Source organism: Nonomuraea sp. NPDC005730, assembly GCF_040630865.1.
Lineage (GTDB): Bacteria > Actinomycetota > Actinomycetes > Streptosporangiales > Streptosporangiaceae > Nonomuraea.
Genome location: NZ_JBEXYK010000018.1, coordinates 1 through 56,142 on the forward strand (window position 1 = coordinate 1; position 56,142 = coordinate 56,142).

A 56,142-nucleotide genomic window follows, 5' to 3' on the forward strand; every position below is an offset into this window, starting at 1 on the left:
GTAAGGCTCCCGGTAGACGACCGGGTTGATAGGCCGGAGGTGGAAGCACAGTAATGTGTGGAGCTGACCGGTACTAATAGGCCGAGGACTTGACCTCAAAGCTTTTGCTCGCGTCCACTAGGCAATTCTGAGACAGCAAGCAGTTGTGTTTGTTTGTTTCATAGGGTTACGGCGGTTATGGCGGGAAGGAAACACCCGGTTACATTCCGAACCCGGAAGTTAAGCTTCTCTGCGCCGATGGTACTGCACTCGGGAGGGTGTGGGAGAGTAGGTCACCGCCGGACAATCTTTTGAAGGGGCCCCACACGGTTGTGTGGGGCTTCTTCGCGTTCACGGGAGGGTTCCGGTTGAGGGCTTCGGCTTCGGTCGGGGCCCTTTCCGCATGTCCGGGGTGTTTCATTGTCCGGGGGCTGTCTCTGGGTGCTGGGTGCTGGGTGCTGGCGGCTGGTGGGTGGCGGCGCCGGCCCTGGGTGGCCAGCCCTGGGGGCCGGTCCGTGGACCGGCACGGGGGACTGGCTGGTGGACCCCGCGCCGGCCCCACTTCGAAGGAGACTGAGAAGCCGTATCCAGCCCCGCCTCCGAGGAGAGGCCGAGCCCCGCCTGCAAGAAGACTGAGGGTTCGTATCCGGATCCTGGGCTCGCGGTCCTCTGGGCTCGTCCTTGGGCCGGCCCTATGCCTCTGCTGAATGCCGACATTCACCCCAGCATGTGCAAGGCGGCGCCGGCCCACAACCGCAGACAGCCTTCTAGGTGTCGCCGTTACGCAAGGCGAGCACAGGGGTATCGAGGAACGGTAGGACAGCATCGAAGCCCTTGGTTGGGGTACTGGATCTTCGTTAACTGCTGTCTTACCGGGAGTCTCTTCTCACGCCAATCCGCTCCTGGTGGACCTGTGGTGATCTACACGACCATGTTGGCGAGAGCTCAACGTCTACCGCTACTGAGCTGCGCCATCTAGCTGGAAGACGCAGCCATCCGCCGCAGGATCGCTCGTCACGAGCGTCTCCTTCCACCAAGCCGGAGCCGAAGAGATATGAGCCGCGACGTCGCCATCAGCTTAGTGTTCAGAAACAACATCGATTTTGTGGACATCCTTGATCGGCTCACCCATGCGGGTTGGGATTTGCTCCGCGAAGAGGATGCCATCTGGTACATGACCGACTACGACTGGAAGCACCTGCCGCAGGACGGCTTGGCCAAGGCGAAGCGTGTCATGCGCACCTGCCATGAGGCCGGGGAGGCGGTAGGCATAACCGCCAGGCTGCCCGACGGGGAGACTTGCGCGAACGTGCTGTTCCACGAGGATAGAACGTCGGTCTCTCTGATTCCTCTGCTGGATTACCGCACCATCCCCCTCATGCCGGAGTTCGTCGATCTCGGCTGGTATCTCGAGAGGTTCCTGGCGCCATGCAGAGATCTGCCCATCATACGAACGGAAGCCAGCGACCAGCGGTGAAGTTGCAGGAAGGGGAGGCCCTGGAAGAGGACTGACCCGCAGGCCTACATCGGGGGGTTCGGGTGCGTGCGGCGGCTTGATCAGTGGCCAGATGGGGCCACGGAACGATGAGGCAGCGGATCGGTAGCGTCCTTCTTATCCCGCCCGCTCCGTGACTGCGCCTACTGCTACTGACCCGCATCATCAGGTTGGCAAGGCCCGGGGCTTTCCGGGTGTTGTCGCTGGGGGCGGGGTGTAGAGGCGCGGAGACCTGCCGTGGGTAGGCTGCCGCTGCCGCTGCCACGTGTCCGAGTCCCAAGTGCGGGTGTTGGGCATGGCCTGTTAGATGGGCCTTGGGGGTGTGGTGGCGTGCCCGGGGGGCGTGCTGAAGGGCGGACGCGCTATGGGTGGGGGGCTGGAGGTACTGGCCCACCTCGTGGAGGAGGGCGAGGGGCGGAGGGCGTGGTGTGGTGGATTGGCGAGGGCGCTGCGTGAGTGGCAGGATGCGCCGTCACTATGCGGGGAGGAGGCGCTGTCACTGTTGTGCTGCGCGCCCCCGATGACCGGCTCCTGGAAGCCGCGACAGCCAGCAGCCAGCTGTGGAGCCGGGCCATAGAAGCAGACTCACCTTCGGCGATGACCGGGACTTGGCGATGATCAGAACTGCGTGCTCTCAGGGAAGTCCTGCTCGTGCCTGGGGGGTGTGTCTGTCGGCCACGACCATCAGTGCTGTGGCGGGCCTGTCGGATGTCTCCACTGGACTGTCCGGGCTGGTGGCGTAGCTGTGTACACCCAGGGGTCAGGTTTGTGTTGGTAGGGGACCCGGGCTGGGCGTCATCGAGGGTCCAGCGAGGCTTTGCAGGGTGGCTGTTCTGATGCCATGGCAGTTGGCTGGATGTCAGGGGTGGGCGAAGAGGGTGAGTGTGCAGCTGGAGGCGATGGCCAGGGTGTGGCCCGTGGGGGAGAAGCCGGCTGTGCGGAGCTCGCAGGCTTCTTCGCGGTGGATGTGCCACCAGGTTGATCCGGGTTCGTCGCGGTAGGGGTCCCCTCTGCTGGACAGCAGGACGCTTGCGATGGGCCAGTCGGGTGTGACGACATCGATGGACCATCCGTTCGTGGTGGTCGTGTGCAGTCCGCCGCCCAGGAGGCCGGAGATCTTGATGGGGGTACCTGTAAGAGGTCCTATGCCTTGGCAGGTGAGGGTGTAGTCGTCCGGCCAGGCCGGGTCTGGGTCGGGGTCGCGGGCCATGCGCCGGCCGGTGACGCAGTTGAGGATGCCGCGTCCTTGGTGAGAGGTCACGAGGATGAGGTCTTCGCCGGATTCGGGGTGTACGGCGAAGCCGACGCCGGTCAAGCCGCCGACCGCTACTGGTGGCAAGGGGCGCCAGGGCGCGGGCGGGGGTTGGAGCGGAGCGGTTCGGAACCGGGCGCGAAGGTGTTCGTGGTGGGGGTTCATGGCGGGTGAGTCCTGTCGGGGTCTGGCGGCGATGCGGCAAGGGCGCATCCTATGCCCGACAGGTCGGGGTGGTGTTTGTGCCTGGGGCGGCCGGTGGCGCGGGCTGGGGGCGATTCTTGAGCCGGTAGCCGGTAGCCGGTAGCCGGTAGCCGGTAGCCGGTAGGCGGGGATCGGGGTTCGTGATGACTTGCGGTGACGCGGCAGGCGGTCCTGGATGGCGGGGCGGGCAGCTTGGCGTCGGCGGTCTGGGCGAGCTCCGGAAGGCTGTTGCTCGTCGTCGCGATCTCCCGGGGGCCGGCTGGCCTCGTTGGGGAGAGGACAGGAAGCCCACCTCAACCAGCCCGCCGCATGTTAGGTGGGGTCGCCGAGGCGGGTGTGGGCTTCGTGGAGTTGCCGGCGGACGTCGGCGAGTTCGCGTTCGAGTTCCAGGATGCGGCGGATGGCGATCAGGGTCATGCCCTGGTCGGCGAGGTCGGTCACGTGCTGGACGATCAGGATGTCGCTGCGGGAGTAGCGGCGTTGGCCGCCGGATGAGCGGCTCGGGCTGATGACGTCGTGCTCGTCCAGGCGGCGGAGGTAGGCCTGGCGGACCTGGAGCATCTCGGCGACCTGGCCCAGGGAGTAGAGCGGGGCGTGCTCGTCGTCGAAGGGCAGGTCGGGCATCGTGGCCTCCTCGGGGTTCGGGGGCGGGGCCGGGATGCCCCGCCCCCGGTGCCGGGTCAGGCCCGGATGGCCTTCGTGTCGTTGCGCCGGATCTCCACCTTGCGCGGCTTGGCGCGTTCGAGGACGGGGATGCGGACGGTGAGCACGCCGTTGGCGTAGCCGGCGTCGATGCGGTCGCTGTCGAGGTGCTCCGACAGGTAGACGCGCCTGGTGAACGTGCCCATCGGGCGCTCGCGGACGAACAGGCGTTCGTTCTCGGCGAGCTCGTCCTCGCGGCGGGCGCCGACGGTGAGGACGCCCCGGTCGACGGTCACCTCGATGGAGTCCGGGTCGATGCCGGGCAGGTCGAAGCGCAGGACGACGTCGTCGTCGCGACGCAGGCCGTCCATCGGCATCGTGGCGGCGCCGCCGTTGTCGAAGGTCTGGCGGGCCAGCCGGTTGAACTGGCGCTCGAACTCCTGGAAGAACGGGTCGATCGTAGTCAGCAGCATGGTTCCGAACCTCCTGCTTCTGTCGTGATAGCTAACCTCCAACTCGATTTGTAGGTTAGACAGCCGAGTGGAGGGAAGCAAGGAGGGTAAGGAAGTTTTTACCTGGGCGTGAGGAGTGTGCCGGTGAGTATCGTCACGGCATGGCCGGCGAGGTGGACTCGGTCGCCGTCGAGGCGGGTGTGGACCAGGCCGCCTCTGGCGGAGAGCTGCGCACCGGTCAGAGTCGTGCGGCCGAGCCGCGCGGACCAGTACGGCGACAGGGCGCAGTGGGCCGAGCCCGTCACCGGATCCTCGGCGACGCCCACTTTGGGAGCGAAGAATCGTGAGACGAAATCCGTGCCGGTGCCGCGGGCGGTGACGATGACACCGCGGGCGTCCACTGCCGACAGGGCCGGGATGTCGGGGCGCAGGGCGCGTACCGTCTCCTCTGAATCGACCTCGACCAGCAGGTCCAGGTCGCTTTTCCCGACCCGCACCGGGGTGGCTCCGAGCGCTTTCTCCAGGCCGTCGGGAACCGTGGCGGGCGTCACCTCCTTGGCCGGAAAATCCATCGTGATGAGGTCTCCGGCGGCGCGATTCACGGTTAGCGTTCCGCCGGCCGTGCGGAATTCGACGGGGCCGGTCGCGGCTCCGGTCGAATACAGAACGTGAGCGGTCGCCAGCGTGGCATGACCGCAGAGAGTGACCTCGACCACAGGGGTGAACCACCGTAGGGAATCGCCGAGCAGGAAGGCGGTCTCGGAGAGGTTCATCTCGGCGGCTACGCTCTGCATCCACCCATCAGTAACCGGAGAGTCCAGCAGGCAGACACCTGCGGGATTACCCTTGAAAGCTGTGTCGGTGAAGGCGTCTACAGTGAACAGGCGCATGTGGCCGATGCTATACGGGGGGGACGGATATCCAGATGCAAGCGGGTTGCAAGCCGTACAAAATGGAATTAGGGCTGGGCGTGTCGCGTGGCGAATGCGGAATCGTCGGTTACCGTCCAATGTGTAGGGACGTGCCGATTACGGTGAGTTCCTGAGGAAAGGACAAGCCGATGGGGGCAGTGCGCAAGGTGGTGAACTACCTTGGCCTGAGCGGGGTCGATCACTACGACGACGGCTATGAAGACGACGAGCACTACGAGGACGAGTACGTTCCGGCGACGGAGCGGGCCGCCCGGCGGTGGCGCGCGAACGTCGACGCGTCGCGCATCGTGATGGTCCAGCCGCTCAAGTACAACGACGCACCGTTGATCGGTCAGCACTTCCGTGACGGGCAGACGGTGATCATGGACGTCACGGGCATGGCGATGCCCGAGGCGACGAGGATGGTCGACTTCGCCGCCGGGCTCGCGTTCGGTTGCGAGGGTCGGATCGAGCGCATCGCCGATCGCGTGTTCCTGCTCGCGCCGGCGCACGTGGAGATCGAGACGACCTGATCGGGTCTAAGCAGCGCGCGGGCCGCGACGAATCAGCCGGGTGAGCTCGGCTGCATCGTCAGCGGCCTGTTTCGCGCGTGCGTCCGCTTCTCTGGCGTAGGCGTGCAGGGCCCAGACGGCGCCCTCGGCCAGCTCCTTCAGCTCGTTGACCTGGGCGGCCACGTAACGGGCGTCGGCGACGACCGTCTTGTGGCGCTGCCAGAGCTGCCAGCCGCCCAGCCCGAGCATGGCCACCCCGGCGGCGGCCAGCAGGAGCGAGGCGCTGAACGCCGCTCCGGCCAGGCACGCGACGCCCGCCACGATCAGCACGAACGCGGCCCACGGCCGGCCGCGCGGCACGACGCCCTCGGTGAGGATGGCGTGTTCCGCCGTGGCGATCGACGTCTCGTCGGGGCCTTCGGGGCGCAGGTGGATGCGGTGGCCGAGCAGCGGGACGGTCAGCGTGGCGGGCGGCGTCAGCCGGCTGTCGGCTTCGAGCTCCTCGGCCAGGCCGCGCAGGATGGGCGCGGCGACGTGCAGGGCGATGGCGGCCAGGTGCGGGTCGGCGCCGGGACGCAGGTCGTCGAGCAGGTGGGAGATCAGCGAGGCCATCGGGCCGGCCGGGCCGCCCTGCCCGATCTGGGCGCGCAGGACCGCCAGCGGCTCGTCCTCGGCCCAGGACGCGGCCGGGCTGGCCGAGCTGTTGCTGAGCGGGGCGGCGGAGTCGTGGTCGGCCTGCCGGGCCGAGGTGATCTCGGCGCAGCGGCCGCGCAGCCTGGACAGGCGGGCGGCCGCGACCGCCGGACGGGCCAGGTCGGAGATTTCGGCCATCTCCGGGAAGTCGGCCAGCGACGGCGGCACGACGACCGCGGGCTCGCCGGGCACCAGCGCCTGCACCCACTCCTCGACGTCGGCGTGCTCCTGCACGGCCAGCGCGTCGAGCTTGCGCAGCACGAAGATCTTGCCGGCCGGGCCGTAGGCGCCGCGGGCGGCGGCCAGCCAGAGCGAGCGCTGGCCGTGGGTGACGGGACGGTCGAGCGACAGCTCGCCGAAGGCCGTGCCGAGCCAGGAGGCGTGGATGCGGCTGCCCTGCCCGGACACCGCCAGGGCCAGGCACAGGAAGAGCGCGGTCTGCTGCTGGTCACGGCCGGCGGCCCTGCTCAGTGGTTCGAGCGGGTCGTCGCCGGCGAGGATGGCGACCAGTGCTTCGACGGCAGGGGGCAGCCAGTGGCCGGGTATGTCGCGAAAGCCCGGAGCGGCGGGAGGAGCGGTGCCATTGGCGGCGAGGTGCGCCAGCAGCGCCTCGGCGTAGCGTTGCAACTCCGTCGCTGCTTGGGGGCTCGCAGTCAGGTCCGTGCTCAAGGCAGAGAACTCCCCCATTTCGGCCTCAGTTCATGACCGCGTAAAGCCTAGCCGTTAGGGCGCGCCAACCCGGTGGAGGCGCGCCCATGACGGAACGGGAGACTTTGAGCCAACTGCCTGTTACATGCGGTCGGGGACGGGGACGCCCAGAAGGTCGAGGCCGGTTTCGAGCACGCGCAGGGTCAGCGCGCACAGGGCCAGCCGCGAGGCGCGGGTGTCGGGCTCGACGTCGGACCGCAGCACCGGGCACTGCTCGTAGAACGTGCTGAACAGGCTCGACGTCTCGAAGAGGAAGTTGCACAGCCGGTGGGGCTCGGAGCGGGCGGTGGCCTCTTCGATGAGCGTGCCGAAGCCGAGCAGGTGCAGGGCCAGGGCGCGCTCGGCGGGCTCGGCCAGGAGGATCGGGGACGTGGCGGCCGCCGGTTCCATGTCCGCCTTGCGGAAGATGGACCGGATGCGGGCGGTGGCGTACTGCATGTAGGGGCCGGTGTTGCCGGTGAAGCCCAGCATGCGGTCGTAGTCGAAGACGTATTCGCTGTCGTGGCTGACCGACAGGTCGGCGTACTTCACCGCGCCCATGCCGACGGCCAGGGCGATCTCGTTGCGGGTGGCCTCGTCGTAGCCGCGTTCGGCGATGGCCGCCGAGGCCCGGTCGACGCCCTCCTGGAGCAGGTCCATCAGCTTGATGGACTCGCCCGACCTGGTCTTGAAGCGGCGGCCGTCCTTGCCGAGCATCATGCCGATCTGGACGTGTTCGGCCGAGACGGTGTCGGGCAGCCAGCCGGCCATCTGCGCGGAGGCGAACACCATGCGGAAGTGCAGCGCCTGGTCGGCGCCCACCACGTAGAGGATGCGGTCGGCCTTCAGGTCGTGGACGCGGTAGCGGATCGCCGCCATGTCGGTGGAGGCGTAGCCGTAGCCGCCGTCGCTCTTCCTGATGATGAGCGGCAGGGGCTTGTCGTCGGAGCCGGTGAAGCCGGGCGGGAACAGGCAGAGCGCGCCCTCGCTGTGGACCGCGACGCCCGACGACTCGAGGTCGGCGCAGGTCTTCTCCAGCATGGGGTTGTACATGCTCTCGCCCGCGAGGTCGGCGTCGGTCAGCGTGACGCCGAGCAGGGAGTAGACCTTGTTGAAGTAGCGGACGGTGGCGTCCATGAAGACGTGCCACAGGCGCATGGTGGCGGGGTCGCCCGACTGGAGGGTGGTGACCCGGACCCGGGCACGCTGCTTGAAGCCCTCGTCGGCGTCGAACTTGGCCCGCGCCGCCTGGTAGAACTCGGTGCCCATGCCCGCTTCGAGCTGGTCGACCGCGGCCGGCTCGCCGATGTCGAGCAGGTGCTCGATGAGCATGCCGAACGGCGTGCCCCAGTCGCCGAGGTGGTTCTGCCTGATCACCTTGTTGCCGAGGTGTTCGTGCAGGCGGGCGAGGGAGTCGCCGACGATGGTGGTGCGCAGGTGGCCGACGTGCATCTCCTTGGCCGCGTTGGGCGCGGAGTAGTCGATCACGATGGTCTGCGCGGGTGTGCTCGTGCCGACGCCGAGGCGCTGGTCGTCGCGCATGCCCGCGGCCTGGGACTCGATCCAGGAGTCGGCGAGCGTGATGTTGAGGAAGCCGGGGCCGCTGACCTCGACCGTGCCGGGAAAGTCGGACAGCTCGGCCTTGATCGCCTCGGCGACCTCCCGCGGGGACCGTCGCAGGCGCTTGGCCAGGCTCATCGCGACGTTCGCCTGGAAGTCGGCGAACTGGGAAGGCCGGATCAGCGGGTCTGCGTCGGCGTGCTCGGCGCCGAACGCGTTTGCCAGCGCCTGCTGGACGCGCTCGGTGAGCACTAGCTGCGGGTCGGTCATGTTCTAAGGGTACCGGCGACCTTGACCGCGATGCTGATCGCCGCAGCGGCCACCACGGAGATGCCGACGGCCGTCAGGTCGTTGCTCAGGTCGCCGGGCGCGAGGGCGAAGAATCGCCTGACGGGCGGCAGCGACAGGGCGAGCGCGAAGAGCCCCGCCATGGACGCCAGCAGCGTGATCCGCCACCAGTTGAGCGGCCTGGTGATCAGCACGAGCACCCACCACGTGGTGAGGAAGAGGGTGATCACCGCGGACGTCTGGTCCTCGGTCAGGGTGGAGGTGCCGCTGTGCGCGGTCCAGAACGACAGCAGCACCGCGCCCGCGCACAACACCCCCGCCGGCACGGCGAAGCGCAGCACCCGCCGGACGAACCCCGGCCGCGCCCGTTCGAACGTGGGCGCGAGCGCCAGGAAGAACGCCGGGATGCCGATGGTCAGCGCGTTGGTGAGGGTGGAGTGGCGGGGCGCGAACGGGAACATCACCCCGGCCACGCCGACGGCCAGCGACAACACGATGGCGTAGAAGGTCTTGGTGAGGAAGAGGTTGGAGACGCGTTCGATGTTGGCCAGCACCCGGCGGCCCTCGCCGACGACGTGCGGCAGCGTGGCGAACTTGTTGTCCAGCAGCACCACCTGGGCCACCGCCTTGGTGGCCGGGCTGCCCGCGCCCATGGCGATGCCGAGGTCGGCGTCCTTGAGCGCGAGGACGTCGTTGACGCCGTCGCCGGTCATGGCCACGGTGTGCCCGCGGGCCTGGAGGGCGCCGACGAACTGCCGCTTCTGCTGCGGGCTGACCCGGCCGAACACGGTGTGGGAGTCGAGCAGCTCGCCGAGCTTGACGGGGTCGTCGTGGGGGAGCGTCCTGGCGTCGATGGAACGGTCGCCGCCGGGGATCTTCAGGCTCATGGCGATGGCGGAGACCGCCTCCGGGTTGTCGCCGGAGATCACTTTGACCGTGACGCCCTGCTTGGCGAAGTAGCCGAGGGTCTTGAGCGCGTCGGGCCTGATCCGCTGCCTGAGGGTGACCAGCGCGACGGGCTCGACGGGCCCGCCGTCCTGGGCGGCCCGCAGGTCGTCCGTGCGGCACAGGACGAGCACGCGGGTGCCGGTGGCGGCCAGCTCGGCGGCCTTGTCGTAGCCGTCGCCGTCGTGCAGCAGCACGTCGGGGGCGCCCAGCAGCCAGGCGCCGTGCCCGCCGAAGTCGGCGCCGCTCCACTTGCGGGCCGAGGAGAAGGGCACGGACGAGGCCGCCGACCAGCCGTCGGCGGGGGCGGGGTAGCGGGCCCGGATGGCCTGGGCGGTGGCGTTGGGGCGGGCGTCGAGGTGGGCCAGGGCGGCCAGCGCGGGCTCGACCGGGTGGCCGTCGCGCAGCGGGAGCACCTGGTCGAGGTCCATGCCGCCGGCGGTGAGGGTGCCGGTCTTGTCCAGGCAGAGCACGTCGACCCTGGCCAGCCCCTCGATCGCGGGCAGCTCCTGGACCAGGCACTTGCGCCGGCCGAGGCGGATGACGCCGACGGCGAACGCGATCGAGGTCATCAGCACCAGGCCCTCGGGGATCATGGTGACGATGCCGGCGACCGCGCCGGTGATGGCGGTGCGGAAGTCGGCGGAGTTGTGCAGCTGGCTGTAGATCAGCAGGGCGCCGATCGGCACGACCAGCCAGGTGATGTACTTGATGAAGTTCGCCACGCCCTCGCGCAGCTCGGAGTGGGCGAGATGGAACTTGCTGGCCTCCTCCGCCAGCCGCACGGCGTAGGCGTCGGTGCCGACGCGGGTGGCGACGTACGCGCCGGAGCCGGCGACCGCGAAGCTGCCCGACAACACCTGGTCGCCGGGCTTCTTGTGCACCGGGTCGGCCTCGCCGGTCAGCAGCGACTCGTCGACCTCCAGGCCGTCGGAGTCGACGACCTCGCCGTCGACCAGGAGGCGGTCGCCGGAGCCGAGCAGGACCAGGTCGCCGAGGACGACCCGGTGCGGCTCGACCTGCTGCTCACGGCCGTCGCGGCGGACGCGGACCGGGGCCTCGTTGATCACGGCGAGTTTGTCGAGGGTGCGCTTGGCGCGCAGCTCCTGGACGATGCCGATCAGCGCGTTGGCCACGATCACCAGGCCGAACAGGCCGTCCTGCCACTCGCCGAAGATCAGGATCAGCGCCCAGAGCACGCCGATGACCAGGTTGAACAGGGTGAACACGTTCGCCCTGATGATCGCGCTGAGCGATCTGCTCGACCGCCGCGGCACCTCGTTGGTCTTCGCCCCCGCGACCTGTGCTGAGGTGAGGCCGTCCACATACCCCCCGTTTCTGTGGATCGGTCTCACACACTACGGCGTCACCAGAGCCTGTGTGAGCGATGCGTGGCGGCGATCCGGTCGCCGATCCTGGCGACGATGCCGCCTGCGGAGAGGTCGGCGGCGACCTGGCAGGCGGCGCTGATCGCCGGCGCCCTGGAGGAGCCGTGGGCGATCACCACCGTCCCGTTCAGCCCGAGCAGGACGGCGCCGCCGTGGGCCTCGGCGTCGAGGCGCCTGCGCAGCTCGCGCAGGCGGCCGCGTTGCATGAGCGCGCCGAACTTGGCGATCCTGCTCTCGCCGATGGTCTCGGCCAGCTCGCCGAACGCGTACCGGACCGCGCCTTCCATGGTCTTGAGCGCGACGTTGCCGGTGAAGCCGTCCGTGGTGATCACGTCGACCTTGCCGGTGAGGAGGTCGTGGCCCTCGACGTTGCCGGTGAAGTGGATGCCGGGGGAGGACTGCAGCAGTTCGTGGGCGCGTTTGACGAGCTTGTTGCCCTTCTCCGCCTCGCTGCCGATGGTGAGCAGGCCGATCCTGGGCTCGGGGATGTCGTAGGCCAGCTCGGCGTAGGCCGCGCCGAGGTGCGCGAACTGCACCAGCATCTCCGGCTTGACCTCGGCGTTGGCGCCGGCGTCCACCAGGAGGGTGGGGGTGGGGAGCGTCGGGAGCGCCACGGCGATGGCCGGTCGCAGGACGCCCTGCTGGGCCTTGAGCCGGAGCCTGCCGGTGGCGACGATGCCCGCGGTCGAGCCGGCCGACACCACGGCCGAGGCGTCGCCGCGGCGGACGAGGTGGCAGGCGATGGCGATGCTGGAGCGCGGGCGGCGCAGGCTGGCCAGGGCGCCTTCGTCCATGGCCAGGGCCTCCTCCGCCCTGACGATGGGGACCTCTTTGGTGGCGTCGTGGTCGGCCAGGGCCTCGTACAGGATGCGGGGTGAGCCGACGAGCACGATGGGCAGCTTGCGCTCCCGTACGGCGTGGACCGCGCCGGCCACGATCTCGTGGGGGGCGTGGTCGCCGCCCATGGCGTCGAGCGCGACGGGCCTGCTGTCGGACATGGTCACCTCGTGGGACAGACGAGCCCGCCGTCGCCCGGCCGGGCCGGTACGCGGGCTCGTGTATGTCCGCATCGTAGGCAGGCCGGATGTCAGGTCGACCGGCGGGTGGACCTCCCTGCTTCCCCGGCGCGGCGGTTCCAGTCGCCGGGGCCCGTCAGCGGAGGTTCCAGTCGTCGAGGCCGCGGGTCACGACGACCTTGGAGAACTTCGACGAGCCGGTGAGCCGGATCAGCGGGCCGTCGCCCGCCGATCCGCCGCTCACGTTCCGCTTGCCGAAGACCGAGCTGCCCTCGTCGATCACGTGGGCGTTCTCCGGCACCCGGACGATCATCTTGCTGAACTTCGCGTCGGTCTCGATGGTGATCTCCCGGCCGGGGAGCACGGCGTCGGACAGGTCGATGACGAGGGCGCCGAAGCGGGCCGACAGCTTGGTGCGCCGGGACGCGACCCAGCGCCCCTTGCGCACGATCTTGCTGAACTTCGAGCTGATCACCTGGTGCTCGATGGCCTCGGGCAGGGCGGACGGGGCGGACACCTGGGGCAGGTCTCGGGTGAGGGGGACGAGCTCGCCGATCGTCTTCGCCGTGTAGGCGATCTCCAGACGGTCGGCATGCTCGACGCTGGTCAGTCTTCCGGTGGCGAGCGCGTCGCCCAGCAGGGCCGCGACGCGGTCGCGGTCGGCGTCGGAGGCGCGCAGGTCGAGATCCTCGGTCACGATGAATCAGTGTATGTCGAAACGCGATATGTCGCGAGTGTCAAACCTGCAAGGAAACTTGGAGCCCAGTGGAACCGGGGACGCGGCGCGTCGCGTCCGGATATTAAGAACCGTAGACGCGCGACTGGGTCGTGAGGTTTACCGGCGATCGAACAAAAAAGATGGGAAAGGCCTAGTGATCTTGAACCAGGCAGGTACCCGACGCTTCAAGGCGTACACGTCCAAGCACCTCGACGAGCTCCTGCGACGGGCGGGGCTGGACGACGAGGAGCGGCTGAGGGTCCGCGCCGTGGCCACGGTGCTGCCCTTCCGGACGAACGCCTATGTCGTGGATGAACTCATAGATTGGTCGGCGGCGCCCGACGATCCCATCTACCGCCTCGTCTTCCCGCAGGAGGACATGCTTCCCGCCGCGGACGTGGCCAGGCTGGCCGATCTGCTCAAGGCCGAGGCGCCCAACAGCGAGATCCAGGCCGAGGCCAATCGCGTACGCGCGCAGCTCAACCCGCATCCCGCCGGCCAGAAGGAGCTCAACGTCCCGAGGATGGGCGACGAGCCGGTGCCCGGCATGCAGCACAAATATCCAGAGACAGTGCTCATCTTCCCTAAACAGGGGCAGACCTGTCATGCCTACTGCACCTACTGCTTCCGGTGGGCGCAGTTCATCGGGGACGCGGACCTGAAGTTCGCCTCCGACGACGTCGACCGGATGGTGTCCTACATCCGCCAGCACCCCGAGGTCACCAGCGTCCTGATCACCGGCGGCGACGCCATGATCATGGGCGAGCCGGTCATCCGGCGCTACATCGAGCCGCTGCTCGGCCTCGACCAGCTCGAATCGATCCGTATCGGCACCAAGGCGCTGGCCTACTGGCCGCAGCGCTTCACCACCGATCCCGACGCCGACGCCACGCTCGGCCTGTTCCAGGAGGTGGTGAAGGCCGGCAAGAACCTGGCGTTCATGGCCCACTTCTCGCATCCGCGGGAGCTGGAGTCGCCACTGGTGGAGTCGGCGGTCGAACGCATCCTCAGCAGCGGGGCCACGATCAGGACCCAGGCGCCGCTGATCAGGTCCATCAACGACGATCCCGCCGTGTGGTCGTCGATGTGGCGGCGGCAGCTGCGGATGGGGCTGATTCCCTACTACATGTTCGTCGAGCGTGACACCGGGCCGCAGGACTACTTCGCGGTCCCGCTGGCCCGCGCGTACGAGATCTTCAGGGACGCCTACTCGACCGTCTCCGGGCTCTGCCGTACGGTCCGGGGTCCGTCCATGTCGGCCACGCCGGGCAAGGTGTGCGTGGACGGCGTGACCGAGATCGCCGGTGAGCGCGTCTTCGTGCTCCACCTGATCCAGGCCCGCGACCCCGAGCTGGTCGGGCGGCCGTTCTTCGCCCGGTACGACCCGTCGGCGGTCTGGCTGACGGATCTGCGGCCGGCGTTCGCCGATCGTTTTCCGTTCGAGCCGGCCGACGCCTTGCTGCCCATCTGAGTGGTCGCGTTCTCGCACCACCGTCACTGAATTGTGCGCCCCCGGCCCGCGACATTTGTTAATGCGACCACTTGTACGCGGGCCGTGCGGGCGCACGTCGGTGTCGCGGGTCCGATGACGATCGGGTCCGCGCAGAATCGAAATCAAAACCGGGGTATTTCCTGTTTTGTCTCTCCGCTCAACGCTCTCCCTTTACTCGGTAACCGGGCTGCAAACCCTGCTACATGGGCTTTCCGGCCGCCTGCGGGCGATCACCGTCAGTGATACAACTGCTTCCGTAGCTCAGCCGTGACAGCACGCTTCGTGTGGTGCCCATAGCGTGACCGCCACGGCATTCGGGGGTTATCGATTCGCATTTCCACCGCATTCGAGAGCGATCGATCACGAGCCGGGAAGGCAATCATGAATCGAGTAGTCAAGGCGGCCGTTGCCGTCACAGCATTCGGCTTGGCGGCGGCTTTGGCCGTGCCAGCTCAAGCAGAAGTTCAATTCACCCACACCGCCAAGATCGTCCCGCTGGACGGCCTGGGCGGGGGCACCAGCGGAGGCCCGCTCGACCTGCTCGGCGGGCTGCTCGGTGGCGGGCTGCTCAGCAGCCTGGGCGGCGGCCTCGGCGGCCTGACCGGGGCCGCCAAGGCCAAGTCGGCGGACGCCGCCGGCGAGGCCAGGGCGCGCGACATCGCCGACGAGAACCGGCGCGCCAGCCTGGCGATGACGCCGAACGCGGCCGAGGACGTCACCCGCCAGAGCGGCCCGCTGCCCGAGCTGTCGCCCATCCTCGGCAGCGGCGCGGTCGGCGGCGGCGGTCGGGGCCTGGCCAAGTCGCTGCCGCTGCTCGGCGGCGCCCGCATGGCGCAGCCGCTGGTCAAGGGCGCGCCCCAGAGCAACGGCGGGCTCACCGGCACGAGCGCCCCGGTGCGCGGCGCCATGGACACGATGACCGCCCTGGCCGGTGCCTCGGTCGGCGGCGCGATGGGCAAGGTGGGCGGCGGCGCGCTGCTGCCCGGCACGGGCTCCGGCACGGCCGGCACCGCCACCACGAGCATGACGGGCGCCACCAAGGGCCTGCGCGACCTGTCCATGGAGTCCGGGATGGGCGGGCTCACCCGCGCCGCCAGGATGGCCCTGCCGCAAGCGTCCGGCGGCGAGCTGGCCCCGATGGTCGGGCAGGTCGCCCCCGTCGAGGCCGCGCCGGTCGTCGAGGCGCTGCCGGGCACCACCCGGACCGCTTCCGTCGACGAGATCACCCCGCTCATGCAGGACGGCGCGGGCCTCGTCTCGGCCAACGGCTCCAAGGCCGCCGGCTCCTACAGCGACATGATCTCCGCCCTCGGCTGGAGCACCGACGCGCTGACGAGCTCGGTGCGGGGCTCCTGGGTTCGCGACTGAGGCGAGCACGACGCGTCCCGGACGTGTCGCGGACGTGACCCGCGCGGGCGCGTCCCGGACATGACGTGACGACGCGCGGACGCGGCCCCGCCGAGGGCCGTGCGACGGTTCGCCGGCGTCCCAGGTGCCGACGCTCGCGAACCGGCCGTGACGGCCGTGAGGTGGCCCGCGTCCAGGTGCCAGGTTGTTCCCGCGACGGCGGGTTCCCGCTCTCCCCGGCGTCGGTGGACGCCCGCGGAACGACGGGGGCGCCGTCGCACCGACTGGACAGGCCGATGGTGTGCGCTCACAAGGTGCCGAGCGCCCCGACGGCACTGCCGCGCGTCGGTCGCGGGTCCGCCGCTCGGGCGGACGGGCCCGCCACGGGTCTGGGCGGATGCGCTCCGGCCCGGGGGTTCACGCGCGCGAGCCGCCGCTGACTGCAGGGCAGCGGCGCCGCGCCGAGCCCGCCGCCGGCCCCGCCAAGGGGTCGGCGGCCTTCTCATCTCCCCCTATGTACGGCGCGGGCCGCTAGGGCAGCCGGACGCCGGTGCGCCGGGCTATCTGGGCCTGCAGCCGGGCCATCTGCCAGTGAAGCTCCAGCAGCTGCTCGGCGAGCTGCATCCTGGGGATCTCGGCCACGTCTTCGATGGCCAGGTGGTCGATCGCGGCCGAAAGCTCTCCCATCGCGCGCCCCCACTCCATCAGCGTTCCTTGGATCGAATTCGCGTTCGAATACTATCGGAACGGCAGTCACGCTGTCAGTGTTTCGGCGCGCGAGTCACCCACGTTTCGCGCAGGTGATCGAAAAGCTGGGTGGCTCAGCCCTTGTTGTAGGCGGAGATGACTTCCTTGGGGTCGCCGTCCATCCGGATCTTGCCCTTGTGCAGCCAGATGACCCGGTTGCAGGTCTCCTCGATGACCTTGAGGTCGTGGGCGACCAGGAAGACCGTGCCGGCGGACTCGCGGATCTGCCGGATGCGGGCCTCGCTCTTCTTGCGGAACTCGCGGTCGCCCGTGGCCAGGGCCTCGTCGATGAGCAGGACGTCGTGGGTCTTGGCCGAGGAGATGGCGAAGCGCAGCCGCGCGCCCATGCCCGACGAGTACGTGGACATGGGCAGCTGGACGAACTCGTCGATGCCGGAGAAGTCGACGATCTCCTGGTACTTCTCCTTGACCTCCGACGGCGTCATGCCCATGGCGTAACAGCCGAGGACGATGTTGCGCTCACCGGTCAGCTCGCGCATGAGCGCGGCGTTGACGCCGAGCAGCGAGGGCTGGCCGTCGGTGTAGACGGCGCCCTCGTGCGGCGGGAGGAGGCCGGCGATGGCGCGCAGCAACGTGGACTTGCCCGACCCGTTGCGGCCCACGATGCCGATGGCGTCGCCGTGGTAGGCCACGAAGGTCACGCCCTTGACGGCGTGGACCTCTTTCATCTGCGGGCGGCCCTGGCGCTTCAGCAGGCGCGTGAGGGCGTTGACCGCGTTGCCCTTCTCGTTGTCGGAGGCCGTGCCGTAGACGCGGTAGACGATGTGCAGGTCGTCGACGATGACGGTCGGGGTGCCCGTGGGAACGTCGAGCGGACTCTTGCCCCGGGGCTCCGGGTTGGGGTGCACCCTCACGTCCTTGCCGGGGACGGCGGGCTCCTCGCCCTTCACCTGTGACAGCTCCTCGGTCAGTTCAGCCACGCCCGTACCTCTCCTCGGACCGCCAGAAGTACCAGAAACCGAAGCCGAGTGAGAACACTGCCCAGAATACGCAAGACACCCACACCATAGTCGGGGGGTAGTGTCCGTTTTGCGGGTGGTAGCTCTTGATGAGGATGTCGCGCATCCACTCGATGTAGGAGGCCGTCGGGTTGAGGTACATCACGTCGGCCACCCACTGCGGCAGCTTCGCGGACCCGACCACCTTGTCCTGGATCGAGAAGAAGACGCCCGAGGCGTAGAGCCAGGTGCGGGTGATGAACGGCAGCAACTGGTTGAGGTCGCGCATCTGGGCGCCCAGCCGCGCGATCACCAGGCTGGCCCCGATGTTGAACATCGTCTGGAGCGCCAGCACCACCGGGATCATGAGCCAGAACCAGGTGGGCCACTCGCCGGTGGCCGTCACGATGACGAGGAGCACGCCCATGGAGATGGCGAGCTGCTGCAGCTCCTGGATCGTGTACGCCAGCGGGAGCGAGGCGCGCGGGAAGTGCAGGGCGCGGATCATCGACAGGTTGCCGGAGATCGACTTGGCGCCCGCCGTCACCACGCGCTGGGTGTAGGTGAAGACGAACATCCCGGTCAGCAGGAAGGCCGGGTAGTTCTCGATGCCGCCCCGGCCGCCCAGGATGACGCCGAACATCACGTAGTAGATGCCGGCGTTGAGGAGGGGGGTCAGCACCTGCCACAGCTGGCCCAGGGCCGAGCTGGAGTACTTCGAGACGTTGCGGGACGTCGCGTACGTCAGGATGAAGTGTCGCCGCTCCCAGAGCTGGCGCAGATAGACAGGGAACCTCGGCCGCGCGATGGCACGGCGAAGTCCGTATCTCTCGGCGAGCTTGGCCAGCGGCTCCTGCCCGCTTCGGCCGCCCGCCTGGGCGTCCGCGACAGCGGATTCCGGCTGGCTCATGGCTAGGACTCTATTGGATCCAGGTCGGTGGGGTGCCTGCCGCGAGGGACGCGGCAGATGCTTGGACGGAGTCTTGGGGCGCCAGGTTCCAAGGTGCCGTCAAGACTCGCTCAACCGTAGCCCAGCGAGGGGGGCCATGGCGGGAAGGGCGCGACCAGGGTCCTGTAGGGGGTAATTTTCATCCGCCGTTCACGTCGAGGCTTGACCTGTGTGAGCATCCCTGGTGGGTTTGTACTCTTATAGGAAGAATGTCTGTGACGCTGGATTGGCGCACGTGTGACCGAACTGCAACGCGCCAGAGACTCGCTGGTGGCAAGTAGTAAGGGATAGTCGCGATCGACTGGCAGGGCGTCGGCTGGTTTGACCATGTCAGCCAAATCCGGGGGATACCAGGAACCCCCCGTCAGGCTGCTTACCATCACCGCAGCTCAGCGCTGTCGCCCACCTGTAGAGGGAGGATTTTTTTCACCATGCGTGTTACTAAGGGCGCACAGATCGTCGCCGGTACCGCGCTGCTCGCCCTCGCGGTTGCCGCGTGTGGCGGCGGTGCCTCGGACGGCGGCACTGCCGCGGGCGGCGGCGAAACGCCGGTCCGCATGGAGATCGGTGAGCCTCAGGAGCTCCTCAACCCGCTGAACACCACCGAGACCGAGGGCTCCGAAGTCCTCGCCGCGGTGTTCTCGCCGCTCGTCAAGTACGACGAGAACAAGCAGCCGGTTGAAGAGGCCGCCGAGTCGATCACCACCCAGGACAGCAAGGTCTGGACGATCAAGCTCAAGGCCGGTTACACCTGGCACGACGGCAAGCCGGTCACCGCCGCCGACTACGCGCGGGCCTGGAACTATGGCGCCAACCAGGACAACGCCATGAGCTCCTCCGCCTTCTTCTCCCGCATCGACGGCTTCGCCGACGTCCACCCGGGCGAGGGCAAGACGCCGGCGGCCAAGGAGATGAAGGGCCTCAAGGCTGTCGACGACAGCACCCTTGAGGTGACGCTGTCCGCACCGTTCTCGCAGTTCAAGACGATGCTCGGGTACACCGCCTTCTACCCGCTGCCGGCCTCCGCGCTCGGCGCCGACGGCAAGGTGACCCAGGCCTACGGCGAGCAGCCGATCGGCCAGGGCCTCTTCAAGGTCGACAAGCCCTACAAGAAGGGCGGCGCGCAGACCATCGACATGACGGTCTACGACAAGTTCCCCGGCACCAAGCCGAAGAACTGGACCAAGCTGCAGTTCAAGATCTACAGCTCGGCCGAGACCGCCTTCCAGGACCTCCAGGCCGAGAACCTGGACGTGGACGACTCGCTGCCCGCCTCGGCGATCGCGACCGCCAAGTCCGTCCTCGGTGACCGGTACTTCGACGAGCCCGACGCCTCTGTCGGTTACATCGGCGTCCCGCTGAAGTACAACCCCGAGTTCAAGAACCCGGACGTGCGCAAGGCCATCTCCATGGCCATCGACCGCAAGACCATCACCGAGACGGTCTTCGCGGGCACCCGCGCCCCGGCCGACGACTTCATCAACCCGGCCATCCCCGGTTACCGTCAGGGCGCCTGCACGGCCTGCACGTACAACCCGGCCGAGGCGAAGAAGCTCTACGCCGACGCCAAGGGCCCGGCCAAGCTGGAGCTCGGCTACAACGGCGACGGCGGCCACAAGGAGTGGATCGAGGCCGTCGCCAACAACCTCCGCGCCAACCTGGGCATCGAGGTCACGCCGAAGCCGTTCGAGAACTTCAAGGCCATCCTGGACGACCTGGACGCCAAGAAGTACAAGGGCCTGTTCCGCATGGGCTGGTCGATCGACTACCCGTCGGCCGAGAACTACCTGACGCCGATCTTCGGCACCCAGGCCATCTCGACCGGCTCGAACTACGGCGGTTACGAGAACAAGGAATTCGACGACATCGTCGCCAAGGGTGACCAGGCCGCCGACGCTGCCGAGGGCCTCAAGCTCTACCAGCAGGCCGACGACATCCTGATCAAGGACATGCCGTACATCCCGGTGTACTTCTACCGGAGCAACTTCGGCCACTCCGCCAAGGTCAAGGGCGTCAAGCTGAACCTGCTCAACCAGGTTCAGTGGTCTGACGTCGAGAAGGCCTGACGTCATTCGCCGGGCGGACGGCTCTTGCCGTCCGCCCATCGGAGGACTGAGCTTGGAGGCAGTCACTTTGGGGCCGGGCAAACCGCGGCTACGAGGGTGACTGCCTCCACGCATGTACCGGAGGGCTTGAATGGGCCGTTATGTCATCAGGCGACTGCTGCAGGCGATACCCGTCCTGCTCGGCGCCACGCTACTCATCTTCGCGATCGTCTTCGCCCTGCCCGGCGACCCCATCCAGGCACTGGCGGGCGAGAAGCGCCTGGACCCGGCGGTGGCCGAGGTCCTGCGCGACCAATACCACCTGAATGATCCGCTGCTGCTGCAGTACTGGTACTACCTCAGCGGCGTGCTCCTCCACGGGGACTTCGGAACCACCTTCTCCAGGATCCCGGTCTCGCAGCTCATGGCCGGCAAGTTCCAGGTCACGCTGAACCTCGCGCTGACCGCCCTCGTCATGGAGGCCATCATCGGCGTCGGCCTCGGCCTGTGGGCGGCGCTGCGCCGCGGCAGGGCCTCCGACACCGCCATCCTCGCCTCGACGCTGCTGCTGATCTCCGTCCCCACGCTGGTGACGGGCTTCGTGCTGCAGCTGGTGCTCGGGGTCAAGCTCAAGCTGTGGACGGGGAGCGACATCTTCCCCGTGGCCGGCATCTCGGCCGGGTTCCGCAGCTACCTGCTGCCCGGTTTCGTGCTCGCCGGCACGTCGATCGCCTATCTCACCAGGCTGACTCGGACGAGCCTGGTGGAGACGCTGCGCGCGGACTACATCCGCACGGCCACGGCCAAGGGCCTGGCCAAACGCCGCGTCATCGGCAGGCACGGGCTCCGCAACGCCCTGATCCCGCTGGTCACCTACCTAGGTGCCGACCTCGGGAACCTGATGGGCGGCGCGGTCATCACGGAGACGATCTTCAACCTGCCGGGTATCGGCAACCAGCTGTTCAACTCGATCCTGCTGCGAGAACAGCCGGTCGTCGTGGGCATCGTGACCGTGCTGGTGCTGATCTACATCCTGGCCAACCTGGTCGTCGACATGTTGTACGCAGTGCTCGACCCGAGGATCCGCTATGAGTAACGAAGCAAACGTCGGGCCCATGCTGCCGGAAGCGAAGTCGCTGGTCACGGAGGCCCCGGCGCCACCGTCCCCCGACAAGCAGGGCAGGCGCGGCAAGCAGAAGCAGGACAAGCCCGCCAGCCTGTGGACCGACGCCTGGTACGACCTGCGTCGCCGGCCGATGTTCATCATCTCCGCGGTGCTGATCGCGATCCTGCTGGTCATGGCGTTCTGGCCGTCGTTGTTCACCTCGATCGACCCGACCAACGCCCAGACCTGCGACCTGTCCACCGCCCGGCAGCTCCCCAGCGTGGGGCACCCGTTCGGCAAGGACAGCCAGGGTTGTGACGTGTTCGCCAGGACGATCTACGGCGCCCGCAACTCGATCGTGATCGGCGTGACCACCACGATCATCACCATGATCGTGGGCGGCCTGCTCGGCCTGTTCGCCGGCTTCCGCAGCGGCCTGATCGACTCGGTCTCCTCCCGGGTCACCGAGATCTTCTTCGCCATCCCGCCGATCCTGGGCGCCCTGCTGATCGCCGCCACCTTCCGCGACAGCGGCATCAACAGCATCATGCTGGTCATCGCCGCCCTGGCGGTGCTCGGCTGGCCGATGGTGTTCCGCATCATGCGGGCCTCGGTGATCACGGCCAAGAGCCAGGACTTCGTGGTCGCCGCGCGGTCGGTGGGCGCGGGCCAGTGGCGCATCATGTTCAAGCACCTGCTGCCGAACTCGCTGGCGCCGGTGATCGTGGTCAGCACGATCAACCTCGGCGGCTACATCGCGGCGGAGGCGGCGCTGTCGTTCCTCGGGGTCGGCGTGCAGTCGCCGGACATCTCGTGGGGCCTCATGATCGCCGACGCCCGGCCGCGGTTCCTCGACGCGTCGCTGCCGCTGTTCTTCCCGGCTCTGTTCCTGAGCATCACGGTGCTCGCGTTCATCATGCTGGGCGACGCCGTGCGTGACGCTCTCGATCCGAAGCTCAGGTAGGAGGGGGGATCAAGTGAAGAAGACGTCGACAGACGTGTTGCCCGCCGAGGGAGGGCTGGGCAACGAACCGCTGCTCGCGGTGGACGACCTGCACGTGGAGTTCCGTACGCGTCAGGGCGTCGTGCGCGCGGTGAACGGCGTGAGCTACACGGTCAACCCCGGTGAGACGCTGGCGGTGCTCGGCGAGTCGGGTTCGGGCAAGTCCGTGACCGCTCAGGCGATCATGGGCATCCTGGACATGCCGCCGGCCGTCATCCCCAAGGGCGAGATCCGCTTCAAGGGCACCGACCTGCTCAAGCTCTCGGAGGACGCCCGCACCCAGGTGCGCGGCCAGCGCATCGCGATGGTCTTCCAGGACGCCCTCTCGGCGCTCAACCCGGTGTTCACCGTGGGCTGGCAGATCAGCGAGATGTTCCGGGTCCACCGCGGCATGTCCAAGCGCGACGGCATGAACAAGGCCGTCGAGCTGATGGACAAGGTCCGCATCCCGGCCGCCAGGCAGCGCGTCAACGACTATCCGCACCAGTTCTCGGGCGGCATGCGGCAGCGCATCATGATCGCGATGTCGATCGCGCTCGACCCCGAGGTGCTGATCGCCGACGAGCCGACCACCGCCCTGGACGTGACCGTCCAGGCGCAGATCATGGAACTGCTGGCCGAGCTGCAGCGCGAGAGCCAGATGGGCATGATCCTGATCACCCACGACCTGGGCGTCGTGGCGGACGTGGCCGACAAGATCTCGGTCATGTACGCCGGCCGGATCGTGGAGAACGCCCCGGTGCACGACATCTACCGGGCGCCGGCGCACCCGTACACGAAGGGCCTGCTGGAGTCCATCCCCCGGGTGGACCTCAAGGGCCAGGAGCTGTACGCGATCAAGGGTCTGCCGCCCAACCTGCTCGACCTGCCGAGCGGATGCGCGTTCAATCCCCGGTGCCCGTACCGGCAGGACAACTGCGTGACCGCCGCCCCCCAGCTCTACGAGATCAGCGGCACGCGTGGCAGCGCCTGCCACTACTGGAGGGAGGTCCTCGATGGCGAACGGCAGTGAGCGCATCCTTGAGGTTCGCGACCTGGTCAAGCACTTCCCCCTGACCCAGGGCATCGTCCTCAAGAAGCAGATCGGCGCGATCAAGGCCGTGGACGGCGTGTCGTTCGACCTGAACAGGGGCGAGACGCTGGGCATCGTGGGCGAGTCGGGCTGTGGCAAGTCCACGCTGGCCAAGGTGCTGATGGCGCTGGAGCGGCCGACCTCGGGCTCGGTGAAGATCAACGGCAAGGACATCGCCAAGGCCAGGGGCGGCGACCTCAAGCGCATGCGCCGCAACATCCAGATGGTGATGCAGGACCCGTACACCTCGCTGAACCCCCGGATGACCGTCGGCGACATCATCGGCGAGCCGTACGAGATCCACACGGAGGTGGCGCCCAAGGGCGACCGCCGCCGCAAGGTGCAGGAGCTGCTGGAGGTCGTCGGGCTCAACCCCGACCACATCAACCGCTACCCGCACCAGTTCTCGGGCGGCCAGCGGCAGCGCATCGGCATCGCCCGCGGCCTGGCGCTGCAGCCGGAGATCATCGTCTGCGACGAGCCCGTCTCGGCGCTGGACGTGTCGATCCAGGCCCAGGTGATCAACCTGCTGGAGCGGCTGCAGAACGAGTTCAACCTGGCCTACATCTTCATCGCCCACGACCTGTCGGTGGTCCGCCACATCTCCGACCGGGTGGGCGTGATGTACCTGGGCAAGTTCGTGGAGCTCGGCAAGGACGTCGAGATCTACGACAAGCCCGCCCATCCGTACACGCAGGCGCTGCTGTCGGCGGTGCCGGTTCCCGACCCCGAGGGCCGGGAGCAGCGCGAGCGGATCATCCTGCAGGGCGACCCGCCCTCGCCCGCCAACCCGCCGTCGGGATGCCGCTTCCGCACCCGCTGCTGGAAGGCGCAGGAGATCTGCGCGGTGGAGGAGCCGCTGCTGCAGATCCGGACGGGGACCGGGCACGAGAGCGCCTGCCACTTCGCCGAGACGCACGACGTGGTGCACGTGGGCTGACCGCGCCGGACCGTGGGGCCCTCCGGGAGAACTTCCCGGAGGGCCCTGTCACGTGGTGGCCACGATCGCCGAGCCGTGGCCGAACAGCCCCTGGTTGACCGCGAGGCCGACGCGCGCGCCCGGCACCTGCCGCCCGCCCGCCGCGCCGCGCAGCTGGTACGTCAGCTCGCACAGCTGCGCGATCGCCTGGGCCGGGATCGCCTCGCCGAAGGAGGCCAGGCCGCCCGACGGGTTGACCGGCACCCGGCCGCCGAGCGCGGTCTCGCCCGCCCGCAGCAGCTTGTCCGCCTCGCCCGGCGGGCACAGGCCGACGTCCTCGACCCAGTCCAGCTCCAGGGCGGTGGACAGGTCGTACACCTCGGCGAAGGAGACGTCCTCGGGGCCCAGGCCGGCCTCCTCGTAGGCCGCGTGCGTGATCGCGGCCCTGAAGGGCCTCTCGGGCGCGGGAACGGCGGCGCAGGACTCGGTGGCGAAGTTCGGCAGCTCCAGGAGCGCGTTGGGGAACGTCGGGGTCACCGTGGAGACGGCGGCCAGGCGCACCGGGGCCGTCGCGCCGAGTCGCCTGGCGTACGCCTCCGAGGCCAGCACGACCGCGGCGCCGCCGTCGGAGGTGGCGCAGATGTCCATCAGGCGCAGCGGGTCGGCCACCATGGGCGAGGCGAGCACCTCCTCCGCCGTGACCGGGCGGCGGTAGCGGGCCATGGGGTTGAGCGAGCCGGCACGCGCGTTCTTGACCTTGACGGCGGCGAAGTCCTCGCTGGTGGAGCCGTACAGGGCCATGCGCCTGCGGGCGTACAGGCCGAAGTAGGCGGGGTTGGTCGCGCCGAGCAGGCGGAAGCGCAGCCAGTCGGGGTCGTCGTGCCGGTCGCCGCCGACCGGCTTGAAGAAGCCCTTGGGGGTGGAGTCCGCGCCCACCACCAGCGCCACGTCGCACAGCCCGGCCATGATCCTGGTCCGCGCGATGTCCACGGCCTGGGCCCCCGACGCGCAGGCCGCGTAGCAGGAGGCGATCCTGGCGCCCGTCCAGCCGAGTGCCTGGGCGTAGGTGGCGCCGGCGACGAAGCCGGGGTAGCCGTTCCTGATCGTGTCGGCCCCCACCACGTACTGGACGTCGGTCCAGGCCACGCCGGCGTCGCGGAGGGCGGCGCGGGCGGCGGCGACGCCGTACTCGGCGAAGGGACGTCCCCACTTGCCCCACGGGTGCATGCCCGCGCCGAGCACCACCACCGCGCTCACGAGGCCCGCCCCCACATCCACACCAGCGGGCCGTCGGCCAGCGGCCCGTGCACGAGCTCCAGCTCCATGCCCACCTCCAGGTCGCCGGCCGTGAGGTCCTTGACCTGGCCGAGCACCACCAGCCCGGCGCCGTCGAGCTCGACGGCGGCCAGTGTGACCGGCCGGTACGGCCGCGCCGCCACGTACGGCTCCGGCGGCGGGTAGCAGGCCTCGGTGTAGGACCAGACCCGCCCGCGCCGCGGCAGCCGGGCCTCGGCCGTCTCCTCGCCCTCGCAGCGCGGGTTGCGGCACAGGCCGGGCTGCGGCGGGAAGGCGACGGTCCCGCAGGTCAGGCAGGTGGTGCCGATGAGGTGGGTGGCGCCGTCCCCGTCGATGGCGAACCAGCCGTCGATCGCTAAGGTCATAGCCAGGAGTATCACACAAGCGCTTGCTAGGGTGAATCCCTCCGGCGCCTCCGCCGGGTCGCGACCACCCGCGCCGACATGGCCGCCGCCAGCACCACCATCCCGGCCACGACCGGCGCCCTGGAGGCGGGCGGCAGGGCCGGCCCCCGCCCGAAGTACGGGCCTGGGCGGGCGGCCGGTGAGATCCTTCCGTGGGCCAGCCGCCGGGCCTCCCGCAGGGCGAGCGGCGCGTCGGCCACGCCGTGCCCGTAGGCGGGGCTGTGCCCGCGCGCGGGACGTCTCCTGGTGCCGCGCTCGATGGCCGTGCGCACCTGGTACGGCGACAGCTCCGGATGGGCCGACCGCACCAGGGCCGCCACGCCCGCGACCATGGCCGCCGCCGAGCTGGTGCCGTCGCCCACCACGTACCCGTCGCCGCCGTCGGCCGTGACGACGTCCGTGCCCGGCGCGACCACCGACAGGTAGTCCTGGCGGTTGGAGAAGGGGGCCACCCTGAGCCGCCGGTCCACCGCGCCCACGGCGATCACGCCCGGGTAGGCGGCGGGGAAGTTCTTCCTGTTGGCCGTGTCGCCGTCGTTGCCCGCCGAGGCCACCAGGACCGCGCCGCGGGCGAGCGCGTACTGCACGGCCTCCTCCTCGGCCGCCGAGCCCTCCCACGCGCCGCTGCCGCCGCCCAGCGACATGCTGATCACGTCCGCGCCGTGGTCGACCGCGTACCTGATGCCGGCGGCCAGGGCGTCGCGGCGGCCGGCGCGCTGCTCGGCGCGCAGCGGGTCGGTGTTCTCCAGCGTGACCCTGATCGACAACACCCGCGCCGCGGGGGCCACGCCGACCACGCCCTCGGCGCGGCCCTCGCCGTGCCCGCGGCCGGCGATCAGGCCGGCCATGGCGGTGCCGTGGTGCCCCCAGAGCCGCGGGGGCGCGCCGGTCAGGTCGGGGCCCTGGACGACGGCTCCCCGCAGGTCGGGGTGGCGGCCGTTCACGCCGGTGTCCAGCACGGCCACCAGCACGCCGGCGCCCCGGCTCGACCGCCACGCCCGGGGCACGCGCAGCGCTGCGAGCTGCCACTGCCGGGCCCGCGCGGCGGCGCCGACGCCGCCGGGGAGGCTCGGCGAGGCCGCCGTCCGCACGTCGTCGGTGGCGCTGGAGGCCACGCCCGCGACCCCGGCCGCCAGGATCAGAGCCGGCAGCAGGGACGCGAGCACCCTCATCGGGTCAGCGCCCGGTACAACGTCTCGGCGAGCTGCCGCGCGACCCCGCGCAGCCGCGGCGCGGCGCGGTCGCCCGGCCGGTACGCCCGCCCGTCGGCGTACCCCGCGGCCGTCGCCACGAGGTAGGGGCCGCCCGACCCGGCCAGCGCCCCGGTGAAGTACTGCCGCCGGCCGAACCGCTCGGCCGGCCCGCCGGGGAAGGCGACGGGCCGCACGGTGGGCGGGCGCGCCCCGCGGTACGTCCCGGCGCCCGGCACGCCGAGCACGGCGATCCCGACGGTGGCCACGTACGTCTGGGTGCTGTCGGCGTACGTGGCCCGCAGGGCGATCAGGCAGCCGGGCCGCACCGCGGCGGGCTGGAACGCCACCCGGCACGGCGCCTCGGGAGCCACGCCCGCCAGCACGTACGTCACCCTGGCCCCCGACGGGCTGAGGCCCGGCACGGCCAGGGGGAAGATCCGCGTCACCGGCCAGGCATGCCAGCGCTCCGGCACGGGCGCGTCGGCCTGCGGCCAGAACACGGACAGGATGGAAAGCAGCACGACGGACAGTTGGTACACGTCAACCTCGAACGGGAGGGGAGGGACGCCCGATCTGCCGTGCATTCTGGCACGCGGCCGATGATTCGTTCCGACGCTTCGGTAAACAGCCCGATACGCGGAGTAATTGATGTTATGCGGCTATTCGCCCTAGGGTGTCGGCGAAAGTCGGACATGGGCTCCAGGTGGGAGCCCCAGCCGCTGTGCCGCGTCGCCGGAGTTGACCGCGATGGCGATCAGCCCCGCCGAGTCCGTGAACGCCACCAGCTCGCCCGGCGGCACCGCCGCGAACGTGGCGCGGAAGGGCATCGCGAGCTGCCGCCGCCCGAGCCACACCCCCAGCGTGTCGCCCACCCGGACGCCCAGCGCCTGCAGGTCGCCGGCCGCGATCGACAGCTGCGTGTTGCCGTAGCGGTCGACCGAGACGACCTCGCCCTCGACCGAGCCCTCCCGCAGCAGCGAGGTCGGCGCGGGCAGCGTGACCAGCCGCTCGACCGGCACCCGGGGGCCCAGCTCGGCCGGGTCCAGGCCGCCGGCCAGCCGCCCGGCGACCGGCGAGAAGACGTCCCGGCCGTGGAAGGTCGGCGACACCGGCCGCAGGAAGTGCTCCTCGTTGCTGAGCGCGTACGCGGCCCGCGCGCCGCCGCTGGCGTGCACCGCCCAGGACAGCAGGCCGTTGTCGGGGCCGACGAACACCCGGCCGCCCGCCTCGACCGCCACCGACCGCCGCGCGCCGCCCACGCCGGGATCGACCGCGCCGACGTGGACGCCCTCCGGCAGGTAGGGGATGGTCTGCGCGAGGATCGCCGCGCCCCGCCGTACGTCGCCGGACGGGACGAGGTGGCACACGTCGATCACCCGCGCCTGGGGCGCGATCCCGGCGATCACTCCGTGGCAGGCGGCCACATAGCCGTCTTCGAGCCCGTAGTCCGTGAGGAGCGTGATGACTGGGGTCACATTTGGTGACTGTACGTCCGGCAATCCGCCGTGAACAGCCGCAGATCGCACATTACGATTGGCCACGGGCCGCGAAGCGTGCGATGTGATCGTCGCACGCCCCTTCCCGAGGAGGACATCATGGGAGCACCGCTCAGCGGTGACAGTGCTGCCCAGGAACCGTCCCAGCCACCCCTCACCGACCGTGATCTCGAACTCCTCGCCTTCGAACGCCAATGGTGGCGGCACGCGGGCGCCAAGGAGCAGGCCATCAAGGAGACCTTCGGGTTCTCGGCCACCCGCTACTACCAGTTGCTCGGCGAGCTGATCGACAGACCGGAGGCGCTGGAGCAGGACCCGATGCTGGTCAAACGGTTGCGAAGGTTGCGCTCCACCCGTCAGCGCGACCGTGCGGCGAGACGGCTCGGCATGCGTCCCTGACCGGCTGGGTACGGCAGCCGCGTGAGGAACATCCCTGGTATGGAAGCGATCCTTAAAGATCCGTCCGGCGCCGTGATCGGGCTCGACTTCGACGGAACCCTGTCGCCGATCGTGCCCGATCCCGCCTCCGCCAAGATCCACCCCGACGCCCCCGCCGTGCTCGCCGAACTGGGCGCGCACGTCGGCGCCGTGGCCATCGTGACCGGCAGGCCGGCGGCCACCGCGCTCGAACTCGGGCCCGGTCTGGCCGACGTGCCCGGCCTCGTGGTGCTCGGCCACTACGGCTTCGAACGGTGGGAGCACGGACGGGTCTCGGCGCCGCCGCCGCCACCCGGCGTGCCGCGCGTCCGGGCCGAGCTGCCCCTGCTGCTCGACGCGCTCGGCCTGCACGGGGTGGTGATCGAGGACAAGGGCAGGGCGGTGGCCGTGCACACCAGGCGCGCCCCCGACCCCGAGGGCGCGCTCGCCGTGCTGCGCGAGCCGCTGGCCGAGCTGGCCGCGAAACACGGCCTGGTGATCGAGCCCGGACGCATGGTCCTGGAGCTGCGCCCGCCCGGCATGGACAAGGGCCACGCGCTCGGGCTGTTCCTGGCCGAGCGGGACGCCAGGTCCGTCATGTTCGTCGGCGACGACCTCGGCGACCTGGCCGCCTTCGACGCCGTACGCGCCTCGGGGCTGCCCGGCGTGACCGTGTGCAGCGGCTCGGCCGAGGTGACCGCGCTGGCCGAGCGGGCCGACATCGTGGTCGACGGGCCCGACGGCGTGGTGGCGCTGCTGCGCGAGCTGACGACGGCCTTCACCCGCCCCTGAGTCCAGCCGTTCGTGAGCCGGCTCGCGGCCTTGCGCCGTCCGGGCCGGCTCGCGGCTTTTCAGCCGTTCGTGATTGGGCTGCAAGTGGCGGGTCCTACGGTGATGCGCATGTCACGACGATCTCTCGCCGCCGCCTCGGCTGCGGCCCTGGCGACCCTGGCGGCCGTGCTCGCCGCGCCCGGCGCCGCCTCCGCCGCCCCCGCCCAGCAGCTCAAGCTGCGCGGCGGCCTGACGCTCTACATCCCGATCGAGTGGGTGGTCCACCGTACGGGCGGCGACGTCGTCCAGGTGGTCACCGGACGGTGCGCCAAGCCGCAGGGCTGGGGCTCGCCGGAGTGCGACGCGTTCTACATCCTCGGTCCCGGCGCGATCAAGCGGGGCGCCGAGGGGTTCGGGCCCTACACGGGCAAGGACCCGTACTACCCGGCCAGTGACGTGCAGCCCTGCCCGCTCAACCGCAAGTGGGGCGAGGTCGTCGGGCCCAAGGTCACCAGGGGCTACCGGCAGATGGGGGCCGGGCACAAGGCCGCCTACAACGCCTGGCAGGCCACGTGCGTCAGCTACTCGGGCGGCGGCGTCAAGGCCCGCTTCACGCAACGCGAGTGGTACCTGCCGAAGAGCCGGATCCTCGTCGTCGACCAGTGGGACACGCCCGGCCTGGCCGACACGCTCAAGTACGCCGACTGGAGATGAGCACCCCGGCGACCGCCAGGCCGATGACCACAGGCACCAGCAGGAACGCGTTCCCGGTGCCGTAGCCGTCGGCCAGCGCGCCGAGCAGCAGCGGGCCGATCGCCATGGCGGCGCCCGCCCACACGGGCGAGGCGGCCGCCGCCCGGTCCGCCCGGTCGCCGGAGGCGCTGATCAGCGTGCTCAGCGCGAGCGGGAACTGCAGCGACGCGCCCAGCCCGCTCAGCGCCAGCCCCACGTACGACAGGATCGGCGCGGTGCTCGCCCAGAACAGCACCCAGCCGAAGGCCATCAGCCCCAGAGCGCCGGCCAGCAGCGGCGTGGCCGGCAGCCGCAGCGCGAGCTGCGCGCCCGCGAACCTGCCCGCCGCCATGCCGCTGACGAACGCCGTCAGCCCGGTCGCCGCGACGGCCGCCGTCACGCCCGTCCTGAGGGCGAACAGGTCGGCGGCCCACAGGTTGAACGAGAACTCCAGCGCCACGCAGCAGAACAGCACGCCGCCGGCCAGATGGAAGCGCCACCCGCCGCCCTCCCGCGCCGGGACGGCCTCCCCGGTGATCACGTCGCCCCGCCCTCCGGCGGCCCGCCGGGGCGCGGGCCAGGAGCGGCCCAGCGCCAGCGCGAGCAGGGCGCTGACGGCCGGGGTGACCAGCAGGGCGGACCGCCAGCCGAGCGCGCTCTGCGCCACCTGGCTGAGCACGAACGTCGCCACCATCCCCACCAGCACGCCCACGGCGTTGGCCTCGCTGAGCGCGGCCGGTCCGGCGGGCCCGTGGTGGTCGCTGAGCTCGGCCATCGCCGCGTAGAGCATGACCGAGCCGAAGCCGCCGGCCACGCCGTAGCCGAGCAGCGTCAGGGGCAGCGCGGAGGTGGCCATGACCAGCAGCACGCCGGCGTTCATCCCGGCCAGGCCGAACCAGCACGTCGAGCGCCGGCCGAGCAGCCTGGTGAGCAGGGGGAGCGCGAGCCCGGCGCCGATCGTCCCGACCGCCATGGCGGTGCCGTGCAGCCCGGCGACGGTGGCCGTGGTGCGCTGGTCGGCGCGCAGGAGCGGGAGGGCGGCGCTCAGGCCGTACACGAACGTGGCGAACGTGCCGAGCAGGAAGTAGATGAGCCAGGTCGGACGGTCCCGGACGAGTCTGATGGGCACTGAGACCGTCGACACCCGGCAGCCTCCGTCATTGGCAGTGAACCCGACTTCTCATGTTAAAGCAGGGCGTCGAGTTGGGACTCCAGCCACTTGTGCGGCGGCAGCGCGGTGGCCGCCTCGTGCAGCCGGTCGCGGCGCCGCCTGCGTTCGTCCTCGGGCATCACCAGCGCCTCGTGCAGCGCGTCCGCCGTGCCGCTCACGTCGTAGGGGTTGACCACCAGCGCGTACGGCCCCAGCTCGGCCGCCGCCCCCGCCTCGCGCGAGAGCACCAGGGCGCAGCGCGGCGACAGGACCGGCCCCTCCTTGGCGACCAGGTTCATGCCGTCGCGGATGGGGTTGACCAGCAGCACGTCCGCCAGCCGGTAGGCGGCCAGCGAGCGCGGGTAGTCGTCGTTGACGTTGAGGATGACCGGGTCCCAGTCCTCGGTGGCGTACTCGTCCTCGATCTCGCGCGCGCAGCGCTGCACCGACGCGGTGTACTCGCGGTATTCGGGCAGGTCGTGCCGGCTTGGGTAGGCGAAGGCCAGGTGGACCACCTTGCCGTGCCACTCCGGATGGGCGGCCAGGAACTCCCGGTAGGCCAGCAGCCCGCGCACGATGTTCTTGGACAGCTCGGTGCGGTCGATGCGGACGACCAGCCGGCGGCCGGCCACCTGCTCGGCCAGCGCGGCCATGTGCGACTCGACGTCGGGCTCGCAGGCCCGCGCCCACAGCGCCGCGCCGTCCACGCCCAGGCTGTGCACGCCGACGCGGGTCGTCCTGCCCTCGTGGGTGACCGTGCGGGCCGCGCGGTCCACCCGCGCGCCCAGCAGCGCCTCGCAGCAGTCCATGAACGCCGCCGCCCACCGGGCGGTGAGGAAGCCCGCGTGGTCGGCCCCCAGGATGCCGTCGAGCACCTCCCTGGTCACCGCGTCGGGCAGCAGGGAGAAGTACTCGGGAGGCGCCCACGGCGTGTGGCTGAAGTGGGCGATGCGCAGGTCGGGCCGCTCGGCGCGGAGCATCGCCGGGGTGAGCGTCAGGTGGTAGTCCTGGACCATCACGCGCGCGCCGTGCCCGGCCTCCTCGGCCAGCGCCAGCGCGAACGCGCCGTTGTAGTCGCGGTAGGACTCCCACTCGCGCCGGAACTTGGTGCCGAAACTGGGGGAGTTGGGGATGTCGTACAGCAGGTGGTTGACGAACCAGAGGGTCGAGTTGGCCACGGCGTTGTAGGCGCGGTGGAAGGTGGCCGCGGGGATGTCGAGCATCCGCAGGGCGCCCGTGTCGTAGCCGCCGCGGTCGAGCCGGCCCCCCGGGGCCAGGCGCACGGCGCTGCGGTCGCCGTCGGACAGCGCGGCGCACACCCACAGCACGCCGTGCTCCTTGGCCACCCCCGACAGGCCCGAGACGAGGCCGCCACCACCGCGTTTCATGGTCAGCTCACCGTCGTCGTCGACGGTGAAGGAGACCGGCCCGCGGTTGGACGCCACGAGAACGCTGTTCATTTGGGCTCCCTTCGCCCATAGGATCCCAGCTATGGCGCTAGATGAGCTAACCGAGGAACTCGCCCGCTCGGCCGCGGCCGGAGACCATCGCGCGCTCGGCGAGCTCCTGGCCAGGATCGAGCCTGACGTGATGCGCCACTGCGCTCGGATCCTGCCCTATCACCAGGACGCCGAAGAAGCCTCGCAGGACACTCTGCTGGCCGTGGCGCGCAACATCGGCCGGTTCGAGGGGCGGGCCAGGTTCAGCACCTGGCTGCACATCGTGACCGCCAACTGCGCGCGCACCACGTACCGCTCGCTGAAGCGCAGGGCCGCCGAGCAGACGTCGGAGGAGCTGCCGATGCAGAAGCCGGACGCGCGGCGGGTCAGCGTGATCGCCGGCTCGCGGCTCGACCTGCTCGACGCGATGGAGGCGCTGGAGGCCGACAAGCCCGACCTGGCCCAGGCGCTGGTGCTGCGCGACATCGTCCAGCTCGACTACAGCGAGGTGGCCGAGCAGCTCAACATCCCGCTCGGCACGGCCAAGTCCCGCATCCACCAGGCCCGCAAGTACGTGCAGGGAGTCCTCGGGGAGGACTATCGGTGAGACGTGTCCTCTCAAATCGTGAGACGGGCGGTTGTTTCCGCCACTTGAGAAGGTAGAGTCCTTTTCGACAACTGAATATTGCTCATCCAGAGGGGTGGAGGGACCGGCCCTGCGAAGCCCCGGCAACCCTCCCGGCTTGTGCTCGCGACCTGGCGAGGCCGACCGGGACAAGGTGCCAATTCCGGTTCGCGGTCAAGGTGGCCGCGGGCGAAGATGAGGGAAGGCCTCGCTTCATGTCGCTCGACTTTGGTCCTGCCGTCGCTCTGTCCTGCCGCGAGTGCGGCACGCGCTACCCCCTGGGCCCCAGCTTCGCCTGCCTGGAGTGTTTCGGGCCGCTCGAAGCGGCCTACTCCTTCGGCCAGGTGACCCGCGCGGACATCGAGTCCGGCCCCGCCAACATCTGGCGCTACCGCTCCCTGCTCCCCGTCCCCGCCGACGTGGCGAGCAAGCCCAACATGAACCCGGGCTGGACGAAGCTGGTCAAGGCCGGCAACCTCGGCAAGGCGCTCGGCATCCGGTCCCTGCACGTGAAGGACGACTCGGGCAACCCCACCCACTCCTTCAAGGACCGGGTGGTCGCCATCGCCGTCGAGGCGGCCAGGAACTTCGGTTTCCACACGCTCTCCTGCTCCTCCACGGGCAACCTCGCCGGCGCGGTCACCGCCGCCGCCGCGCGGGCCGGCCTCGACGCGTGCGTGTTCATCCCGGCCGACCTCGAGGCGGCCAAGATCGCCATGGCCCGGGTGTTCGGCGGCCGGCTGATCGGCATCGACGGCACGTACGACGAGGTCAACCGGTTCTGTTCCGAGCTGATCGGCGACCCGCTGGGCGAGCAGTGGGGGTTCGTCAACGTCAACCTGCGGCCCTACTACGCCGAGGGGTCCAAGACGCTCGCGTACGAGATCGCCGAGCAGCTCGGCTGGCGGCTGCCCGAGCAGATCGTCATCCCCATCGCCTCCGGCTCCCAGCTCACGAAGATCGACAAGGGGTTCAAGGAGCTGATCACGCTCGGGCTGGTCGAGGACACCCCGTACAAGGTGTTCGGGGCCCAGGCGGCCGGGTGCTCGCCGGTCTCGACGGCGTACAAGGCGGGGCACGACGTGGTCCAGCCGGTCAAGCCGGACACGATCGCCAAGTCGCTGGCCATCGGCAACCCCGCCGACGGGCCGTACGTGCTGGACATCGCCCGGCGTACGGGCGGGGGCGTCGAGGACGTCACCGACCCCGAGATCGTCGCCGCCATCAAGCTCCTGGCCTCCACCGAGGGCATCTTCGCCGAGACCGCGGGCGGCGTCACGGTGGGCGTGCTGAAGAAGCTCGTCGAGACGGGCAGGCTCGACCCCGAGGCCGAGACCGTGGTCCTGAACACCGGCGACGGCCTCAAGACGCTCGACGCGATCAGCGACGACGCGCGGCCCACCGCCGTGATCCGGCCCTCTCTCGACGCGTTCCGCGCGACTGTCTGACAATCCAGGAAAGGCAACAAAAACCATGAGCGTTTCTGTGCGGATTCCCACCATTCTGCGCACTTACACCGGGGGTAACGCCGAGGTGAGTGGCGAAGGGGCGACTCTTCGTGACGTTCTCGCCAAGCTCGACTCCGACTACCCGGGGATCGGCGCGAGAATTCTGGATGAATCGGGCAAGATTCGTCGTTTTGTCAACGTATACGTTGGCGAAGAGGATGTCCGTTTCGTCGAGGGGCTGGACACTCCCGCCCCTGAAGGCGCTCAGATCTCCATCATCCCTGCCGTCGCGGGCGGCTGACCGCCGGACCACCCACTCTTGAAGGCGCCCCTTGTGGGCGCCTTCTTGTTTTAGAACCAAATTCAACCTCGAACGACTCAGCCTTCGATGAAATTAGCGTTTTGTCGGTTGACTCTGTTGCCAAACCCCGTGCCACAGGTATGGTCGAGGGCGATCGTCTGGCTGATTTTCCCAAAAGTCATGCGATTACGGGTCTCGCGAAGGAATGGGCGAGATCTGCGAGCCCAGTAAGAGGAGTCGGAAGTGGCGCAGGGCACCGTCAAGTGGTTCAACGCGGACAAGGGCTACGGCTTCATCGCGGTAGACGGTGGTAAGGATGTATTCGTCCATTACTCAGCGATCATGATGGACGGGTACCGCTCTCTCGAACAGGGACAGCGTGTCGAGTTCGAGATCACGCAGGGCCAGAAGGGGCCGCAGGCGGAGTCCGTCCGCACGGTCTGATTCACCCTCGCTGGTATGCACCAGGCGGGACGTGCGGCAGCGCAGTCCGTACGGCTCGTCACTGTTCCTCCGTCGGCTTCGCACGGCGGGTCGCACCTTTGGGGCGGCTCGCCGTACGAACCGGCGCACCCGATGACCTGCCCGATGAGCTGGGGTGGGGTGCCCGTGGCTTGCACTCGGCAGGGTAGAGTGCTAAACAGTTCGTTGGCACTCTGTGTGGCAGAGTGCCAACAACTCGGATCGAGACGATGGGGTCTGCCGAACGGAGATGCAGGCCTATGCCGTCGCGGGCGTCGGCTCGATCCAGGACACGCCACCCTGCATCTGGGAGGTCTAGCCTTATGGCAGCCAAGATGATCGCGTTTGACGAGGACGCCCGGCGCGGTCTCGAGCGCGGTATGAACCAGCTCGCCGACGCCGTCAAGGTGACCTTGGGCCCCAAGGGGCGCAACGTCGTGCTGGAGAAGAAGTGGGGCGCTCCCACGATCACCAACGACGGTGTCTCCATCGCCAAGGAGATCGAGCTCGAGGACCCGTGGGAGAAGATCGGCGCCGAGCTGGTCAAGGAAGTCGCCAAGAAGACTGACGACGTCGCCGGCGACGGCACCACCACGGCCACCGTGCTCGCCCAGGCTCTGGTGCGCGAAGGTCTGCGCAACGTCGCCGCCGGCGCCAACCCGATGGCCCTGAAGAAGGGCATCGAGGCCGCCGTCGAGCGGGTCAGCGAGGAGCTCTCCAAGCTGGCCAAGGATGTGGAGACCAAGGAGCAGATCGCTTCCACCGCCTCCATCTCCGCCGCCGACCCCGAGATCGGCTCGCTCATCGCCGAGGCGATGGACAAGGTCGGCAAGGAAGGCGTCATCACCGTCGAGGAGAGCAACACCTTCGGTCTCGAGCTGGAGCTCACCGAGGGCATGCGCTTCGACAAGGGCATGACGTCGATGTACTTCGTGACCGACTCCGACCGCATGGAGGCCGTTCTCGAAGACCCGTACATCCTGATCGTCAACAGCAAGGTCTCGGCCAACAAGGACCTGCTGCCGCTGCTCGACAAGGTCGTGCAGTCCGGCAAGCCGCTGCTGATCATCGCCGAGGACGTCGACGGCGAGGCCCTGGCGACCCTGGTGGTCAACAAGATCCGCGGCCTGTTCCGCTCCGTGGCCGTCAAGGCCCCGGGCTTCGGCGACCGCCGCAAGGCCATGCTGGGCGACATCGCGATCCTGACCGGCGGTCAGGTCATCGCCGAGGAGGTCGGCCTCAAGCTCGAGACCGCCACCCTCGACCTGCTCGGCCGCGCCCGCAAGGTCGTGGTGACCAAGGACGAGACCACCATCGTCGACGGCGCCGGTGACGCCGAGGCGATCTCCGGCCGGGTCAACGAGATCCGCGCCGAGATCGAGCGCACCGACTCCGACTACGACCGCGAGAAGCTGCAGGAGCGCCTGGCCAAGCTGGCCGGTGGCGTGGCGGTCATCAAGGCCGGTGCGGCGACCGAGGTCGAGCTCAAGGAGCGCAAGCACCGCATCGAGGACGCCGTGCGCAACGCCAAGGCGGCCGTCGAGGAGGGCATCGTCCCCGGCGGTGGCGTGGCGCTGCTGCAGGCCGGCGCCAAGGCGTTCGACAAGCTCGAGCTCAACGGCGACGAGGCCACCGGCGCGGCGATCGTGAAGAAGGCTCTTGAGGAGCCCCTCAAGCAGATCGCGGTCAACGCCGGCCTCGAGGGCGGCGTCGTCGTGGAGAAGGTGCGCAACCTGACCCCGGGCGAGGGCCTCAACGCCGCTACCGGCGAGTACGTCAACATGTTCGACTCCGGGATCATCGACCCGGCCAAGGTGACGCGCTCCGCGCTGCAGAACGCCGCTTCCATCGCGGCGCTCTTCCTCACCACCGAGGCCGTCATCGCCGAGAAGCCCGAGAAGACCCCTGCTGCTCCGGCCGGCATGCCCGGCGGCGGCGACATGGACTTCTAGGCCTCGCCTGGTCGCTGACGCATCAGAAGGCGGTTCGGATCTCCAAGGATCCGGCCGCCTTTTGTTGTGTCCGGTCCCGTCACGTTTAGTAGTTATTGACTACGGACAGTAACGAAACGAAGTGACGATTCACCGCACAAAGGAGTAGTTACATGAATTCCCGCACCGCGCGCGTTCTCGGGCTCGGAGCCGTCATGGTGGCCGCCGCGGCCGCCATGACGATGCCCGCCCAGGCAGACGACCACGGCTACCTGGACGAGGCCCTGGAGTACGTGGACGTGCCCTACTGCGCGGGCTACCTGGAACTGTACGACCGCGACTACTGCGCCTCGCCGTCGAGGTGGACGTCGTCGGACGAGCGCGGGGAGATGTCGGAGGAGGGCGAGGACAGGTCGTCGGAGGAAGGCGAGGACAGGTCGTCGGAGGAGGCCGACGACAGGTCCGGCGAGCGCCAGGACGCCTCGGACGAAGGCGCGGACATGTCGGGCGAGCGCCAGGACGCCTCGGACGAAGGCGCGGACATGTCGGGCGAGCGTCAGGACGCCTCGGACGAAGGCGCCGACATGTCCGGCGAGCGCGAGGACGCCTCGGACGCCTTCGAGGGTCAGACGGCCGGCGAGAGCGAGGACCTGTCGTCCAACGCGCCCGGGGACATCACGTTCTCGGACGAACTGGTGCAGGGCGACTGAACCCCGTCTGGTGACGCCGGGCGTACGAACCCGACGCGGCACCACGGCGAAGGCGCCCCGTACGTGAACGGGGCGCCTTCGCCGCGGTGTTGTGCCGGTCTCAGACGCCGAAGTGGGCGACGATGTGACCGCGGGCCAGCGTGTTGGCGGTGATGTTGAAGCCGACCACCGCCGGGCTCGCGTCGCTGCCGACGCCCAGCTCGTCGACCCCCAGCGCGTGCACCGTGAAGACGTAGCGGTGGGGGGCGCCGGGCGGGGGAGCGGCGCCGCCGTACTCTTTGGTGCCGTAGTCGTTGCGGGCGTGGGCAGCGCCGGCGGGCAGGCCCTTGAAGTCGGGGCCGGTGCCCGCGCCCCTGGGCAGCTCCGCGGTGTCGCCGGGCAGGTCGAACAGCACCCAGTGCCAGAAGCCGCTGCCGGTGGGGGCGTCGGGGTCGTGGCAGGTGACGGCGTAGCCGCGGGTGCCCTCGGGGGCGCCCGACCAGCGCAGCTGGGGCGAGACGTTCCCGCCGGTCATCCCCCAGTCGTCGAAGACGTGGAGGTCGTTCAGCCGCTCGCCGTCGCGGATGTCGTCGCTCTCCACCACGAGCGCGGGGACCGGGGGCAGGTGTTCATGTGGCAGCGGTGCGGGCACGGCATCCTCCTAGGTCGACAGCTCCTTCAGGTCATCCTAGAAGCGGCCGTGCCCGCCCTCCGTCAGGTTCCGAGCTGCGCCGGGAGCGGCCTGTCGTGCAGCACGGTGAGCGAGGTGACCGCGCGGGTCAGGACCACGTACAGGCGGGCCAGGCCCCGGGGCTCGGCCTCGACGATGTCGGCCGGCTCCACGACGATCACGTGGTCGTACTCCAGGCCCTTGGCCAGCGTGGCGGGCACGATCAGCAGGCGGTGCTCCTGCGTCGCGTCGGGGTCGAGCACCGCGTGCGGCAGGCCGGACAGCGACTCGGAGACCCCCGCCACCATCGCGTCGGGGACGATGACCCCGATCGAGCCCTCCCTGGCCAGGACCTCCCGGGCGGCCTCGGCGACCGTCCCGCCGGGCCGGACCGTGAGCGAGCCCGCGCCCGGACGCAGCGACCGCGGGGCGGCCAGCGCGGGGGCGATCGAGGGCAGCAGGCGGGCCGCGTAGTCGAGCACCTCGCGCGGCACGCGGAAGCCGAGCGTCAGCTCGGTCACCTCGCCCTCGTCCTGGCCGAGGTGCTTCAGCACGGTCTCCCACGAGCTGGTGGACCACGGCGTGGTGCCCTGGGCCAGGTCGCCGAGCACGGTGGCCGAGCCGTTGCGGCAGCGCCGGCCGAGCGCCCGTAGCTGCATCTCGGACAGGTCCTGGGCCTCGTCCACGACGAGGTGGCCGAGGGACGGGGTGCGCTCCATGAGGTCGCGCAGCTCGTCGAGGAGCGCGGCGTCGGCGGCCGACCATTTGGCGGACTTCCAACTCCGATAAGGCTTCCGCCAAAGCAGCATTTCCTGCTCGTCAGGCGACAAATCAGTTTTGGCGGCTTTTGCAAGGAATTCCGGATCGGACAACAGGCGGTGCAGGACCTGTTCCGGCGTCAGCTTCGGCCACACCGCGTCGACGAGCTGCTTGACCGGCCTCGACCTGGCCACCGCGTCCTGGACCCGGTCGTCGGGCGACTCGCCGCGCTGCTCCATGCGTACCAGCACCTGGTGGGCCAGGCGCTGGGCCAGCGCGGCCCGCCCCGGCAGGTAGCGGGTGGTGCCGCGCAGGGAGGCCACCATCTCGCGCACCTCGTGGTCGGCGACCCGGTAGCGGTAGGCGCCCTTCGTGAACACCAGGCCGTCCTCGGGCTTGACGATGTGCATCCAGAGCGCCCGTTCGAGCACCGCGGCCATCCTGGCGTCGCCCTTGACCGCGGAGACCATCGGGTCCTCCTCGGCGGCGTGCTCGCCGAGCAGCCCGGCCACGGTGGTCTGGTCGACCTTGACCTCGCCCAGCGCGGGCAGGACGGAGGAGATGTAGGACAGGAACGCCCGGTTCGGGCCCACGATCATCACGCCCGACCGAGCCAGCCGCTCGCGGTGGGTGAACAGCAGGTACGCGGCCCGGTGAAGGCCCACGGCGGTCTTCCCGGTGCCGGGGGCGCCCTGGACGCACACGGTCTGGGCCAGCGTCGCGCGGACGATCTCGTCCTGGTCTGGCTGGATGGTGGCCACGATGTCGCGCATCGGGCCGGTGCGCGGGCGTTCGATCTCCTCGGTCAGGATCTTCGAGGGGCCGACCTCGCCGCCCTCGCCGAGCGGCTCGTCCTCGAACGCGGTCAGCGCGCCGCCGTGGTAGCCGAAGCGGCGGCGGCGGACGACGCCCATGGGGTCGGCCGGGCTGGCCTGGTAGAACGCGCGGGACACCGGCGCGCGCCAGTCGATGACCAGCGGCCGGCTGGTGCCGTCGTGCACGTGGCGACGGCCGACGTAGATGACGCCCGGCAGGTCGTCACCGCCCTCGCGGTCGAGGCGGCCGAAGAACAGCGGGGTGTCCGGATGGTCGGCCAGCGCGGCCACGCGCTGGTCCAGCAGCGACTGGAGGATCTGCTGCGAGACCCAGTCGCCGGCCGCGTCGGCCGACAACGACTGGGCGTGGGCCCGCATCGCCTTGAGCGCGGCCCTGGACTCGGCCAGGTGGGCCTGCTCGGCGGCGAGCACGTCGGAGGGTATGTCGGGAGCCAGTTGATGTGTGGGCATGCGAAAGCGCCTCCCATGGTCGAAAACGGAGGTGGTCAAGGCAGCGAATCGACTAGTTTAACGGCGGCCGTCCGGTGCCTCCAAAGCATTTACCGGCGCGCGGCGGGGTAAGGAGGGAAGGTGGCGCGGCTTCGCCTGGTTCTCTCGCCGATGATCCCCACGGTCGCGAGCTTCCTGCTGGCGGCGCTCTGGGGGATGTCGGTCTTCGCCGGCTGGGGGCTGGAGGCGTTCTGCGCGGGCGGCGAGCCTCCGTCGGCGTGCTCCCGGCGTCTCGGCGCGGTCTCCACGGCCTCGGGGTTGTTCGCCGCGCCGGCCGCCTGCGCCACGCTGGCCGCCTGGCTGGTCCCGGCGTTCCGGCAGGACCCGCGCACGTTCGGCCGCCTCATGGGGACGGGGGTCGCCGCATGGGTCGTCGCCGGAGCGGTGCTGTTCCTCGGCGGCCTGCTGTCCGGCTAGCGAACCCGGCAAAGACCGTATCTCTGAGTGAACGTGGGAATACCGAAAAAGTCGGGCATTTCAGGTGCGTTTGTCGGATCATGGGGGTATGTCGCAGGCGGCGTGATAGTACGCAGGTGAGGGGGGTGGTTCGATGTCGACGACCCGTGGAGTCTCGTGGACGTGACATAAACGCCGTGCCTGGCCGCTCAGGCAACGAGCGGCCGGGCATTCAACCCGTCACACGCCGCCGTGCACGTCGTCGGCGTCGATGATCTGGTAGGCGTATCCCTGCTCGGCCAGAAAGCGCTGCCGGTGGGCGGCGAACTCCTGGTCGACGGTGTCCCTGCTGACCACCGTGTAGAACCGGGCGCCACCGCCGTCGGCCTTGGGCCGCAGCACCCGTCCGAGCCGCTGGGCCTCCTCCTGCCGCGACCCGAAGGTGCCCGACACCTGGATCGCGATGGCCGCCTCGGGCAGGTCGATGGAGAAGTTCGCCACCTTCGACACCACCAGGACCTGGATCTCCTTGTCGCGGAACGCCTGGTAGAGACGCTCGCGCTCCTTGACCCTGGTCTCGCCCTTGATGACCGGCGCGTTGAGGTGCTCGCCGAGCTCGTCGAGCTGGTCGATGTACTGGCCGATGACCAGCACCTGCTCGCCCAGATGCCGCCGGACCAGCGCCTCGGTCACGTACGTCTTGGACGGCGTGGTGGCGCAGAAGCGGTAACGCTCCTCCGCCTCGGCCATCGCGTACGCCAGGCGCTCCTCGTCGGTCAGCGTGACCCGCACCTCGACGCAGTCGGCCGGCGCGATCCAGCCCTGGTTCTCCATCTCCTTCCACGGCGCGTCGTAGCGCTTGGGGCCGATGAGGGAGAACACGTCGCCCTCGCGGCCGTCCTCGCGCACGAGCGTCGCGGTCAGGCCCACCCGCCGGCGGGCCTGGAGGTCGGCGGTCATCCGGAAGATCGGCGCGGGCAGCAGGTGGACCTCGTCGTAGACGATCAGGCCCCAGTCGCGCGCGTCGAACAGCTCCAGGTGGCTGTAGACGCCCTTCCGCCTGGTGGTCATCACCTGGTACGTGGCGATGGTGACCGGGCGGATCTCCTTCTTGTTGCCGGAGTACTCGCCGATCTCGTCCTCGGTCAGCGAGGTGCGCTTGAGCAGCTCGGTCTTCCACTGGTGGGCGCTGACCGTGTTGGTCACCATGATCAGCGTGGTGGCCTGGGCGTGGGCCATGGCCGCCGCGCCCACGATGGTCTTGCCCGCGCCGCAGGGCAGCACGACCACGCCGGAGCCGCCGTGCCAGAAGGCGTCGGCCGCCTCGCGCTGGTAGTTGCGCAGCTCCCAGCCGTCCTGGAGCAGCTTGATGGGGTGGTGCTCGCCGTCGACGTAGCCGGCCAGGTCTTCGGCGGGCCAGCCCAGCTTGAGCAGCGCCTGCTTGACGTTGCCGCGGTCGCTCGGGTGCACGATGACCGAGTCGGCGCCGAGGCGCTCGCCCAGCATCGGCTGGATCTTCTTCGAGCGCAGCACCTCTTCGAGCACCGCGCGGTCGGTCGAGGTCAGGACCAGCCCGTTGACCGGGTCCTTCTCCAGGCGCAGGCGGCCGTAGCGGGCCATGGTCTCGGCGATGTCGACGAGCAGCGCGTGTGGCACCGGGTAGCGGCTGAAGCCGATCAGCGCGTCGACGACCTGCTCGGCGTCGTGGCCGGCGGCACGCGCGTTCCACAGGGCGAGCGGCGTGACGCGGTAGGTGTGGACGTGTTCAGGCGCTCGTTCGAGCTCGGCGAACGGCGCGATCGCCTTGCGGCACGCGTCGGCCTTCTCGTGGTCGACCTCGAGCAGCAGCGTTTTGTCCGACTGGACGATGAGCGGGCCGTCGTTCACGGACATCCCTTCCTACGGTTGACCCTTATCCAACACACACGACGGCAGGAACAGTCCCGGAACGGGTAATCGATCAGTCGTCCAGGCGGCCGGTGAGGCCCAGGAAGAGGAAGAGCCCGACGTTCAGCACGAAACCGGCGCCGAACAACACCCAGCTCCAGATCAGCAGCGAACGGGCGCTTCCGGGCTGCTCGCGGGCCCGCGTCAGCGCCACGGTGGCCAGGATGCCGCCGGGCAGCCCGAGCACGTTGAGGCAGGAGGCGAGGGACAGGAAGTTGAGCACGACGGCGACGATGGCGGCGGCCTGCGGGCCCTCGTCGCGCCGCGGCGGCACGCCGTAGCCGTAGCCGTACTGCGGAGGCGGCTGCTCGCCGTAGGGCGCCCCGTAAGGCAGGTGCGGGTAGCCGGACGGATCTTCTTGACTCACGTTCACCTCCAGACAGGTCAACGTTTATCACGGAATACGGACGCGCCCGACCCGGTGTGCGCGCACGGTCACAACAGGCCGCGCAGAGCCTTCCTGTCGAGCTTGAGCACACTGGTGACCGGGATCGACTCGACGAAGCGCACCTCGCGCGGGTACTTCACCCGTCCGACCCGGTCGCGCGCCCACTCGATCAGCTCCTCGGCGCTCTCCTCGGCCTCCGGCCTGAGCTGCACGAACGCCACGACCTCCGCGCCCAGCCGCGGGTCGGGACGGCCGACGACGCCCGACATGACCACGTCGGGATGCTGGTTGAGCGCGTCCTCGACGTCGCGCGGGAAGACGTTGAAGCCGCCGCGGATGATCAGGTCCTTCTTGCGGTCGACGATGTAGAGGTAGCCGTCGTCGTCCACGCAGCCCACGTCGCCGGTGCGCAGCTCGTCGCCGACCAGCGCGGTGCCCTCGGGGTCGGGTTCGTGCTCGCCCCAGTAGCCGAGCATCAGGGAGTCGCCGCTGACGCAGATCTCGCCGACGTCGCCGCACTCCACCGCCTCGCCCGCGGAGTCGCGGATGGTGATCGTGTAGCCGGCCAGCGGCAGCCCGACGCTGCCGGCCCGGCGCCGGCCCGGCGGGTTGAAGGTGGTGACGGCGCTGGTCTCGGTCAGGCCGTAGCCCTCCAGGATCTGCGTGCCCGGCATCCGGCGCTCGAACTCCTGCAGCGCCTCCCGGCCCAGCGGCGCCGCGCCGCAGGTGAGGTAGGCCAGGTCGGGGAGCGGGTGCGACTCCAGCGGCTGGGCCAGGAGCATGTGGATCATGGCGGGCACCACGGTGCCGTACTGGACGTGCTGCTCGGCGGCCAGTCTCAGGAACGCCTCCGGCTCGAACCAGCGCATGAGCACGGCCTGCTGGGGCTCGGTCGCGTGCAGGCCGGCCACGGTGATGATCAACCCGTATGCGTGCGAGAGTGGCACAGGCACGATCGCACGATTTTTCCCCTCTTGATGGGATATTTCGTACGCGTCCTTGGCCACCTGCCAGAGCCCGCGATGGCTCAGCATGACCCCCTTGGCGACGCCCGTGGTGCCGCCGGTGTACATGAGCGCGGCCAGGTCGCCGGGGTCCCTGCGCACCCGTTCGTGCTCGGTGGCGCTCTCCAGCTCGGCCGTGTCCACATATATCGTGACGTCCACCGCGGCGGCCCGTACGGTCTCCACGAGCTCGGGCGAGGTGACGACGGCGGACGCGCCGCTGTCGAGCAGGATGTGCCGCAGCTCCCCGGCCCCCACCAGGAAGATCACGGGCGTGACCACCGCGCCCGCCGCCCACAACGCCTGGTAGACGATCGGGACCTCGGGGGAGGTGGCCATCATCACGACCACCCGGTCGCCCGGCCCGATCCCGGCCTCGACGAACCCGCCGCACATCCGGCGCGCGCGTTCGGCCAGCGTGTGGCTGCGGTGCCAGACCCCTTCGTAGAACACCGAGTCGTGGTCGTCGAAGCGGTTCCACGACTCCTCGGCCAGCTGGCCCAGCGTTTGCTCGGTCACATGCACAACCTGATCGGAGGCGCCGCGCGCAGTCAACCCTGAACCCTCTGATGTCCGCCCTTGACTGACGATTGTGAACGATGCTCTCATGCCGAGTAAATGTCCAATATCGGCCTAGAGGATCATTCGAGTTTTCGGGTGGCGCTAGATCGTGTATTGGTGGGATAACTAGGGTTCCGTGCTACCAGATGGCCTGCTGCGGTTCTTGTCACCGGCCCGTCGCCCAGAGCAATGGAGGACATGATCGACATGCGCGCGCCGGCGGCCGTGGCCGCGAGCTTCGCGAGGAATGCCTGGTCAGAGCGGTGGCTGCCGGGCGGTGCGCGGGCAATCCATAAGCCGCGGAAACAAGTCGCCGGACAAAAACTTTCACCAAAGACATTTTCCGTAGACAACTTTCCAGTCAGGCCCGAGGTGACTTCGTGAGCGACACGCCTGAACCGGGCGAGAGCGGCCTTGACGACAAAACGCTCATCGAGCGCGTCCTCGCCATCACCGAGCAGCTCCGGCCTCTGGTCGTCCCGGTGGCCCGCGACCTCGACCGGCGCGCGGCCGACACCCTGCTGCGCTCCTACCTGGAGCCCGCCGGCTTCGCCGACGCGGTGCGCCGGCTGTCCATGAGCCACCTGCTCGTCCTGGTGGGGGAGGCGGACATGGGCAAGCGGCTCGGCGCCATCGCCCTGCTGTCGCGCATGTCGCTGGCCGAGGGCAGGATCACCGTGCTCTCGCCGGCCGGCAGCGCCGCCGACCTGCTCGCCAGGACCGAGTACGGGCCGGGGCGGGCGTACCTGCTGCACGACTGGATCGCCGGGAGCACCGACCGGAGCGAGCTGCTCGACCTGGCTCGCAAGCTCGCCGAGCTGGGGTCGTACCTGGTGATCACCCGGAACGGCGGCCCGTCGCAGGCGGTCGAGGTGGAGCAGCCGTGGTGCGCGCCCGACTCCGGCGACCTGTTCGACCTGTACCTGAGCGCGTTCGGCGGCCGCAGCGTCCCGGCCGGGGCCGCCACCGCCCGGGTCCGCGCGCTGGCGCTGCCCACGCCCGCCGAGGTCGTCCGCCTGGCCACACGCCTGGTGCGGGACGACGAGCCCGTGGGCGAGGAGGTGGCCGCCTGGTTCGACACCAAGCCGCCGATGCACGAGGTGCGGGCGGTGGCGGCGGTCGCGTTCGCGCACGGGCTGCCCGAGCCGGAGTTCGCCCGCCGGCTCGCCGCGTTCGAGCCGATCAGGGAGACCCGCGAGGCGGGGCCGGGGCCGACGGGCGCGCCGCATCCGCTGATCGCCGTGCACGACGGTCTCGTCGTCTTCCGCGTCCCGCACCACCGCGCCCAGGTGCTCGGCGAGCTGGTCGCCCGGTACGGCTACTGGCTGTGGCAGCCGTTGCGCGAGTGGGTGCGCTCGCTGGCCCTCCAGGGGGACGACGTGCGCGCGCGGGCGGCCGAGGGGGTGGCGTTGCTGGCCGCCTGGTCGTTCAGGGAGGCGAGGCAGGAGTTCCTGGAGGTGTGGGCCCGGGGGCGGGCGGGCGAACGGCTGGCGGCGGGCGGAGCGCTGTCGTACATGTGCGCCGACGACGCCCTCGCCCCCGAGGCCCTGCGGCTCGCGCTCACCTGGGCACGCGACCCGGCCGACCCGCGGGCGGTCGCGGCGGTCGCCGGGCTGTGCGGCGGCTTGTCGCTGCGCTACCCGGCCGACGCGGCGGACCACCTGCGCCGCCTGGCCGCCGGGGACGGCCCCGCAGCCCGGCTCGCGGCCCACGCGCTCACCCACCGCCCCTGACCCGGACGCGGGCCTGGAAGGCGGGTCAGAGGCCGGCGACGCCGGTGATGCGGTGGAGGGCGAAGCGGTGGACGGCCGCCCTGGTCTCGTCGTACGCGGTCAGGTAGCCGCCCTCCATCCGGGCCGGCTCCAGGATGCGCGAGGTGGCGTTGCCCTGCGAGTCGAGGTAACCGATCCACACCCGTACGCCCTGCTTGATGGCGTCCTGGAGGGCCGAGATCGTGGCCGTGGCCGGCCCGCGGGGCACGGCACCGCCCGGGGCGTCGACCGGCTCGCGCCGCGCCAGGTGAGCCGCGTCGCCCGCGCGCAGCGCGCGTACGGCCGCCGAGGCCACCTCGGGATCGAGCCCGCTGACCGAGGCCACGGCGCGTACGGGCGCCACCCCCTCGGTACGCCTGCTGTCGAGCTGGGAGATGATCACGTCGCCGTCGAGCGACTCGGCGACCGGCGCGTACCCCATGGCCCGCAGCGAGTCCACCAGCGCCGCCCTGGACGAGCGCGAGGCGATCACCGTGGGGGCCAGCCGGCGCAGGCGCAGCGCGGCGGCGCGGCGGTCGGCGGTGATCTGGTCGAGCAGCGCCGGATCGTCGCACCGGACGTAGGCGCTCGCCGTGCCCACCCGGATCCGACCGTGCCGCCGGGCCACGTCCGTCACCAGGTACGACAGGGCCTGCGGCACCGGCGTGGCCGAATGGCGGGCCAGCATCGCCAGCAGCTCCTCGCCACCGTGCCCGGCGTCGAGCGCCCGCCGGATCGAGCCCTCGCCGAACCGGTAGACGGTCGCCCCGCCCTTGGACTCGACGTCGGCGGTGAGCGTCATCCAGCGGTTGAGCTCGCTGGTCAGCGGCCCGGGGGCGACGGCGGTGAGGTCGGCCTGCAGCAGCACGTGGTCGACCGGCTCGGGCAGCAGCGGCGCGAGCAGGCCGGCCGCGTCGCCGCCGTCGAGCAGCGCCCGCCCGTGGCCGGACAGCGTGCCGAGCCCGGTCACGCCGATCTGCTCGGCCTCGCGCAGCGCGAACTCGGTGAGCTGTTCGCGCAGCGGCCCGCGCCGGCGCGGCTGCTCCCAGGCCAGGCGTTCGAGCACCGAGTCGCGGTCGGGCGCCAGGCCCGGCGCGGCGGCCAGCACGCCGAGTGCGGCCGTGCGCACCCCCGGCGCGGAGGCCCGGCGCAGGTCGGTGTGCAGGGCGTTGAGCGGCCGGTCGCGGTCGTCGCGCTCGCCGACCAGGCCGGGCACCCGGTCCATGTGCAGCCAGGTCGCGGCGAGCGTCACCCAGCGGTCGGCGGTGGCCCTGACCCGCCACAGGTCGTAGCCGGAGGTCGGCAGCCACTCGCCGTCGACGCCGCCGCCCGCGGCGACCAGCCCCGCCGCGTGCGCCACCTCGACGACCAGCGCCGCCGCCCATTCGGGCAGGTCGAGGTCGGTCGCGGCGCGCTTCATGTCGCGTACGCCGAGCCCGCCGGTGCGCAGCACCCCCGGCGGATCGATGCTCCACCGCTCGCACAGCTCCTCCACGGACCTGACGAACGAGAACGCCTGGCCCGCCGCCGTACGGTCGGCCAGCTCGCGGTCGCGCGCGGCCCCGCCGAGCGCGGGCGGCACGGCGAGCAGGTCGCGGTGGACGCGCCCGCCGCGCAGGTGCAGGCCCACCTCGCGGGGCAGCGTCACGCTCTCCTCGCCGGTGGCCGCCAGCAGCCCGCGGGCCAGCAGCTCCTCGATGGGTGAACGGGCCGAGGCCACGCGCACCTCGCGCCTGGCGTTGGGCACCCGTCCGGTCGGCGGCCCCCACACGAGCTGGTCGAGCGCGCCCCTGGCCTCGGGCGAGACCGCCGCCACCAGGGTCTCGGGGGCGGTCAGCGCGGCGGCCAGCCGCTCCTTGCCGGGCCCGTCGGTGCCGGGGGCGACGTCGTCGGCCATCTCGTCGAGCTGCTCGGGCGGGTGGTGCCGGAACACGTCGACGACCCTGGGGCCGAGCCCGGCGGGCTCCTCCAGGACCTTGCGCACGCCCGGCCCGAGGTCGAGCGCGTTGTCGGGGCCGAAGACCAGCGCCAGCTCACGCAGCCGGTCGAGGGCCGCGGTCAGCGCGGGCTCGGGCCGGCCCGCCGCCAGCGCCCGTCCGACCAGGCCGCGCAGCGCCGCCTTCGTCACCGGCCCGTCCTGTACGGCCAGCGTCTCGACGACGGCCAGCGTGAACCGGTCGAGCCGGTCGAGCACCCTGCCGATCGCCGAAGGGCTGGCGGCCCGCGCGGCCAGCCCTTCCAGATGCGCGGGCACCGGAGTGATCAACTCAGGCCGCGCGGAGACGAGCGCCCGAAGCTGTTCGTCGGTGCGCCCCCTGATCCACTCCGTGAACTCCATCGTTGCCATGGTATGTCCCCCCTGATCGGGGCAGCATTGCCAGACGTGATAGAGCGCGCGGACCAAATGGTGCTGAACTACGTCAGCAGGGCGGCCGACGCGGCGCACGGCGTGCTCAGGCCCGACCAGCGGCTGGACTTCGCACGGCGGCTGCGGGCCAGGATCGAGGCGGAGCGGCGGGGCAGCCAGGACGCCCGGGACGTCGCGAAGGTGCTGACGCGCTTCGGCGACCCGGTGGCCCTGGTGGAACGCGAGGCCCGCCGCCTGGCCCACGTCGCCGTCGTGGTGCCGGCGCTGGCCGCGCCGCTGGCGCCGGTGGGGCTGCCGGCCGTGGCGATCTTCCAGGTGCCGGTGCTGGTGTGGGCGTCGGGGGGCTCCAGGTGGCCGAGCCGGGGCTGGAGGCGTTCGTCGCCCGGTTCTTCGAGGTCAGCGGGGTCATGTTCATGATCGGTACGGCCCTGGGCGTCGTCTGGCTGGCCTACCGGCTGCTCGACGTCAGCTGACCGGTGCGGGGCTGGGGAGCAGGCCGACGGCAAGGCGTACCCAGGCGGCGACGAACTGGTCCTTCTCCGCGTGGCCCGGCATCTCGCCCACGGTCTCCTGGAACAGCCGGTAGTGGACCACCGAGCCGCCGAGCACCGCGGCGATGCCCGTCCAGTCGACCTTGGCGTCGGCGTACTCGGGCTGGGCGCGGAACCAGGTGGTGATCGCGTCGAACATGGGCTGCAGCAGCCCCTCGCGGACCACCGCGACCAGCTCGGGGAACTGGCTCAGGTCCCGGAAGAACACCCGGGTGAGCTCCGACTCCTCCCGCACCTTGGCCAGGCCCGCCCGGCACAGCAGCGACAGGCGGTCCTCCAGGCCGGCGGCTGCCTCCATGGTGCTCAGCTCGGCCAGGCTCTCGGCGACCTGGCTCCTGGTGCGGGCGGCGTGCTCGTTGATCGCGGCCGCGAGCACCTCGTACTTGGACTTGAAGTGCCTGTAGAGCCCGCCCGCGCCGGGGGAGAGCCCTGAGGCGGCCTCGATCTCGGCCACGGAGGTGGCGGCGTAGCCACGCTCGGCGAACAGCCGCAGGGCCTCGTCGATGATCCGCTCACGGGTCGATCTGGTCATGTCTGTGCAGATACCTCCGCAACGAGAGTAGTCGCTAGGGCGCAGCGCGCCTGACCAGGCCCGCCAGCGCCGAACCGGCCACGAGCCACACCAGCGCGGCCAGCCCGTCGTTGACGAGCGTGGTCCAGCGCGGGTCGGCGAGCTGGAACAGGTTGGCCAGGCCCAGCGAGAGCCCCGCGGCCAGCGACTCGACGAGCTGGTACCAGCCGTTGGCCGGGTTGGCCCGGAACACCGTGAAGACGGCGTGCAGCGCCAGGGAGAGCGCCGCCAGCCTGGACGCCAGCCGCAGCACGTACGCCACCGACGCCACGACGCGCCGCCAGGCCGTCACCGGCGTGCCGCGCGGCCGGGCGGGCCGGTGGGGACGGGGAGCGGCGGCGGCGACGAGCCGGTCTCCCGCGCCGGGTGTGCGGGGGGTCTCTGACACGGTCACTCCTCTCCGATAAGTAATTCCTTTCTGCCCATTCCCAGAGTCCCACAACAAGGGCCGTTACCGACGTCGATGCGGCGTTTGGCATCCTGCACGGGTGACTACCTCAGTAGGTTTCGACCTGGACATGACATTGGCCGACACACGATCAGGCATCGCGGCCGTTTACGACGAGCTGTCAAGCCGTTTGGGCGTGCACATCGACAGCGGTGAGATCGTCACCCGGCTGGGGCCGCCGCTCGAGTACGAGCTGGCCAACTGGATGCCGCCGGAGGCCATTCCCACGGCCGCCGAGCTGTTCCGGGAGATCTATCCCGCGGTGGGCGTTCCGGTGCACACCGCGATGGCGGGCGCGTACGAGGCCATCGCCGCCGTACGGGCCCGCGGCGGCCGGGTGATCGTGGTGACGGGCAAGAACCCGCGCGACGCCGCCGGCACCGTCGAACTGCTCGGGCTGGCCGTGGACGAAGTGGTCGGATCGGTGTTCGGGGCCGCCAAGGGAACGGCACTCGCGCGCTTCGGCGCGGCGGCTTATGTTGGTGACCATGTCGCCGACATCGAGGCGGCGCGCGCGGGCGGCGCCATGAGCGTGACCGTCGCGACGGGCCCTTACACGGTGGGAGAGCTGCGTGAGCACGGAGCCGATGTGGCGCTCGCCGACCTGACCGAATTCGCCGACTGGTTCGCCGGATGGCGTGCGCGCGACGAACTGCGGTAATTGCCCGGCATTTTCCCGGTCGCCTCCGCGCGCTTCGGGGCATAACCTACATCCATTCATCCTTTTCGACTGTTTGAACGAGGTCCTCCTGTGCCGAGTGGCAAGGTCAAGTGGTACGACGCCGACAAGGGTTTCGGCTTCCTCACCCGTGACGACGGCGGTGAGGTCTTCGTGCATTCCTCCGCGCTTCCCACAAACGCCGGCCCGCTCAAGCCAGGCCAGAAGGTGGAGTTCGGCGTGGCCGAGGGACGCCGGGGCCAGCAGGCGCTGTCGGTCAGGATCCTGGACCAGCCGCCGACCCTGGCCAAGACGAAGCCCAAGGGCAAGCGGAAGACGCCCGACGAGATGGTGGTCATCGTCGAAGACCTGATCAAGCTGCTCGACGGCGTCTCCACCTCCTACCAGCGGGGCAAGCACCCCGAGGCGGCGCACGCCAAGAAGATCGCCCAGGTGCTCAGGGCCGTCGCGGACGACCTCGACGCCTAACCGCCCGGGTTCGTCAAGGGTTTGGTGTGGTCGAGGGTCTCGGTCCGTTGCTGATCGGGGGCCTCGGCCCGCTGCCTGGCCAGCTTGGCCTCGGCCGCCCGCACCCGTCCGCGCCTGGTGACCAGCAGCCAGCCGAGCGCGCCGGTCAGCACGACGGCCGGCGCGACGAAGCCGGCCATGGAGCTGCGGGTCAGCGACAACACCAGCCCGAGCAGGCCGCCGAACACCCAGGCGAACTGCAGCACCGCCTCCACCACCCCGAACGTGGACGAGCGCACCTCCTCGCCGATCTCCCGCTGCACGATCGCGTCGAGCGCGAGCTTGCCCAGCTCCTGGGCGAACGCGGTGACCAGCGAGACCGCCAGCGCGGTCCACAGGCCGAACAGCACGGCCGTGGCGATCGTGGTCGCGGCCGTCACCGCCAGCGTGACCAGCACGATCACCTGGGGGGCGTGGTTGCGCGTCCAGTTGGCGACCGCGGCGCCGGCCAGGCCGCCCAGCCCGGCGGCCAGGGCGAGCAGCGCGATCGTCTTGGGCACGTCGAAGAACGAGCCGGCCGCCGCCGGCGCGGCCAGCCACGGCACCGCCTTGTCCTGGACCAGGAAGAGCAGGAAGAACACCAGGAAACCGGAGAAGATCCGGAGCGCCACGTTGGCCCAGACCGCCTCGGCCACGGCCGGGCCCACCTTGAGCAGGGTGCGCCAGCGCGGCGCCACGCCCTCCTCCTCCTGGTCGGGCGAGTCGACGTGCCGCGGCAGGCGTACGGCGGCGACGCCGAGCAGCAGGAAGGCCGGCATGGCCACGCGCAGCACCACGGCGCTGCCCAGCCACGCGGTCAGGCCCGCCCCGACCGGCACCGCCACCCCCGCCGCGACCAGCGTGAACAGCGCCACCCGCGCGTTGGCCGAGACCAGGGTGATGTCGGCGGGCAGCACGCTCGGCATGATCGCCGCCCTGGACACGTTGTACGCCTTCGACAACACCAGCACGCCCAGCGCGCCGATGAACAGCGTCGGCAGGTCGCCCGCCCCCACCGCGGCGGCCATGGCGAAGCAGAGCAGCCCGCGGCCGAACAGCGTGCCGGCCATCACGTAGCGGCGCCCCGACCTGAACCGGTCGAGGATCGGCCCCACGAACGGCGCGAGCAGCCCGAACGGCAACATCGTGATGACCAGGTAGAGCGCGACCGACCCGCGCGCCTCGCCGACCGGCACGCCGAAGAACACCGTGCTGGCCAGGGCCACCGTGACCAGGGCGTCGGCGGCGCTGTTGCCGGCCGACAGCTCGATCAGCCGGCCGAGCCCCGTACGGCCCGCGCCGCCCGCGTACGTCAGCTTCCTGGTCGCCCTGCCCGCCTTGCGCGCGCCCGCGGCGGTGGCGCGGCCGGCCCGGACGGTGCCGCTCGCGGTGGCCCGGCCCGCGCGCACGCCGGCGCGTCCCGCGCCGCCGATGGCATGACCCATCCGCCGCGAGATGTCCCGAGCCTGCTCCCAGCCACCCCCCACGCCTACCAGTCTTACCCGATTCACCCCTCTTCTCAGCTTCGGATCGGCGGTTGTGGGTCTGCCAGGTCCGCCTATGGGTGAGAATGAAGTGTGAGCGAACAGCACCTTCAGGCGGAGGCGGCCCGATGAGCCGCACCCGGGCCCGCGTCCCCGCTCCCGACCAGGCCTGCGTCGCCGCAGTCGATCTGGCGCGCGCCGCGGCGCAGGAGCTGGCGCACCCGGGCGAGGCCGGCGAGCACCTCGGCTTCGAGAGCGAGGGCGACCGGATCGTCACCCACTACTTCGCCTGCCTCGACCGGGCCTATCGCGGCTGGCGGTGGGCCGTCACGGTCACCCGCGCCTCGCGCGCGAAGAAGGTCACGGTCAGCGAGGCCGTGCTGCTGCCCGGCTCAGGGGCGCTGCTCGCCCCCGAGTGGCTGCCGTGGAGCGAGCGGCTGCGGCCGGGCGACCTGGGCGTCGGCGACCTGCTGCCGACCCCCGACGACGACGACAGGCTGGCGCCCGGTTTCACCGAGCTCGACGAAGACGCCGATCGCCAGATGGTTTTCGAGTACGGCCTGGGCCGAGCCCGTGTGCTCTCGGCCATCGGCAGAGACCGGGCTGCCAGACGCTGGCACGCGGGCGAGCACGGGCCACACACTCCGATCGCACACGCCGCGCCCGCGCAGTGTTCCACCTGCGGGTTCTACTGGCTGCTCTCCGGTGAGCTGCGGCTGTCGTTCGGCGTCTGCACCAACGAGTACGCCCCCGACGACGGCAAGGTCGTCGCCGCCGACCACGGCTGCGGCGCCCACTCGGAGGCGGCCGTGCTGCCCCCGCCGGTCGAGCAGGCCATCCCCATTCTCGACGACCTGGGTTACGACCTGATCGAGGAGGAAGAGGGCTCGGTGGACGGATCCGCCACCGAGGAGCTCGGCCACTCCTGACCGGGGCACGGGCACGAGCACGGCGGTTTCGTCGGTCAGGGGGGCTAACCTACCCTGGCCCCTCTTCACTCGACCAGGATCGTGATCGATGACCGACACCTTTGGCACTGACCGGATGCGAGCCGCCGTCCTCTCCGCCTGGACGGCCTCGCCCGCCCGGTTCCGCGAGGACGCCAACGCCGAGGAGGACTTCGCGCTCGGCGGCTACCGCGACCGGCTGATCGTCGAGCTCGCCCAGAACGCCGCCGACGCGGCGCTGCGCGCGGGGGTGCCAGGGGTGTTGCGGCTGACGTTGCGCGGCGACGTGCTGACGGCCGCCAACACCGGCGCCCCGCTCGACGCGACCGGCGTGGAGGGTTTGTCCACGTTGCGTGTGTCGGGCAAGCGCGACGAGATCGGCGCGGCCGGCAGGTTCGGCGTGGGCTTCGCGGCCGTCGTCTCCGTCTGCGACGAGCCGGCCATCGGCTCGCGCGGCGGCGGCTCGGTGCGCTGGTCGCGGGCCGGCACGTCCGAGCTGGTCGCGGGCGTTCCCGTGCTGGCGGGTGAGCTGGCCGACCGGGCGGGCCACGTGCCGCTGCTCAGGCTGCCGTTCGACGCGCCGCCGCTGGAGGTGCCCGAGGGGTTCGACACGCTCGTCCGGCTGCCGCTGCGCGACGCCGCGGCGGTCGACGCCGTCCGCGCGATGCTGGCCGAGACCAGCCCGGCGCTGCTGCTCGGCCTGCCCGCGCTGGAGGCCATCGAGATCGACCTCGACGGCGCCACCCGCACGGTCGTGGCCGACGGCTGGCACGTCGTGTCGGACTCCGGCGAGTTCACCCCCGACGAGGTCGCCAGGCTGTTCGCCGACCGGCCCACCGAGGAGCGGGCGCGGCCCTTCTGGTCGCTGCGCTGGGCGGTGCCCGTCACCGGCACCGGCGAGCCCGGCCCGCTGCCCGCCGCCGTGCCGCCCGTCGTGCACGCCCCGACGCCGAGCGACGAGCCCGTCGATCTGCCCGCGCTGCTGATCGCGTCCTTCCCGATGGCCACCGACCGGCGGCACGTCGCCAAGGGGCCGCTCACCGACTTCCTGGTCGAGCGGGTGGCCGACGCTT

53 protein-coding genes, 2 rRNA genes and 1 riboswitch (1 of these 56 only partly in view) are annotated in these 56,142 nt (G+C 70.4%); of the genes, 27 read left to right on the forward strand and 28 right to left on the reverse strand.

Annotated features, from left to right (window positions below):
- From ABZ444_RS22055 to ABZ444_RS22065, 3 genes are all read left to right on the forward strand, one after another.
- Positions 1–97: ribosomal RNA gene (locus ABZ444_RS22055) — 23S ribosomal RNA — on the forward strand; the annotation flags it as partial.
- Positions 98–167: 70 nt separating this feature from the next.
- Positions 168–284, forward strand: a 5S ribosomal RNA gene (gene rrf, locus ABZ444_RS22060).
- A gap of 749 nt (positions 285–1,033) precedes the next feature.
- A complete protein-coding gene (locus tag ABZ444_RS22065) occupies positions 1,034–1,456 on the forward strand; it encodes a hypothetical protein (protein WP_357999785.1) in 423 nt (140 codons plus the stop codon).
- Between the two features lie 877 nt (positions 1,457–2,333).
- Here the strand turns inward: ABZ444_RS22065 and ABZ444_RS22070 are convergent.
- The 4 genes from ABZ444_RS22070 to ABZ444_RS22085 form a co-directional block, all read right to left on the reverse strand.
- Positions 2,334–2,789 (reverse strand): hypothetical protein, encoded by a 456-nt coding sequence (locus tag ABZ444_RS22070; protein WP_357999788.1) that lies wholly within the window; start codon positions 2,787–2,789, stop codon positions 2,334–2,336.
- 453 nt (positions 2,790–3,242) lie between these two features.
- Entirely contained in the window at positions 3,243–3,554 is a 312-nt protein-coding gene (locus tag ABZ444_RS22075) for a MerR family transcriptional regulator (RefSeq protein WP_357999791.1), read from the reverse strand.
- Positions 3,555–3,610: 56 nt separating this feature from the next.
- The gene (locus ABZ444_RS22080; RefSeq protein ID WP_357999794.1) at positions 3,611–4,045 is read right to left on the reverse strand and encodes an Hsp20/alpha crystallin family protein; all 435 of its coding nucleotides are present in this window, start codon (positions 4,043–4,045) and stop codon (positions 3,611–3,613) included.
- A 98-nt stretch (positions 4,046–4,143) separates the two neighbouring features.
- The gene (locus ABZ444_RS22085; protein WP_357999797.1) at positions 4,144–4,914 is read right to left on the reverse strand and encodes a PhzF family phenazine biosynthesis protein; all 771 of its coding nucleotides are present in this window, start codon (positions 4,912–4,914) and stop codon (positions 4,144–4,146) included.
- Positions 4,915–5,084: 170 nt separating this feature from the next.
- Between ABZ444_RS22085 and ABZ444_RS22090 the strand changes: the two genes are divergently transcribed.
- Complete coding sequence (locus ABZ444_RS22090) at positions 5,085–5,468, forward strand: cell division protein SepF (RefSeq protein ID WP_357999800.1); 384 nt, start codon at positions 5,085–5,087, stop codon at positions 5,466–5,468.
- A gap of 6 nt (positions 5,469–5,474) precedes the next feature.
- Here the strand turns inward: ABZ444_RS22090 and ABZ444_RS22095 are convergent, their stop codons facing one another.
- The 5 genes from ABZ444_RS22095 to ABZ444_RS22115 form a co-directional block, all read right to left on the reverse strand.
- On the reverse strand, positions 5,475–6,767 hold the full coding sequence (locus tag ABZ444_RS22095) for a hypothetical protein (RefSeq protein ID WP_357999803.1): 1,293 nt from the start codon (positions 6,765–6,767) through the stop codon (positions 5,475–5,477).
- 162 nt (positions 6,768–6,929) lie between these two features.
- Entirely contained in the window at positions 6,930–8,657 is a 1,728-nt protein-coding gene (gene argS / locus ABZ444_RS22100; protein WP_357999806.1) for an arginine--tRNA ligase, read from the reverse strand.
- Positions 8,654–10,945 (reverse strand): HAD-IC family P-type ATPase, encoded by a 2,292-nt coding sequence (locus ABZ444_RS22105; protein ID WP_357999809.1) that lies wholly within the window; start codon positions 10,943–10,945, stop codon positions 8,654–8,656. The genes argS and ABZ444_RS22105 overlap by 4 nt, the downstream gene beginning before the upstream one ends.
- A gap of 41 nt (positions 10,946–10,986) precedes the next feature.
- Positions 10,987–12,006 (reverse strand): phosphate acyltransferase PlsX, encoded by a 1,020-nt coding sequence (plsX, locus tag ABZ444_RS22110; protein ID WP_357976088.1) that lies wholly within the window; start codon positions 12,004–12,006, stop codon positions 10,987–10,989.
- 154 nt (positions 12,007–12,160) lie between these two features.
- A complete protein-coding gene (locus ABZ444_RS22115; RefSeq protein WP_357976090.1) occupies positions 12,161–12,721 on the reverse strand; it encodes a DUF1707 domain-containing protein in 561 nt (186 codons plus the stop codon).
- A 175-nt stretch (positions 12,722–12,896) separates the two neighbouring features.
- On the opposite strand from ABZ444_RS22115, the gene ABZ444_RS22120 reads away from it, so the two are divergent.
- Both ABZ444_RS22120 and ABZ444_RS22125 read left to right on the forward strand, forming a co-directional pair.
- Positions 12,897–14,213 carry a lysine 2,3-aminomutase gene (locus tag ABZ444_RS22120; protein ID WP_357999812.1) on the forward strand — a complete coding sequence of 439 codons (1,317 nt, stop codon included), beginning with the start codon at positions 12,897–12,899 and terminating at the stop codon, positions 14,211–14,213.
- A gap of 465 nt (positions 14,214–14,678) precedes the next feature.
- The gene (locus ABZ444_RS22125) at positions 14,679–15,602 is read left to right on the forward strand and encodes a hypothetical protein (protein WP_357999815.1); all 924 of its coding nucleotides are present in this window, start codon (positions 14,679–14,681) and stop codon (positions 15,600–15,602) included.
- Positions 15,603–16,112: 510 nt separating this feature from the next.
- On the opposite strand, the gene ABZ444_RS22130 is transcribed toward ABZ444_RS22125, so the two are convergent.
- The 3 genes from ABZ444_RS22130 to ABZ444_RS22140 all read right to left on the reverse strand — a co-directional run bounded on the left by ABZ444_RS22130 (position 16,113) and on the right by ABZ444_RS22140 (position 18,197).
- The gene (locus ABZ444_RS22130; RefSeq protein ID WP_185845322.1) at positions 16,113–16,268 is read right to left on the reverse strand and encodes a hypothetical protein; all 156 of its coding nucleotides are present in this window, start codon (positions 16,266–16,268) and stop codon (positions 16,113–16,115) included.
- Positions 16,269–16,402: 134 nt separating this feature from the next.
- Positions 16,403–17,269, reverse strand: a complete 867-nt coding sequence (locus ABZ444_RS22135) for an ABC transporter ATP-binding protein (RefSeq protein WP_357999818.1) — start codon at positions 17,267–17,269, stop codon at positions 16,403–16,405.
- Positions 17,262–18,197: an ABC transporter permease gene (locus tag ABZ444_RS22140; RefSeq protein WP_357976101.1), complete on the reverse strand. Its 936-nt coding sequence runs from the start codon at positions 18,195–18,197 to the stop codon at positions 17,262–17,264. Before ABZ444_RS22140 ends, ABZ444_RS22135 begins: the two co-directional genes overlap by 8 nt.
- Before the next feature lie 470 nt (positions 18,198–18,667).
- Between ABZ444_RS22140 and ABZ444_RS22145 the strand changes: the two genes are divergently transcribed.
- The 5 genes from ABZ444_RS22145 (at position 18,668) to ABZ444_RS22165 (ending at position 24,401) form a co-directional block, all read left to right on the forward strand.
- Positions 18,668–20,302 carry an ABC transporter substrate-binding protein gene (locus tag ABZ444_RS22145; protein ID WP_357999821.1) on the forward strand — a complete coding sequence of 545 codons (1,635 nt, stop codon included), beginning with the start codon at positions 18,668–18,670 and terminating at the stop codon, positions 20,300–20,302.
- Positions 20,303–20,432: 130 nt separating this feature from the next.
- On the forward strand, positions 20,433–21,377 hold the full coding sequence (locus ABZ444_RS22150) for an ABC transporter permease (protein WP_357999824.1): 945 nt from the start codon (positions 20,433–20,435) through the stop codon (positions 21,375–21,377).
- Positions 21,370–22,350, forward strand: coding sequence for an ABC transporter permease (locus ABZ444_RS22155; RefSeq protein WP_357976108.1), 981 nt, complete (start codon positions 21,370–21,372; stop codon positions 22,348–22,350). Before ABZ444_RS22150 ends, ABZ444_RS22155 begins: the two co-directional genes overlap by 8 nt.
- Positions 22,351–22,363: 13 nt before the next feature.
- A complete protein-coding gene (locus ABZ444_RS22160) occupies positions 22,364–23,401 on the forward strand; it encodes an ABC transporter ATP-binding protein (protein WP_357999827.1) in 1,038 nt (345 codons plus the stop codon).
- Positions 23,385–24,401 carry a dipeptide ABC transporter ATP-binding protein gene (locus ABZ444_RS22165; protein WP_357999830.1) on the forward strand — a complete coding sequence of 339 codons (1,017 nt, stop codon included), beginning with the start codon at positions 23,385–23,387 and terminating at the stop codon, positions 24,399–24,401. Before ABZ444_RS22160 ends, ABZ444_RS22165 begins: the two co-directional genes overlap by 17 nt.
- A gap of 48 nt (positions 24,402–24,449) precedes the next feature.
- Here ABZ444_RS22165 and ABZ444_RS22170 read toward each other — a convergent pair whose 3' ends face one another.
- The 5 genes from ABZ444_RS22170 to ABZ444_RS22190 all read right to left on the reverse strand — a co-directional run bounded on the left by ABZ444_RS22170 (position 24,450) and on the right by ABZ444_RS22190 (position 28,748).
- Positions 24,450–25,637 carry a lipid-transfer protein gene (locus ABZ444_RS22170; RefSeq protein ID WP_357999833.1) on the reverse strand — a complete coding sequence of 396 codons (1,188 nt, stop codon included), beginning with the start codon at positions 25,635–25,637 and terminating at the stop codon, positions 24,450–24,452.
- A complete protein-coding gene (locus tag ABZ444_RS22175; RefSeq protein ID WP_357999836.1) occupies positions 25,634–26,041 on the reverse strand; it encodes an OB-fold domain-containing protein in 408 nt (135 codons plus the stop codon). Before ABZ444_RS22175 ends, ABZ444_RS22170 begins: the two co-directional genes overlap by 4 nt.
- A gap of 26 nt (positions 26,042–26,067) precedes the next feature.
- Positions 26,068–27,252, reverse strand: coding sequence for a S8 family serine peptidase (locus ABZ444_RS22180; protein WP_357999839.1), 1,185 nt, complete (start codon positions 27,250–27,252; stop codon positions 26,068–26,070).
- Complete coding sequence (locus ABZ444_RS22185; protein WP_357999842.1) at positions 27,249–27,794, reverse strand: hypothetical protein; 546 nt, start codon at positions 27,792–27,794, stop codon at positions 27,249–27,251. The genes ABZ444_RS22180 and ABZ444_RS22185 overlap by 4 nt, the downstream gene beginning before the upstream one ends.
- Positions 27,795–27,941: 147 nt before the next feature.
- Positions 27,942–28,748 carry an SAM-dependent chlorinase/fluorinase gene (locus ABZ444_RS22190; protein ID WP_357999844.1) on the reverse strand — a complete coding sequence of 269 codons (807 nt, stop codon included), beginning with the start codon at positions 28,746–28,748 and terminating at the stop codon, positions 27,942–27,944.
- A gap of 120 nt (positions 28,749–28,868) precedes the next feature.
- Between ABZ444_RS22190 and ABZ444_RS22195 the strand changes: the two genes are divergently transcribed.
- From ABZ444_RS22195 to ABZ444_RS22205, 3 genes are all read left to right on the forward strand, one after another.
- Positions 28,869–29,168 carry a DUF3263 domain-containing protein gene (locus ABZ444_RS22195; RefSeq protein WP_357976129.1) on the forward strand — a complete coding sequence of 100 codons (300 nt, stop codon included), beginning with the start codon at positions 28,869–28,871 and terminating at the stop codon, positions 29,166–29,168.
- 39 nt (positions 29,169–29,207) lie between these two features.
- Complete coding sequence (otsB, locus tag ABZ444_RS22200; RefSeq protein WP_357999847.1) at positions 29,208–29,978, forward strand: trehalose-phosphatase; 771 nt, start codon at positions 29,208–29,210, stop codon at positions 29,976–29,978.
- 108 nt (positions 29,979–30,086) lie between these two features.
- Positions 30,087–30,671 (forward strand): hypothetical protein, encoded by a 585-nt coding sequence (locus tag ABZ444_RS22205; protein ID WP_357999850.1) that lies wholly within the window; start codon positions 30,087–30,089, stop codon positions 30,669–30,671.
- Here the strand turns inward: ABZ444_RS22205 and ABZ444_RS22210 are convergent.
- Together ABZ444_RS22210 and ABZ444_RS22215 are read right to left on the reverse strand one after the other, a co-directional pair.
- The gene (locus ABZ444_RS22210) at positions 30,649–31,833 is read right to left on the reverse strand and encodes a hypothetical protein (RefSeq protein ID WP_357999853.1); all 1,185 of its coding nucleotides are present in this window, start codon (positions 31,831–31,833) and stop codon (positions 30,649–30,651) included. The genes ABZ444_RS22205 and ABZ444_RS22210 overlap by 23 nt on opposite strands.
- Positions 31,834–31,874: 41 nt before the next feature.
- Positions 31,875–33,299, reverse strand: coding sequence for a trehalose-6-phosphate synthase (locus tag ABZ444_RS22215; RefSeq protein ID WP_357999856.1), 1,425 nt, complete (start codon positions 33,297–33,299; stop codon positions 31,875–31,877).
- A gap of 31 nt (positions 33,300–33,330) precedes the next feature.
- Between ABZ444_RS22215 and ABZ444_RS22220 the strand changes: the two genes are divergently transcribed.
- From ABZ444_RS22220 to ABZ444_RS22245, 6 genes are all read left to right on the forward strand, one after another.
- Positions 33,331–33,885: an RNA polymerase sigma factor gene (locus tag ABZ444_RS22220; protein ID WP_352320880.1), complete on the forward strand. Its 555-nt coding sequence runs from the start codon at positions 33,331–33,333 to the stop codon at positions 33,883–33,885.
- 79 nt (positions 33,886–33,964) lie between these two features.
- Positions 33,965–34,105, forward strand: a riboswitch (SAM riboswitch).
- 13 nt (positions 34,106–34,118) lie between these two features.
- Positions 34,119–35,351, forward strand: a complete 1,233-nt coding sequence (gene thrC, locus ABZ444_RS22225) for a threonine synthase (protein ID WP_357999860.1) — start codon at positions 34,119–34,121, stop codon at positions 35,349–35,351.
- A gap of 25 nt (positions 35,352–35,376) precedes the next feature.
- Complete coding sequence (locus tag ABZ444_RS22230) at positions 35,377–35,652, forward strand: MoaD/ThiS family protein (RefSeq protein WP_357976145.1); 276 nt, start codon at positions 35,377–35,379, stop codon at positions 35,650–35,652.
- A gap of 243 nt (positions 35,653–35,895) precedes the next feature.
- Positions 35,896–36,096 carry a cold-shock protein gene (locus ABZ444_RS22235; RefSeq protein WP_106250594.1) on the forward strand — a complete coding sequence of 67 codons (201 nt, stop codon included), beginning with the start codon at positions 35,896–35,898 and terminating at the stop codon, positions 36,094–36,096.
- A 341-nt stretch (positions 36,097–36,437) separates the two neighbouring features.
- The gene (gene groL, locus ABZ444_RS22240; protein ID WP_352361718.1) at positions 36,438–38,066 is read left to right on the forward strand and encodes a chaperonin GroEL; all 1,629 of its coding nucleotides are present in this window, start codon (positions 36,438–36,440) and stop codon (positions 38,064–38,066) included.
- A 152-nt stretch (positions 38,067–38,218) separates the two neighbouring features.
- On the forward strand, positions 38,219–38,755 hold the full coding sequence (locus ABZ444_RS22245) for a hypothetical protein (RefSeq protein WP_357999863.1): 537 nt from the start codon (positions 38,219–38,221) through the stop codon (positions 38,753–38,755).
- A 100-nt stretch (positions 38,756–38,855) separates the two neighbouring features.
- Here the strand turns inward: ABZ444_RS22245 and ABZ444_RS22250 are convergent, their stop codons facing one another.
- On the reverse strand, positions 38,856–39,386 hold the full coding sequence (locus ABZ444_RS22250) for a YbhB/YbcL family Raf kinase inhibitor-like protein (RefSeq protein WP_357999866.1): 531 nt from the start codon (positions 39,384–39,386) through the stop codon (positions 38,856–38,858).
- Between the two features lie 62 nt (positions 39,387–39,448).
- Complete coding sequence (locus ABZ444_RS22255; protein ID WP_357999869.1) at positions 39,449–41,449, reverse strand: AAA family ATPase; 2,001 nt, start codon at positions 41,447–41,449, stop codon at positions 39,449–39,451.
- A gap of 120 nt (positions 41,450–41,569) precedes the next feature.
- On the opposite strand from ABZ444_RS22255, the gene ABZ444_RS22260 reads away from it, so the two are divergent.
- Positions 41,570–41,905 carry a hypothetical protein gene (locus ABZ444_RS22260; protein WP_357999872.1) on the forward strand — a complete coding sequence of 112 codons (336 nt, stop codon included), beginning with the start codon at positions 41,570–41,572 and terminating at the stop codon, positions 41,903–41,905.
- A 219-nt stretch (positions 41,906–42,124) separates the two neighbouring features.
- Here the strand turns inward: ABZ444_RS22260 and ABZ444_RS22265 are convergent, their stop codons facing one another.
- From ABZ444_RS22265 to ABZ444_RS22275, 3 genes are all read right to left on the reverse strand, one after another.
- The gene (locus ABZ444_RS22265; protein ID WP_357976162.1) at positions 42,125–43,777 is read right to left on the reverse strand and encodes a DNA repair helicase XPB; all 1,653 of its coding nucleotides are present in this window, start codon (positions 43,775–43,777) and stop codon (positions 42,125–42,127) included.
- 67 nt (positions 43,778–43,844) lie between these two features.
- Positions 43,845–44,198, reverse strand: coding sequence for a hypothetical protein (locus tag ABZ444_RS22270; RefSeq protein ID WP_357999875.1), 354 nt, complete (start codon positions 44,196–44,198; stop codon positions 43,845–43,847).
- Between the two features lie 68 nt (positions 44,199–44,266).
- Entirely contained in the window at positions 44,267–45,742 is a 1,476-nt protein-coding gene (locus ABZ444_RS22275; protein ID WP_357999878.1) for an AMP-binding protein, read from the reverse strand.
- 422 nt (positions 45,743–46,164) lie between these two features.
- On the opposite strand from ABZ444_RS22275, the gene ABZ444_RS22280 reads away from it, so the two are divergent.
- Complete coding sequence (locus tag ABZ444_RS22280; protein ID WP_357999880.1) at positions 46,165–47,517, forward strand: hypothetical protein; 1,353 nt, start codon at positions 46,165–46,167, stop codon at positions 47,515–47,517.
- Positions 47,518–47,542: 25 nt separating this feature from the next.
- Here the strand turns inward: ABZ444_RS22280 and ABZ444_RS22285 are convergent, their stop codons facing one another.
- A complete protein-coding gene (locus ABZ444_RS22285) occupies positions 47,543–49,873 on the reverse strand; it encodes a helicase-associated domain-containing protein (RefSeq protein WP_357999883.1) in 2,331 nt (776 codons plus the stop codon).
- Between the two features lie 45 nt (positions 49,874–49,918).
- Here ABZ444_RS22285 and ABZ444_RS22290 point away from each other — a divergent pair, with 45 nt between their 5' ends.
- A complete protein-coding gene (locus ABZ444_RS22290) occupies positions 49,919–50,320 on the forward strand; it encodes a hypothetical protein (RefSeq protein WP_357999886.1) in 402 nt (133 codons plus the stop codon).
- 48 nt (positions 50,321–50,368) lie between these two features.
- Here ABZ444_RS22290 and ABZ444_RS22295 read toward each other — a convergent pair whose 3' ends face one another.
- Positions 50,369–50,986, reverse strand: a complete 618-nt coding sequence (locus ABZ444_RS22295; protein WP_357976178.1) for a helix-turn-helix domain-containing protein — start codon at positions 50,984–50,986, stop codon at positions 50,369–50,371.
- A gap of 34 nt (positions 50,987–51,020) precedes the next feature.
- Positions 51,021–51,413 carry a hypothetical protein gene (locus ABZ444_RS22300; RefSeq protein ID WP_357999889.1) on the reverse strand — a complete coding sequence of 131 codons (393 nt, stop codon included), beginning with the start codon at positions 51,411–51,413 and terminating at the stop codon, positions 51,021–51,023.
- 100 nt (positions 51,414–51,513) lie between these two features.
- Here ABZ444_RS22300 and ABZ444_RS22305 point away from each other — a divergent pair, with 100 nt between their 5' ends.
- Both ABZ444_RS22305 and ABZ444_RS22310 read left to right on the forward strand, forming a co-directional pair.
- On the forward strand, positions 51,514–52,134 hold the full coding sequence (locus tag ABZ444_RS22305; protein ID WP_357999892.1) for a haloacid dehalogenase-like hydrolase: 621 nt from the start codon (positions 51,514–51,516) through the stop codon (positions 52,132–52,134).
- Positions 52,135–52,224: 90 nt separating this feature from the next.
- Positions 52,225–52,620 carry a cold-shock protein gene (locus ABZ444_RS22310; RefSeq protein ID WP_352320910.1) on the forward strand — a complete coding sequence of 132 codons (396 nt, stop codon included), beginning with the start codon at positions 52,225–52,227 and terminating at the stop codon, positions 52,618–52,620.
- Here the strand turns inward: ABZ444_RS22310 and ABZ444_RS22315 are convergent.
- Positions 52,617–54,083: an MFS transporter gene (locus ABZ444_RS22315; protein ID WP_357999895.1), complete on the reverse strand. Its 1,467-nt coding sequence runs from the start codon at positions 54,081–54,083 to the stop codon at positions 52,617–52,619. The two genes, ABZ444_RS22310 and ABZ444_RS22315, sit on opposite strands and share 4 nt — an antisense overlap.
- A 167-nt stretch (positions 54,084–54,250) precedes the next feature.
- Between ABZ444_RS22315 and ABZ444_RS22320 the strand changes: the two genes are divergently transcribed.
- Both ABZ444_RS22320 and ABZ444_RS22325 read left to right on the forward strand, forming a co-directional pair.
- Positions 54,251–55,051 carry a DUF3027 domain-containing protein gene (locus ABZ444_RS22320; protein ID WP_357976190.1) on the forward strand — a complete coding sequence of 267 codons (801 nt, stop codon included), beginning with the start codon at positions 54,251–54,253 and terminating at the stop codon, positions 55,049–55,051.
- Positions 55,052–55,139: 88 nt separating this feature from the next.
- On the forward strand, positions 55,140–56,142 hold the 5' portion of the coding sequence (locus ABZ444_RS22325; protein WP_357999898.1) for a hypothetical protein. 2,030 nt of this gene lie beyond the right edge of the window; only the first 1,003 of its 3,033 coding nucleotides appear in the window; its start codon is at positions 55,140–55,142; its stop codon lies beyond the right edge, outside the window.

Bases quoted from the DNA above. Each gene is read 5' to 3' on its own strand.
- ABZ444_RS22065 (WP_357999785.1), top strand. From the start codon at position 1,034: ATGAGCCGCGACGTCGCCATCAGCTTAGTGTTCAGAAACAACATCGAT.
- ABZ444_RS22075 (WP_357999791.1), bottom strand. From the start codon at position 3,554: ATGCCCGACCTGCCCTTCGACGACGAGCACGCCCCGCTCTACTCCCTG.
- ABZ444_RS22080 (WP_357999794.1), bottom strand. From the start codon at position 4,045: ATGCTGCTGACTACGATCGACCCGTTCTTCCAGGAGTTCGAGCGCCAG.
- ABZ444_RS22085 (WP_357999797.1), bottom strand. From the start codon at position 4,914: ATGCGCCTGTTCACTGTAGACGCCTTCACCGACACAGCTTTCAAGGGT.
- ABZ444_RS22090 (WP_357999800.1), top strand. From the start codon at position 5,085: ATGGGGGCAGTGCGCAAGGTGGTGAACTACCTTGGCCTGAGCGGGGTC.
- argS (WP_357999806.1), bottom strand. From the start codon at position 8,657: ATGACCGACCCGCAGCTAGTGCTCACCGAGCGCGTCCAGCAGGCGCTG.
- plsX (WP_357976088.1), bottom strand. From the start codon at position 12,006: ATGTCCGACAGCAGGCCCGTCGCGCTCGACGCCATGGGCGGCGACCAC.
- ABZ444_RS22130 (WP_185845322.1), bottom strand. From the start codon at position 16,268: ATGGGAGAGCTTTCGGCCGCGATCGACCACCTGGCCATCGAAGACGTG.
- ABZ444_RS22140 (WP_357976101.1), bottom strand. From the start codon at position 18,197: ATGAGCCAGCCGGAATCCGCTGTCGCGGACGCCCAGGCGGGCGGCCGA.
- ABZ444_RS22145 (WP_357999821.1), top strand. From the start codon at position 18,668: ATGCGTGTTACTAAGGGCGCACAGATCGTCGCCGGTACCGCGCTGCTC.
- ABZ444_RS22150 (WP_357999824.1), top strand. From the start codon at position 20,433: ATGGGCCGTTATGTCATCAGGCGACTGCTGCAGGCGATACCCGTCCTG.
- ABZ444_RS22155 (WP_357976108.1), top strand. From the start codon at position 21,370: ATGAGTAACGAAGCAAACGTCGGGCCCATGCTGCCGGAAGCGAAGTCG.
- ABZ444_RS22165 (WP_357999830.1), top strand. From the start codon at position 23,385: ATGGCGAACGGCAGTGAGCGCATCCTTGAGGTTCGCGACCTGGTCAAG.
- ABZ444_RS22175 (WP_357999836.1), bottom strand. From the start codon at position 26,041: ATGACCTTAGCGATCGACGGCTGGTTCGCCATCGACGGGGACGGCGCC.
- ABZ444_RS22180 (WP_357999839.1), bottom strand. From the start codon at position 27,252: ATGAGGGTGCTCGCGTCCCTGCTGCCGGCTCTGATCCTGGCGGCCGGG.
- ABZ444_RS22195 (WP_357976129.1), top strand. From the start codon at position 28,869: ATGGGAGCACCGCTCAGCGGTGACAGTGCTGCCCAGGAACCGTCCCAG.
- otsB (WP_357999847.1), top strand. From the start codon at position 29,208: ATGGAAGCGATCCTTAAAGATCCGTCCGGCGCCGTGATCGGGCTCGAC.
- ABZ444_RS22205 (WP_357999850.1), top strand. From the start codon at position 30,087: ATGTCACGACGATCTCTCGCCGCCGCCTCGGCTGCGGCCCTGGCGACC.
- ABZ444_RS22215 (WP_357999856.1), bottom strand. From the start codon at position 33,299: ATGAACAGCGTTCTCGTGGCGTCCAACCGCGGGCCGGTCTCCTTCACC.
- ABZ444_RS22220 (WP_352320880.1), top strand. From the start codon at position 33,331: ATGGCGCTAGATGAGCTAACCGAGGAACTCGCCCGCTCGGCCGCGGCC.
- thrC (WP_357999860.1), top strand. From the start codon at position 34,119: ATGTCGCTCGACTTTGGTCCTGCCGTCGCTCTGTCCTGCCGCGAGTGC.
- ABZ444_RS22230 (WP_357976145.1), top strand. From the start codon at position 35,377: ATGAGCGTTTCTGTGCGGATTCCCACCATTCTGCGCACTTACACCGGG.
- groL (WP_352361718.1), top strand. From the start codon at position 36,438: ATGGCAGCCAAGATGATCGCGTTTGACGAGGACGCCCGGCGCGGTCTC.
- ABZ444_RS22245 (WP_357999863.1), top strand. From the start codon at position 38,219: ATGAATTCCCGCACCGCGCGCGTTCTCGGGCTCGGAGCCGTCATGGTG.
- ABZ444_RS22255 (WP_357999869.1), bottom strand. From the start codon at position 41,449: ATGCCCACACATCAACTGGCTCCCGACATACCCTCCGACGTGCTCGCC.
- ABZ444_RS22265 (WP_357976162.1), bottom strand. From the start codon at position 43,777: ATGTCCGTGAACGACGGCCCGCTCATCGTCCAGTCGGACAAAACGCTG.
- ABZ444_RS22285 (WP_357999883.1), bottom strand. From the start codon at position 49,873: ATGGAGTTCACGGAGTGGATCAGGGGGCGCACCGACGAACAGCTTCGG.
- ABZ444_RS22295 (WP_357976178.1), bottom strand. From the start codon at position 50,986: ATGACCAGATCGACCCGTGAGCGGATCATCGACGAGGCCCTGCGGCTG.
- ABZ444_RS22315 (WP_357999895.1), bottom strand. From the start codon at position 54,083: ATGGGTCATGCCATCGGCGGCGCGGGACGCGCCGGCGTGCGCGCGGGC.
- ABZ444_RS22320 (WP_357976190.1), top strand. From the start codon at position 54,251: ATGAGCCGCACCCGGGCCCGCGTCCCCGCTCCCGACCAGGCCTGCGTC.